The organism is Allomuricauda sp. TY007, from assembly GCF_010468565.1.
Taxonomy (GTDB): Bacteria; Bacteroidota; Bacteroidia; order Flavobacteriales; family Flavobacteriaceae; genus Flagellimonas.
In genome coordinates this window covers 173,015-230,685 of the sequence record NZ_WUEG01000005.1, presented here as the reverse complement: position 1 = coordinate 230,685, position 57,671 = coordinate 173,015, and the positions used below count along the sequence as shown (strand labels likewise).

The 57,671-nt window shown below is 44.1% G+C and carries 52 protein-coding genes (2 of these 52 running past the window's edge); 29 read left to right on the top strand and 23 right to left on the bottom strand.

Features of this window, described 5'->3' with window-relative positions:
• From GO009_RS07815 to GO009_RS07795, 5 genes are all read left to right on the top strand, one after another.
• Positions 1-242, top strand: the 3' portion of a protein-coding gene (locus GO009_RS07815; protein ID WP_163625642.1) for a hypothetical protein. Its footprint begins 1 nt before the window's first position; only the last 242 of its 243 coding nucleotides appear in the window; only part of the start codon is in view: it crosses the left edge, with 2 bases visible at positions 1-2; its stop codon occupies positions 240-242.
• A 59-nt stretch (positions 243-301) separates the two neighbouring features.
• Complete coding sequence (locus GO009_RS07810) at positions 302-1,066, top strand: hypothetical protein (RefSeq protein WP_163625641.1); 765 nt, start codon at positions 302-304, stop codon at positions 1,064-1,066.
• Positions 1,067-1,151: 85 nt separating this feature from the next.
• Positions 1,152-3,707, top strand: a complete 2,556-nt coding sequence (locus GO009_RS07805; RefSeq protein WP_163625640.1) for a M1 family aminopeptidase — start codon at positions 1,152-1,154, stop codon at positions 3,705-3,707.
• 147 nt (positions 3,708-3,854) lie between these two features.
• On the top strand, positions 3,855-4,535 hold the full coding sequence (locus GO009_RS07800; protein ID WP_163625639.1) for a DUF6799 domain-containing protein: 681 nt from the start codon (positions 3,855-3,857) through the stop codon (positions 4,533-4,535).
• 68 nt (positions 4,536-4,603) lie between these two features.
• The gene (locus GO009_RS07795; protein WP_163625638.1) at positions 4,604-5,515 is read left to right on the top strand and encodes a hypothetical protein; all 912 of its coding nucleotides are present in this window, start codon (positions 4,604-4,606) and stop codon (positions 5,513-5,515) included.
• On the opposite strand, the gene GO009_RS07790 is transcribed toward GO009_RS07795, so the two are convergent.
• Positions 5,480-5,725: an acetolactate decarboxylase gene (locus tag GO009_RS07790; protein ID WP_163625637.1), complete on the bottom strand. Its 246-nt coding sequence runs from the start codon at positions 5,723-5,725 to the stop codon at positions 5,480-5,482. The genes GO009_RS07795 and GO009_RS07790 overlap by 36 nt on opposite strands.
• 215 nt (positions 5,726-5,940) lie before the next feature.
• Positions 5,941-6,315, bottom strand: coding sequence for a Fur family transcriptional regulator (locus GO009_RS07785; protein ID WP_163625636.1), 375 nt, complete (start codon positions 6,313-6,315; stop codon positions 5,941-5,943).
• Positions 6,316-6,394: 79 nt separating this feature from the next.
• Between GO009_RS07785 and GO009_RS17840 the strand changes: the two genes are divergently transcribed.
• The 3 genes from GO009_RS17840 (at position 6,395) to GO009_RS07775 (ending at position 7,699) form a co-directional block, all read left to right on the top strand.
• Positions 6,395-6,646 (top strand): FAD-dependent oxidoreductase, encoded by a 252-nt coding sequence (locus GO009_RS17840; protein ID WP_306770395.1) that lies wholly within the window; start codon positions 6,395-6,397, stop codon positions 6,644-6,646.
• A gap of 74 nt (positions 6,647-6,720) precedes the next feature.
• Positions 6,721-7,302, top strand: a complete 582-nt coding sequence (locus tag GO009_RS17835; protein WP_306770394.1) for an NAD(P)/FAD-dependent oxidoreductase — start codon at positions 6,721-6,723, stop codon at positions 7,300-7,302.
• A gap of 10 nt (positions 7,303-7,312) precedes the next feature.
• Positions 7,313-7,699 (top strand): MerC domain-containing protein, encoded by a 387-nt coding sequence (locus GO009_RS07775; protein ID WP_163625635.1) that lies wholly within the window; start codon positions 7,313-7,315, stop codon positions 7,697-7,699.
• Between the two features lie 170 nt (positions 7,700-7,869).
• On the opposite strand, the gene GO009_RS07770 is transcribed toward GO009_RS07775, so the two are convergent.
• The 3 genes from GO009_RS07770 to GO009_RS07760 all read right to left on the bottom strand — a co-directional run bounded on the left by GO009_RS07770 (position 7,870) and on the right by GO009_RS07760 (position 12,957).
• On the bottom strand, positions 7,870-8,922 hold the full coding sequence (locus GO009_RS07770; RefSeq protein WP_163625634.1) for an LD-carboxypeptidase: 1,053 nt from the start codon (positions 8,920-8,922) through the stop codon (positions 7,870-7,872).
• Between the two features lie 152 nt (positions 8,923-9,074).
• Entirely contained in the window at positions 9,075-10,394 is a 1,320-nt protein-coding gene (locus tag GO009_RS07765) for a carboxypeptidase-like regulatory domain-containing protein (RefSeq protein ID WP_163625633.1), read from the bottom strand.
• A 115-nt stretch (positions 10,395-10,509) separates the two neighbouring features.
• On the bottom strand, positions 10,510-12,957 hold the full coding sequence (locus GO009_RS07760; RefSeq protein WP_163625632.1) for a M14 family metallopeptidase: 2,448 nt from the start codon (positions 12,955-12,957) through the stop codon (positions 10,510-10,512).
• A 160-nt stretch (positions 12,958-13,117) separates the two neighbouring features.
• Here GO009_RS07760 and bshC point away from each other — a divergent pair, with 160 nt between their 5' ends.
• On the top strand, positions 13,118-14,722 hold the full coding sequence (gene bshC, locus GO009_RS07755; protein ID WP_163625631.1) for a bacillithiol biosynthesis cysteine-adding enzyme BshC: 1,605 nt from the start codon (positions 13,118-13,120) through the stop codon (positions 14,720-14,722).
• A 219-nt stretch (positions 14,723-14,941) separates the two neighbouring features.
• Here bshC and pgmB read toward each other — a convergent pair whose 3' ends face one another.
• The gene (pgmB, locus tag GO009_RS07750; RefSeq protein WP_163625630.1) at positions 14,942-15,601 is read right to left on the bottom strand and encodes a beta-phosphoglucomutase; all 660 of its coding nucleotides are present in this window, start codon (positions 15,599-15,601) and stop codon (positions 14,942-14,944) included.
• Between the two features lie 208 nt (positions 15,602-15,809).
• Here pgmB and guaA point away from each other — a divergent pair, with 208 nt between their 5' ends.
• From guaA to GO009_RS07730, 4 genes are read left to right on the top strand one after another with little or no spacing between them, the layout of a single operon-like run.
• Complete coding sequence (gene guaA, locus GO009_RS07745) at positions 15,810-17,342, top strand: glutamine-hydrolyzing GMP synthase (RefSeq protein WP_163625629.1); 1,533 nt, start codon at positions 15,810-15,812, stop codon at positions 17,340-17,342.
• Positions 17,339-19,522, top strand: coding sequence for a LysM peptidoglycan-binding domain-containing protein (locus tag GO009_RS07740; protein ID WP_163625628.1), 2,184 nt, complete (start codon positions 17,339-17,341; stop codon positions 19,520-19,522). The genes guaA and GO009_RS07740 overlap by 4 nt, the downstream gene beginning before the upstream one ends.
• Positions 19,500-19,904, top strand: a complete 405-nt coding sequence (locus GO009_RS07735; protein ID WP_163625627.1) for an OsmC family protein — start codon at positions 19,500-19,502, stop codon at positions 19,902-19,904. Before GO009_RS07740 ends, GO009_RS07735 begins: the two co-directional genes overlap by 23 nt.
• Positions 19,892-20,425, top strand: a complete 534-nt coding sequence (locus tag GO009_RS07730) for a DUF922 domain-containing protein (protein WP_163625626.1) — start codon at positions 19,892-19,894, stop codon at positions 20,423-20,425. The genes GO009_RS07735 and GO009_RS07730 overlap by 13 nt, the downstream gene beginning before the upstream one ends.
• A gap of 299 nt (positions 20,426-20,724) precedes the next feature.
• Here the strand turns inward: GO009_RS07730 and GO009_RS07725 are convergent, their stop codons facing one another.
• A complete protein-coding gene (locus GO009_RS07725) occupies positions 20,725-21,087 on the bottom strand; it encodes a hypothetical protein (protein WP_163625625.1) in 363 nt (120 codons plus the stop codon).
• Positions 21,088-21,918: 831 nt separating this feature from the next.
• On the opposite strand from GO009_RS07725, the gene GO009_RS07720 reads away from it, so the two are divergent.
• From GO009_RS07720 to GO009_RS07710, 3 genes are read left to right on the top strand one after another with little or no spacing between them, the layout of a single operon-like run.
• The gene (locus GO009_RS07720; RefSeq protein ID WP_163625624.1) at positions 21,919-24,939 is read left to right on the top strand and encodes a TonB-dependent receptor; all 3,021 of its coding nucleotides are present in this window, start codon (positions 21,919-21,921) and stop codon (positions 24,937-24,939) included.
• 17 nt (positions 24,940-24,956) lie between these two features.
• Positions 24,957-26,345, top strand: a complete 1,389-nt coding sequence (locus GO009_RS07715; RefSeq protein ID WP_163625623.1) for a RagB/SusD family nutrient uptake outer membrane protein — start codon at positions 24,957-24,959, stop codon at positions 26,343-26,345.
• On the top strand, positions 26,335-29,016 hold the full coding sequence (locus GO009_RS07710) for a prolyl oligopeptidase family serine peptidase (RefSeq protein ID WP_163625622.1): 2,682 nt from the start codon (positions 26,335-26,337) through the stop codon (positions 29,014-29,016). Before GO009_RS07715 ends, GO009_RS07710 begins: the two co-directional genes overlap by 11 nt.
• A 75-nt stretch (positions 29,017-29,091) precedes the next feature.
• Here the strand turns inward: GO009_RS07710 and GO009_RS07705 are convergent, their stop codons facing one another.
• The 4 genes from GO009_RS07705 to GO009_RS07690 all read right to left on the bottom strand — a co-directional run bounded on the left by GO009_RS07705 (position 29,092) and on the right by GO009_RS07690 (position 32,602).
• Positions 29,092-29,355, bottom strand: a complete 264-nt coding sequence (locus GO009_RS07705; RefSeq protein WP_163625621.1) for a DUF6520 family protein — start codon at positions 29,353-29,355, stop codon at positions 29,092-29,094.
• Positions 29,356-29,497: 142 nt separating this feature from the next.
• Positions 29,498-31,081 carry a MauE/DoxX family redox-associated membrane protein gene (locus GO009_RS17515; protein WP_203532411.1) on the bottom strand — a complete coding sequence of 528 codons (1,584 nt, stop codon included), beginning with the start codon at positions 31,079-31,081 and terminating at the stop codon, positions 29,498-29,500.
• Positions 31,082-31,394: 313 nt separating this feature from the next.
• Positions 31,395-31,532: a hypothetical protein gene (locus GO009_RS07695; RefSeq protein WP_163625620.1), complete on the bottom strand. Its 138-nt coding sequence runs from the start codon at positions 31,530-31,532 to the stop codon at positions 31,395-31,397.
• Positions 31,533-31,738: 206 nt separating this feature from the next.
• Complete coding sequence (locus GO009_RS07690; protein WP_163625619.1) at positions 31,739-32,602, bottom strand: hydroxypyruvate isomerase family protein; 864 nt, start codon at positions 32,600-32,602, stop codon at positions 31,739-31,741.
• A 43-nt stretch (positions 32,603-32,645) separates the two neighbouring features.
• Between GO009_RS07690 and GO009_RS07685 the strand changes: the two genes are divergently transcribed.
• The 3 genes from GO009_RS07685 (at position 32,646) to yidC (ending at position 36,507) form a co-directional block, all read left to right on the top strand.
• Entirely contained in the window at positions 32,646-32,888 is a 243-nt protein-coding gene (locus tag GO009_RS07685; RefSeq protein ID WP_163625618.1) for a DUF3820 family protein, read from the top strand.
• Between the two features lie 49 nt (positions 32,889-32,937).
• Positions 32,938-34,572 (top strand): CTP synthase, encoded by a 1,635-nt coding sequence (locus tag GO009_RS07680; protein ID WP_163625617.1) that lies wholly within the window; start codon positions 32,938-32,940, stop codon positions 34,570-34,572.
• A 66-nt stretch (positions 34,573-34,638) separates the two neighbouring features.
• Positions 34,639-36,507, top strand: coding sequence for a membrane protein insertase YidC (gene yidC, locus GO009_RS07675; protein WP_163625616.1), 1,869 nt, complete (start codon positions 34,639-34,641; stop codon positions 36,505-36,507).
• A gap of 272 nt (positions 36,508-36,779) precedes the next feature.
• Here the strand turns inward: yidC and GO009_RS07670 are convergent, their stop codons facing one another.
• Positions 36,780-38,648 carry a fasciclin domain-containing protein gene (locus GO009_RS07670; RefSeq protein ID WP_163625615.1) on the bottom strand — a complete coding sequence of 623 codons (1,869 nt, stop codon included), beginning with the start codon at positions 38,646-38,648 and terminating at the stop codon, positions 36,780-36,782.
• A gap of 202 nt (positions 38,649-38,850) precedes the next feature.
• Here GO009_RS07670 and mnmA point away from each other — a divergent pair, with 202 nt between their 5' ends.
• Genes mnmA through GO009_RS07655 form a run of 3 tightly spaced genes read left to right on the top strand, consistent with a single transcriptional unit; the run spans position 38,851 to position 41,561 of the window.
• Complete coding sequence (mnmA, locus tag GO009_RS07665; RefSeq protein ID WP_163625614.1) at positions 38,851-40,041, top strand: tRNA 2-thiouridine(34) synthase MnmA; 1,191 nt, start codon at positions 38,851-38,853, stop codon at positions 40,039-40,041.
• Between the two features lie 55 nt (positions 40,042-40,096).
• Positions 40,097-41,038, top strand: coding sequence for a nitronate monooxygenase family protein (locus GO009_RS07660; protein WP_163625613.1), 942 nt, complete (start codon positions 40,097-40,099; stop codon positions 41,036-41,038).
• Positions 41,039-41,087: 49 nt separating this feature from the next.
• The gene (locus tag GO009_RS07655) at positions 41,088-41,561 is read left to right on the top strand and encodes a hypothetical protein (RefSeq protein ID WP_203532410.1); all 474 of its coding nucleotides are present in this window, start codon (positions 41,088-41,090) and stop codon (positions 41,559-41,561) included.
• A 47-nt stretch (positions 41,562-41,608) separates the two neighbouring features.
• Here the strand turns inward: GO009_RS07655 and GO009_RS07650 are convergent, their stop codons facing one another.
• The 6 genes from GO009_RS07650 to GO009_RS07625 are packed head-to-tail and all read right to left on the bottom strand — an operon-like array spanning position 41,609 to position 47,703.
• On the bottom strand, positions 41,609-42,940 hold the full coding sequence (locus GO009_RS07650; RefSeq protein WP_163625612.1) for a DUF58 domain-containing protein: 1,332 nt from the start codon (positions 42,938-42,940) through the stop codon (positions 41,609-41,611).
• A 2-nt stretch (positions 42,941-42,942) separates the two neighbouring features.
• Positions 42,943-43,926, bottom strand: a complete 984-nt coding sequence (locus GO009_RS07645; protein WP_163625611.1) for a MoxR family ATPase — start codon at positions 43,924-43,926, stop codon at positions 42,943-42,945.
• Positions 43,916-45,130 carry a DUF4350 domain-containing protein gene (locus tag GO009_RS07640; RefSeq protein WP_163625610.1) on the bottom strand — a complete coding sequence of 405 codons (1,215 nt, stop codon included), beginning with the start codon at positions 45,128-45,130 and terminating at the stop codon, positions 43,916-43,918. Before GO009_RS07640 ends, GO009_RS07645 begins: the two co-directional genes overlap by 11 nt.
• Positions 45,123-45,854 (bottom strand): DUF4129 domain-containing protein, encoded by a 732-nt coding sequence (locus tag GO009_RS07635; RefSeq protein ID WP_163625609.1) that lies wholly within the window; start codon positions 45,852-45,854, stop codon positions 45,123-45,125. The genes GO009_RS07640 and GO009_RS07635 overlap by 8 nt, the downstream gene beginning before the upstream one ends.
• Positions 45,855-46,748, bottom strand: a complete 894-nt coding sequence (locus tag GO009_RS07630; protein ID WP_163625608.1) for a hypothetical protein — start codon at positions 46,746-46,748, stop codon at positions 45,855-45,857.
• The gene (locus GO009_RS07625) at positions 46,732-47,703 is read right to left on the bottom strand and encodes a stage II sporulation protein M (RefSeq protein ID WP_163625607.1); all 972 of its coding nucleotides are present in this window, start codon (positions 47,701-47,703) and stop codon (positions 46,732-46,734) included. The genes GO009_RS07630 and GO009_RS07625 overlap by 17 nt, the downstream gene beginning before the upstream one ends.
• A gap of 35 nt (positions 47,704-47,738) precedes the next feature.
• Between GO009_RS07625 and GO009_RS07620 the strand changes: the two genes are divergently transcribed.
• From GO009_RS07620 to GO009_RS07605, 4 genes are all read left to right on the top strand, one after another.
• Entirely contained in the window at positions 47,739-48,455 is a 717-nt protein-coding gene (locus GO009_RS07620) for an RDD family protein (RefSeq protein WP_163625606.1), read from the top strand.
• 2 nt (positions 48,456-48,457) lie between these two features.
• Positions 48,458-49,072 (top strand): trimeric intracellular cation channel family protein, encoded by a 615-nt coding sequence (locus GO009_RS07615; RefSeq protein ID WP_163625605.1) that lies wholly within the window; start codon positions 48,458-48,460, stop codon positions 49,070-49,072.
• 156 nt (positions 49,073-49,228) lie between these two features.
• Positions 49,229-50,374 carry a transporter gene (locus GO009_RS07610; protein WP_163625604.1) on the top strand — a complete coding sequence of 382 codons (1,146 nt, stop codon included), beginning with the start codon at positions 49,229-49,231 and terminating at the stop codon, positions 50,372-50,374.
• Positions 50,375-50,387: 13 nt separating this feature from the next.
• Positions 50,388-50,879, top strand: a complete 492-nt coding sequence (locus GO009_RS07605) for a hypothetical protein (RefSeq protein WP_163625603.1) — start codon at positions 50,388-50,390, stop codon at positions 50,877-50,879.
• Here GO009_RS07605 and GO009_RS07600 read toward each other — a convergent pair.
• Positions 50,847-51,566, bottom strand: a complete 720-nt coding sequence (locus GO009_RS07600) for a dienelactone hydrolase family protein (protein ID WP_163625602.1) — start codon at positions 51,564-51,566, stop codon at positions 50,847-50,849. The genes GO009_RS07605 and GO009_RS07600 overlap by 33 nt on opposite strands.
• Before the next feature lie 54 nt (positions 51,567-51,620).
• Positions 51,621-52,334 (bottom strand): peptidylprolyl isomerase, encoded by a 714-nt coding sequence (locus tag GO009_RS07595; protein WP_163625659.1) that lies wholly within the window; start codon positions 52,332-52,334, stop codon positions 51,621-51,623.
• 4 nt (positions 52,335-52,338) lie between these two features.
• On the opposite strand from GO009_RS07595, the gene GO009_RS07590 reads away from it, so the two are divergent.
• A complete protein-coding gene (locus GO009_RS07590) occupies positions 52,339-52,980 on the top strand; it encodes a CoA pyrophosphatase (protein ID WP_163625601.1) in 642 nt (213 codons plus the stop codon).
• Between the two features lie 40 nt (positions 52,981-53,020).
• Positions 53,021-53,842: a 1-acyl-sn-glycerol-3-phosphate acyltransferase gene (locus GO009_RS07585; protein ID WP_163625600.1), complete on the top strand. Its 822-nt coding sequence runs from the start codon at positions 53,021-53,023 to the stop codon at positions 53,840-53,842.
• Here the strand turns inward: GO009_RS07585 and GO009_RS07580 are convergent.
• The 3 genes from GO009_RS07580 to GO009_RS07570 all read right to left on the bottom strand — a co-directional run bounded on the left by GO009_RS07580 (position 53,839) and on the right by GO009_RS07570 (position 56,481).
• Positions 53,839-54,483, bottom strand: a complete 645-nt coding sequence (locus GO009_RS07580; RefSeq protein ID WP_163625599.1) for a hypothetical protein — start codon at positions 54,481-54,483, stop codon at positions 53,839-53,841. The genes GO009_RS07585 and GO009_RS07580 overlap by 4 nt on opposite strands.
• Before the next feature lie 2 nt (positions 54,484-54,485).
• The gene (locus tag GO009_RS07575; protein WP_163625598.1) at positions 54,486-54,980 is read right to left on the bottom strand and encodes an RNA polymerase sigma factor; all 495 of its coding nucleotides are present in this window, start codon (positions 54,978-54,980) and stop codon (positions 54,486-54,488) included.
• A 73-nt stretch (positions 54,981-55,053) separates the two neighbouring features.
• Positions 55,054-56,481 (bottom strand): amidohydrolase, encoded by a 1,428-nt coding sequence (locus GO009_RS07570; RefSeq protein WP_163625597.1) that lies wholly within the window; start codon positions 56,479-56,481, stop codon positions 55,054-55,056.
• Positions 56,482-56,582: 101 nt separating this feature from the next.
• Between GO009_RS07570 and GO009_RS07565 the strand changes: the two genes are divergently transcribed.
• Positions 56,583-57,671, top strand: the 5' portion of a protein-coding gene (locus GO009_RS07565) for an NAD(P)/FAD-dependent oxidoreductase (protein WP_163625658.1). 219 nt of this gene lie beyond the right edge of the window; 1,089 of the gene's 1,308 nt are visible here — the first part of the coding sequence; the start codon lies at positions 56,583-56,585; its stop codon lies beyond the right edge, outside the window.

Below are 57,671 nucleotides of genomic sequence, written 5' to 3'. Positions count from 1 at the left end.
TGTTCAAGTTTTTTAAAAATAGTTCCCCCAAGCCCTCATTGCACCAATTGGACCATCTTTATGGCCAAACCATATGTAAATGTCCGTTAAAAGAGCAAATATCCTATTGCCAAAGACTCATCGAAAGTTCCAGGTATCATTTGGAGCAATCCTGCCCAAAAAAGGATTCCGATTATTTTAAGAACTTGATCGAAGCAGCGGATAAAGAACTTCAACGATTGAACTCCCAAAGAAAATCCTGATGGATTTGAGGTGAAACGCTGCAAAAAGCAGTAATTTTAGGATTGTAAAAAAAACAGCAATGAAGAAATCAATCCTTGTTTTAGCCCTACTTTCAATTTGTATCAATGCGTTTGCCACAGAAACCAAACTTATGGTCCGGGCAAAAGCAAAAGACGCCAAGTTTGTGGGAAGTTCCATTGGTGGGGCACATGTTATTGTGCGCAATACCCGGAACGGCGAAATTTTAGCGGAAGGAAACACGGTTGGTGCTACTGGGAACACAAATCTTATCATGAAAAGTCCCCATGAGCGCTACACGCAACTTAGTGACGACAAAACTGCTGGGTTTTTGGCCGTTGTAGACATTGACGAGCCTACTTTTGTTCGCGTGGAGGTGCTTTCTCCGGTCAACAAAAAAAATGCACGGATACATGCCAGTACCGAACTATGGCTAATCCCCGGAAAGGATATTTTAGGCGATGGCGTAGTTTTGGAAATTCCCGGCTTTGTAATTGATATATTGGAACCCAACACGCATCAATATATTTCTTTGGAATCGATTTCCGCATCTGGTATAAAGATCACGGCCAACATTGTGATGATGTGCGGCTGCCCGATTGATAAAGAAGGTATTTGGGACTCCAATCTTATGGAGGTCAAGGCTTTGGTGCAAAAAGATGGGGAATCTTTTGGCGAAACAGTATTGGACAATCCGAGCCAAAACACCTTTGAAGGAACCCTAAAGCTAACGGAAGCAGGATATTACCAAATTACAGTGTATGCCTATAATTCCAAAACGGGAAATACGGGTGTTGATACGATAAATTTTGTGGTACGAGGGTAAAACTATAAGCAATACAGGCATCAAAATGATTTTCATTGATTGGGTTGTGTAAAATTGGTACCTTATACCTTCCAATCAATCCATTATGAAAAAGAACATTGCGTTCTCCATTTGTTTATTAATACTCAACGCAGCCTGCAATACTGCTCCAAAGGTTGACTTATTGGAGGAAGGTATTCCCTTAAAAATGGCAGCATATAGAAAAGAGCAGGTATCCGATGTGGTATACAATCTATCTTTCGATATTCCCTCCAAAAAGCAGGAGCCCATTCCTTCCAGGTTAAAGTTGGATTTGGAAATCAACGACCTTTCCCACCCCCTATACCTCGATTTTAACGCAGCCAGTTCCTTGTTAAAAAGCATCAGTGTCAATGGCGAAGCGCAGGAAATCAACCATCAAAAAGAGCACATCATTATTTCTAAGAACCTTGAGGAAGGTCCAAACACCATTGAAATTGTTTTTAATGCCGGCGAATTGTCCCTAAACCGCAACGAGGACTTTCTGTATACGCTTCTTGTTCCTGACCGTGCAAGTACGCTGTTTCCCTGTTTTGACCAGCCCAACATAAAAGCACGTTATCTTTTAGATGTTACTGCTCCCGAAGGATGGAAGGTATTATGTGGCGCACCTTTGGTGAAAAGTACCCAGAAAGGGGACAAGGTCCACTATAGTTTTGATGAGAGCGACGCCATGAGCACCTACCTGTTCTCCATGGTCGCCGGAAAGTTCGAGTCAGTTACAGAGAATCCAGGGATGTTTGATATGACACTTTTATACCGGGAAACAGACTCGATCAAGATAGAACATAGCATTCCGACCATTTTTGATTTACATCAACGATCCATAGATTTTTTAAAGGATTATACGCGTTATGAGTTCCCTTTTCAAAAATTGGATTTTGCAGCCATTCCCGGGTTCCAGTATGGCGGAATGGAACATGTGGGGGCCATTCAATATCGGCAATCCTCTATTTTTTTGGATGAGAGCGCCACGGAGCGTCGCAGAATGGGAAGTGCCAAATTGATTGCCCATGAAACTTCACATATGTGGTTTGGGGACATGGTGACGATGGACTGGTTCAACGATGTTTGGATGAAAGAAGTGTTCGCCAATTTTATGGCCGATAAAATCATAAACCCCACTTTTCCCGATATCAATCATAAGCTGCAATTCATGATTTCCCATTACCGGAGCGCTTACGGAGAGGATAGAACCCGTGGCACCAATCCCATACGTCAACAACTGGATAACTTAAAAAATGCCGGTAGCCTGTATGGGGGAATCATTTATAACAAGGCCCCCATTATGATGCGCCAATTGGAAGCGACTATAGGGGAGAAGGCCTTTCGCGATGGCATACGGGAATATATTTTAACCTACGCCTACAACAATGCCACTTGGAATGATTTGGTGGAAATTTTGGATAAACGTACACCCAAAGATTTGAAACAGTGGAGCGAAGTATGGGTAAACCAATCCGGTAGGCCTGTATTAACGGAAGAAATCAATTATGAAGAAGGAAAAATAACAAGCTTTACCATTTCCCAGCACGCCGAAGATGGGAGCGACAAGCTATGGCCCCAGTCTTTCGAGGTAACCTTGGTGTATCCAGATAGCGCACGAATTATCCCTGTTACGATTTCTGGAAGTAGTGTGGATGTGAAGTTGGCCATAGGATTGCCGAAACCCCGGGCTATCATTTATAATTCCAATGCTTTTGGATATGGTGTTTTTCCTTTGGACACTTCGGATTTGCCTATTATTCCACAATTGAAGGACGAAGTAGCCCGTGGGTATGCCTATTTAAATACATACGAAAATGCATTGTCTGGGAATATATCACCTCTTGAAGCCTTTGATCTATATATGGAAGGCATTCTCAATGAACAGAATGAGTTTGTGCATGGAATGGTATGTGGACAGGCGAACGCGATATTTTGGAGTTTCTTTGACGGGGAGCAGCGAACAAAAAAACAACCTTTGGTGGAGGAACTGCTCTGGAAGGAACTTCTTGATGATAGGTACAAGCCCAATATTAAAAAGAACCTATTTGGACTTTGGAAGGGATTGGCCTATTCGGACAATGCCAAAGAGAGGCTTTACCAAATTTGGAACAAAAACCTTAAGATTCCCGACTTAAAGTTAAATCAGGATGATTATACCGACATGGCCATGTCCCTTGCGCTTTATGGACACGATAAAGCAGCGACCCTATTGGAAAAGGCCAAAGCGCAGTTGAAAAATCCGGATAAAGTGAAACGTTTTGAGTTTTTATTGCCAGCTCTTTCATCGGATGTCGCCGTGCGGGATGCCTTTTTTGAGTCGCTCAAAGAAGCCCAAAACCGTGAAAAGGAATCTTGGGTGGGCACGGCATGTGCTTTTATACATCATCCGCTACGTCAAAAAACAGCGATCAAACATTTGCCCTTGGCTTTGGAACTGCTCGAAGAAATACAAAAAACAGGGGATATTTTTTTTCCCAAGCGATGGCTTACATCCACTGTAGGGCAATATCAATCCGATAAGGCCTATGGGATGGTCGAAACGTATTTATCACAGCATCCTGATATGGAGCCATCATTAAAGGGCAAGCTTTTGCAGGCTTCGGATGATTTGTATCGTTTTGTAAATCAGGAGTAAAGACAATTTTTCTTCGTATTATGTGACTTTAGTCACAAGTAAATCACTCTAAATAATTGTTTTTCAGTGTTTTGATGATCAGGATCATTGTGTTCTTGTAGCAGTGGCCATACTTTGGTTCCAATAAACTTTATAAATACGAGTACCATGAAAAAGATTTTAATGTTGGTGTTCGTTGTTCTTGGAACAATGACACTGATGGCACAGGACAGGGATAGGGACAGAGTCCAAGATCCCGATCAAGATCGAGACCGTTTAATGCTGGTCGATGGCGATGTACTTCAAATTCGAGATCGTGACCAGATCCGTTTGGAAGACCCCATTACGTTGAACGATGGAACGGTAGTTAACCCAAATGGAACCTATTTTACCCGAGATCGAGATAGACTTAGGTTAAAAGATGGTGAATGTTTGGATAGTGATGGAATTAAATATCGCAATGAGTATCAGTATCGTTACAAAGTGATGCAAGCGGATAAAGGACTTACCGATGCACAGATCCAGCAACGCAACCAAAACAGGTATCAATTGATGCTCATTGATGGAGATGTATATCAAATCAGGACGCAATCACAAAACAGATTGCAGCAGCGGCTTGAGCTTGCAGATGGAACCACGGTTGACCCAGACGGTACCTACATGAATCAAAATCGTCAGCAATTGAGGCTTCAAGACGGTGAATGTTTGAATTTGAATGGTGAAAAGTTCACAAACATGTACAAGCATCGTAAAATGATGGCAAACAAGAATATGAAGTCCATCAAAAACATGAAGTCTAAAAAATCCATGAACAAATCAGCCCTTAAGAAAAAAGGGGGCGTCATGTGAAGGTACTGTATCGAGGGCTTGACCACCGTATGGTTGAGCCCTTATGTTCCATCTGTAAATGATTTATCATGAAACGGTGTTTACTCTTAAGCTTAATATTATGTTTGGGTACCATAGCAGGTGCATTTGCCCAAAAGATCAATAAGGAAAAGTCCGATAGCGAAGATTCCTATGTTTTGATGGATGTAAGTTATATGAACGATGCGGTATTTATGGGTAGGCGAGATTCCATAGCTGCTCCGTACCTATTGCCTTCCATTGGATATTATGACAAATCGGGACTGTTTGTTGATGCCACTGTATCCTATCTTACAAGTTCCGATGAGCAACGCGTGGATCTTTTTTATTTAACTGGAGGGTATTTGTTTGATTCCAATAATTGGAGCGGAGGTGTTTCGGGAACGGCTTATTTTTACAATGAATATAGTTACAATGTACAATCCGAGGTGGTCGCGGACATTACGGGTTTGATCAGTTACGATTTTAAATTGCTGGGACTATCGCTTTATGCCAGTTCCTATTTCAATAAGAATAGCTCACCCGATATTTTTTTAGGCTTTATGGCCGATCATACCTTTAGGGCATTTGACGATCATTTATTGTTTGCTCCCCGATTTTCGGTATTTGCGGGTTCCCAATACTTTTATGAAGAATATTATACAACCAGTAGATTGGGCAATAGAAAAGGCATTGGCAGTGGGCAAGGAAGTGGACCGGGAGGATCCATAGATTCAGGGACCGAAGTTACCACGATTCAAATTGCAGAGGCATCCGAGTTTAATATACTAAATATGGAATTGAGTTTTCCTTTTCAATATCGTGTGGACCAATTTATTTTGTCGTTTACACCTACTTGGGCATTTCCCCAGACCCCTGCAACCCTTACCACAGATACAGAAACCTTTAAAGAAGATTTGGAGAATGTGTTTTACTGGTCCGTTGGTTTAAGCTACTGGTTCAGTACAACCAAGAAGAAATAAGGTTTCTATTTTCTTTTCGGGCAAATACAGTCCATAGGTTTTGGCCGCTGTGGTTACCCTGTCCAAGTGCCCCACAAAGGATTTGTCCTTCATTAAAAAATGAACATGTACAAAACCATCGGTATATGTAAAAAATCCTTGGTAATGTTCGGAGTAAAAACCCATAAATCCCCCTTTGGCATTTTCAAATGAAAACTTTTGTGATTTCACTCCCTCTCGATAACCTTCCACTTCGGGCAAACGAAGGGTAACAATATGGGAAGGAATAAGACATACGATGCCATCGTTAAAGGAAAAGGTTTTGCAGGCTTCGGATGATTTGTATCGTTTTGTTGAGATGGAATGAGCCGATCTTCATGGATTTGATAGCCGTATATTGTCAATTATGGCTTAGGTTTCAGTACTCCACATACTCTTTTACAACACTAAGAACAATCCGCACAGGTACCCGTTAAAACACAGTTGACACTTTCAACCTTATAGCCCATAGGCAACGAAAAATCCACTTTTTCCTTTAAACAGGCGATAGTTTGGCAACTGGTGCAACGAAAGTGGAAGTGGCTATCCGGCAAGGACTTCCCATCACAGTCCATGCAGATTGCAAAATACTGTTTACCATCCTCCGCTACAATATTATGGACCAGACCATCCTCACAAAACCGGTTTAAGATTCTGTATATGGTCGCCCTATTGATATCCATATCGATCTTGTCCTCAATGGCATCATGGCTCATGGCCTTGCCACTCTGGGACAATAAATTCAAGATTGCTTGTTTTGTTGGTGTGTTTCTTCTTTTCATAAATTATTAATGCGACATTGTTGCAATAATATAAAATATTCATAAGTTTGACAAATATTATAGCGTTACAAATCACAATATGGAAAAAAACAAGATATACGATGTTATCATTATAGGAGGAAGTTATGCAGGGCTTTCGGCAGCTATGGCCCTCGGAAGGTCGTTAAAACAAACCTTGGTTATTGATGGGGGCGAGCCATGTAATAGGCAAACTCCACATTCCCAAAATTTTTTGACACAAGATGGCAAACCTCCCAAGGAGATTGCCGACCTCGCAACAAGGCAGGTTAAGGACTATGAAAGTGTTACGTTTTTTAAAGGCTTTGCTTAAATGCAAGTACATCTACAAGTGGTTTTCTTGTCCGTACCGATACTGGGGATGTTTTTGAGGGAAAGAAATTGATTATGGCCACGGGCATCAAGGATTTGATGCCTGAGATTCCGGGTTTTCAAGAATGCTGGGGGATTTCCGTGATACATTGTCCCTATTGCCATGGGTATGAATACCGCGGTAAAAAAACAGGGATATGGGCACCGGCAGAGAAAGCATTTCATTTGGCTCCGTTGTTGCTCAACCTTACCGATGATCTTACCATTCTAGGCCAAGATGTGTCAAATTTTACCGAGGAAGAGTTAAAAACACTTCAAAAGCATGGTGTTGAAATGGTACATCATAATGTTATGGCAATGGAACATAAAAATGGATACCTCCATAAAGTGGTCCTTGATAATGGGGATAAAATTTCCTTTTCGGCCGTTTATGCGGGTGTCCCATTTGAACAAAGTTCGGATATTCCCAATTCGCTGGGCTGCGAACTTACGGAACAAGGTTTTATTAAAACGGATCATTTTCAGATGACCACTGTGCCTGGAGTGTTTGCTTGTGGGGATAACTGTATTTCCATGCGGTCGGTTGCCCAAGCTGTGGCATCGGGCAACTTGGCAGGTGCCATGGCCAATATGGAACTCTCGAAAGAATCATTTTAAAACAAACTTCATGAAGATAAAAAACCAAACTTTTGACATCATTGCACTTACAAGCTCGTTTATTTGTGCCATTCACTGCGCGGCTGCGCCCATTCTGCTATCATTCTCATCCTTGTCCAGCCTACATTTTTTACACAATCCACTTATGGAATGGTCGTTTGTCGGACTTGGTGTTGTCTTTGTATTTGTTTCCCTTTGGCCGAGCTATAAAAAAGTACATCGTAAATCAAGGCCTTTGCTCATTGCCGCCCTTGGTTTTGGTACATTAGCACTGGGCAGGGTGGATTTTAGTGAAGCTTGGGAGGTAGTACATATGGTGTCTGGGGCCATCATGGTTGCTGCGGCCCATTTTATAAACTGGAAGTTGTTGCGCTTTAGGGGAGGACATAAACATTAAAGTGCCTGGGGGCAAGCTTGATCATAATCTTTGCATCGACCGAACTGTTTTTTGATGAGGATAATGTGTGAATATTAAAGAAACAGCACCTCTTGGTATTTTCTATGTGCACAGTTAAGGGAAAGCCCTTTTAATTAAAAACATCCAAGCGATAGCTGGTGGCATGGGGGCTAACCCACCGCCGGTTCCAGTAGGCGTAGTTGTTTTTTATAGGCATTAAAGTAAGCCTCAACGCCTATGGGGAGGGTCGAGTTTTGTGGTATGTGCCCAAAGCTCATGCCATAGGCGGCGGGAATGCCCAATGGGGAAATCCTGTCCATGATCACTTCCCTTAACGTAAAGTTTTCGGTAGTACGTTTACGGTCGCACCCTTTGCAAACACCAAAAATGATTCCCTTGGCCTTGGTAAAGCTTTCAACATCGGTAAGTTGGGTAAGCATACGGTCAATGCGGTACGGGGCTTCCTCCACATCTTCCAATAGTACGAGTTTGTCCGTAAAGTCGATTTCATAAGGAGTGCCTATCATGGCGGCCACCAAGGTTAAACTACCCCCTACAAGTTCGCCTTGGCCAATACCAGCGGTGATCGTATATCGGTAGTATTCGCTGTTGCGGTATTGTTTCGGGTCTTTTAATATGGCATTTTTGATGGGCAGTGTTTGCTGTGGTTCCATCAATACCTTTTTGAAGTAAACCTGACTGTACTCATCATCCAGCGTTTTTCCAACAGGTCCGTGAAAACCAATAAGACCGGTTTTTTTATAAATGGTGTTGATCAATGCGGTGATGTCGCTAAAACCGATCAACGCCTTTGGGTTGTTTTCGATGACCCCATAATCCAATAAGTCAAGAATACGGGTGCATCCATATCCACCACGGGCACAGAGAATGGCATCAATATCCGGGTTGGCAAACATTTCGTTCACATCCTTTGCGCGTTCTTCATCGGTATCGCTGAAATAACCGTAATTACCTTTTATACGGTCGGTGTGATAGGTTTTGAAACCCATTTTTTGCAGCGTGTCCAAAGCCAGGTAGAGTGCTTCCTGTTCAATGGCAAATCCAGGGGCAACAAGGCCAATGGTATCCCCTAATTTTAATTTTTTGGGTTTAATTTTGGGCTTGGGGTCAGAGAAAGGTTGATTGCCCCAAGTGGTTTGGTGTAAAAGGGTTGCAGCTCCCAGAGCTGTTGCCGATTTTAAAAAACTTCTTCTTTTGAACATTGTTGAATCCCTCCTTGAGGGTTTGACTCCCCGACGTTCTACGTCGAAATGGATTAATTTTTTTGGTTAGAATACCTCATGGGCTTGCCCCGAGGTGATTGATTTATCAATACAAATATAAAAATGCACAAAATTTAAAAGAACAGCATCAACTAATCACTGTTTCTTTCGTCTCTTCGTAATTGTCTTTGGATTTTTCTGATGGCCGATTCGATGGATTTTTCGGGTTCTATGATATTGTATTCGCCCCAAAAATCAGGATCCGAGAAGCCGGAGGCCTCATCACTTAGGATAATGGACTTTCGGATTTGTTGCCGATATCTGGGCCTTTCGGTCTTGCTTACTCTTTCCCAATCGGTGATGGCCATTTCAGCCGTCATGCTGTACTGCGAATTAAACCATTTATCGGCCCAGTCCACTTTGAACTCCATAAATACGCTGCTATAGCCGTAATGCCATTTTCCATCTTTTTCCCGGTAATCAACACGGTAAGAGACCTCTGTGGGCCACACATCCACTTTTGCAGGCTTTCTGCGCACAAAAAGTTGGGCAGCTTTGTTCCTATCTGTAATGTTCAATGAAAAAATGGCACCTGTTAAGATCTTATTCTCGACATCGATGTACAGTTCCCCGCGATATAAGGGCTCCAAAATACCTTCATACTGATTGAATTTGATGACATAGATCAACCTATCATTGGTCATTGTGGAGCGATCAAAGGTAAATTTGTAGTTGGATAGGGACGCTTCCGAGAATATATATTCCGGGTACTTCATCATATCTACATACAAGGTGTTGTAAGGCCCTCCCTGAAGTTTTAGTGCTACGGTGTCCAACTTGCTGTAATCGGTGCTTTTTCTCGCCTTGTACAGTTCAACGGCATCGTCCCGGGTAGAACTGTAAGGTGTTTTGTATACATTGACCACCGCTTCAGCCAAAGAAACGTTCCTTCTTCGTCTTTTTATGGTTTCTCGATAAAAGGCCGTCATTAACGAAGGATCTTCAAAATAATTCTCATCCCTGTTCTTTAGGGTCTCCTTGACCAAGGCCAACGCATCTTTTGGGGCGTTCACATTGATTTCCGAAAGCCTTGTAACGGACACCTCTAGGGATATTTCGTTTTTTTCGCGTTCAAGGCTGGCAATGGGAACCTTTTTGGTTTTGTAGCCCAAAAATGAAACCACCACATTTTTGTTGGTGTATTCTTTGGGTACTTTTAAAAGAAAGTTTCCTTCTGTATTGGTAATGGTACTTATGTTGGTGCCTTCTACGGTAAGTGTGGCAAAAACCAAAGATTTATTGCTCGATGCTTCCTTGACCTCCCCACTATATTCATTGAAATCGACCTCTGCACCATCTTGTTGGAAAGCAAAGGCCTCTCTTGGACTTAACAGTGCCATAGCGCATAGTGCCAATAGCAAAAATGCATGGTGTTTTATGTTTAAAATCAATGATGGGATTCTCAGCGACATATCGGCAATTTTTCTTTGTTACTTTTTATTAAATATACAAAATTTCGGGCACAAATTTTCGTGCCATTTTAGTTAAAAAACCGAACAATCCACTTATAATCAGTTTGTAGGAATTTTAGTCTACCATAAAGAGCGCATTGGCAAAAAACAGCTTGCCGTTTTCCCAAAATCCTCGGAACAAGGGGTTGTCCACCAAATAAATTACATGGCCGCGACCAAAGTTTTCGACCCCGAATATTAAGGATTCGGAAATCTTTTTCTGTGCCTCTATACCTGCAAAACCAGAAAAGGGTTTGGTGTTTTGTTCGAGGTACACGGCATTTCCGTTGTCCAGATATTCATAAGCACTGCTTCCGAGCTTTAAAGAGAAATAATCGGAACCATAGCCGTAGGCCAATGGATTGGAGCTATCCACCTTAGTCTTAAAGATTGCGCCGGTAATCGCTCCCTTGATGCGTTCCCGCTCCCAATCTTTATAGGGTTGGGGGGTGTTTTCGGTGGAATCTTTTTCCACTTTCTTTTTCTTGATCCCAAATCCCTTTTTACCATCAAGGGCATCGATGGACCCGCCCATGGCAATGATTTTTCCGCCTTGTCTTACCCAATTCTTTAGTTTGGATAGTTGATCTTCGTTAAAATGGTTGCCGTAACGCCCATCCGGCAAAACCAAAATATTGTACTCGTTCAAGTCCACCCGGTTTGCATAGTCATCATCAATCACGGTGAGCGGGTAATGCAATTGTTGCTCAAAAAAGTGCCAAATTTCCCCGAATCGTAGTGTTGAGGTGGGGCCACCGGATAAAACGGCAATCTTTGGCTTGCTTATCATTTGAATGGAAGAGGAACCAAAATCTTTCCCCGAATCCACAAAACCTGTACTTGTGGAAGTAATCTCCTTTTTAAATCTAGCAGCAATGGTTTGCAGGGTTTGGATAAAATCTTCCTTGTTTTCGTTATCACCTTTGGTGATGATCAAGGTGCCACGCGCAAAGGATTTACCTTCGATACTAAAAGGGTGATCTGCTTTGCGAACCCTTATTCCCTCGTTTAGTAGGGCCGCCAAAAATCGGGCGTCGTCCATGCTGTTCCAATCGGTCAGATAGGCATAGCTTCCGCTATTGATACCTGAAGGTACCATAACTTCTTCTGTATTTTGGGAAGATATTATAGACGTGGAGGCAATGGCGTCCAATCCATACGCGTAGGGCAGCGACCAAGCGGTGATATCGTAGGTCAACGAATCCGAAAGTTTGGCATTGGGCTCGAACAATACCTTTACCAAGGTGCCTTTGGGCTGGTCGGTGGACACTACCATGCCATTTTTGTTGATGGACAGGTTGCCACTTTCGCCTGTCGTATAGTGATGTCCCCTGAAAGAACCACTGGAAAGATTGCCGTATGCAATGTTGTGTTTGTCCAAAAGGGATTTAAGGGCATCCAATTTGTCCTTGTCACCTTTTAGCACATAACTTTTGTACTTAAAATCCTTATTTTGATGGAACTTCCTGAATTCATCATTTAACTTCTCCGCATTCTGGGAAGATACCTCCACGGTGGAGAGCCCCGTTGTAAAGTGATGGGCGATTCGGTCTTTTAAGGTAAGGGTGTCACCGATAGCAGTGATAATCCCAAGCCCGGCTCTGCCACTTCCACCTTGTTCGTAGGTCATTCCAACAGAGCCGTTGTAAATGGGGTAGGTATCACCATAGCTGGGGTACAAAAGGTCAAAAACCTCTTTGGTGAAGTAAAACCAACCGTTGGCATCAAAATATTTGGCGTGGTTTCTACCAAGGGTTACTTGAAAATCACGCTGAAAATCGGTGATCACCTCGTGATAGGGTTCTGCCGCAGGTGCAAAATAATAGGGATTGTTCACCCCCTGCTCATGGAAATCCACATGGATGTGGGGCAACCATTGGTTGAACATTTTTAACCGTTGCTGGCTTTCTACCTGGGTAAGCCACGCCCAGTCACGGTTCAGGTCGAACATATAGTGGTTGCTCCGTCCACTCCACCAACCTTCGTGGTGTTCCTTGCTGTTGGGATCCACTTGATACGGGCTGTTCTTATATTGATTGTACCAGTTGCTGTATCTGTCGCGCCCATCCGGGTTAATACACGGATCCATGATCACCACGGTGTTTTCCAGATAAGAACTTTTTTTGGTCAAAAGTTCATAAATGGTCTTCATGGAAGCCTCTGTGCTCACACTTTCGTTACCGTGTACATTATAGCTTAGCCAAACAATGGCTTTGGATGCATTTCCCGTTCCTTCGGTATCTTTTAGGTGCTCTTGCCTAATGCTTTCCAGGTTGGCCAAGTTTTCTGCGGAGGAGACGTAGGCCAAGATCAAAGGCCTGCGCTCGTAGGTCTTGCCATAAACGGTAAGCTGCACCCTGTCCGGGGCAGATTCAGCCAAATACTCGTAATAATCCACCACTTCGTGATGACGGGTAAACTGTGTTCCGAGTTCGTACCCCAAAAATTCTGAAGGGGATTTTAGTTGTTGTGCCGATACGGAAATTGATACGAAAAGAATGAGGGAAAATAAAAATCTGGTCATGCTTGGGTTAATTGGTTCTACCAAATCTACTAATAAATTGAGGCAGAATCCTAATTTTATTGGGCCCAACCCGCTAATATTGCATAAAATTCAATTAACGTATTTTTGGGATGAGAAAAAAAGAAGAGACTTATCTTTGAACACCTCATTGCAATTTTTAATGGAAGTAGAATGTATACCCTTTAAGGAGACCGGTTATTTTTCCCAATTAATTTGTGACTATCTCGATCAGAAAAAAGAATTATCCCCTTTTTTTAATAGATATCCTTTGCCCGAAAACTTTGGTGATCAAATCAAAGAAAAGGCCACAAACTATCCCAAAGCACATCGAAAAGTCTTGGTCAATGCTTTAAAGGAGCAATACCAAGGCGTTGAGGTTTCCAAGGCAACGCAAAAAAATAGGGATGCCTTGTCCAAAGAGACCACATTTACGGTGGTAACCGGGCATCAGTTGAATTTATTTACGGGGCCGTTGTACTTCCTTTATAAGATTGTTTCCACCATCAATTTGGCCAAACAGCTCAACAAAGAGCATCCAAAAAACCACTTTGTGCCGGTATATTGGATGGCCACGGAGGACCATGATTTTGATGAGATCAATTATTTTAACCTGCACGGAAAAAAGGTGCTTTGGAACAAAAAGGCATCTGGAGCGGTAGGTCGATTATCTACGGAAGGCCTGGAAGAGGTGTTCGAGATATTTTCCGCGGAACTTGGAAATTTAGGACTTACCGAAAAGCTGAAAGACCTGTTTAAAAAAGCATATTTAGAGCATTCAACCCTTACCGAAGCCACCCGGTATCTTGCCAATGCACTGTTTGGTGACCAAGGTTTGGTGATTGTGGACGGCGATGATAAAGATTTGAAGGAATTACTCGTTCCCTATGCCAAAAAGGATATACTGGAGCACACGCCCCATAAAAAAATATCGGAAACAATTGATGTATTGGGAAAGGTTTCCGCAGACTATACCATTCAAGTAAACCCAAGGGAAATCAATTATTTTTATTTAAAAGATGGTTTGCGGGAACGGATTATCCTAAAAAAAGGGAAATACCATGTGATCAATACGGATATTGATTTTACCAAGGAAGAACTTTTAAAGGAACTTGACGAGCATCCCGAACGGTTTTCGCCCAATGTAGTGGCGCGACCTTTGTACCAAGAAGTGATTTTGCCCAACCTGTGCTATATTGGCGGGGGAGGGGAATTGGCCTATTGGTTGGAGCTTAAATCCTATTTTGATGGGGTTGGGGTTACATTTCCTATGTTGATGCTTCGAAATTCAGCTTTGCTGATAACGGAAAAGCAATCGGAAAAAGTGGAACGGATGGGATTGAAGGTTTCCCATTTATTTATGAAGCAGCATTCGCTGATCAATAAAAAGATACGCGACATCTCCAATATCGATATTGATTTTTCGCCCCAGAAAAAGTTGTTGGAAGAGCAGTTCCGGCACATGTACGAACTGGCCGAACAAACCGATAAAAGCTTTTTGGGAGCGGTAAAGGCACAGGAGGTAAAGCAGAAAAAAGGCTTGGACAACTTGGAAAAACGGTTGTTGCGAGCCCAAAAAAGAAAATTAAAGGACCATGTGGTGCGGTTGACCGATCTTCAAAATGAGTTGTTCCCCAACCGATCGCTTCAGGAAAGACAGCTTAACTTTTCAGAAATTTATCTGGAAATGGGAGAGGATTTGATTCCTTTGCTGTTGGAGACATTGGACCCCTTTTCCAAAGGCTTTACAATTTTAAGGCACAATTGATTGCTGCCTGATACCATTCAATACATTGATATTTTTCAAAAAAGCTTGCAACCAAAGTAGGGTATTTATGCTCTGGGTTGTTCCATAGGTGTAAATAGCTATGAAAATTTAAATTTTGAGTTGGTTAACTCATATGTTTAGGTTGGTTTTGATTTTATTTTTATTGAAAAGCCCTGGAGTGGTTCCCAGGGCTTTTTGTTTTTATGGCTTAAAATGATTTTAGAACAAATCCTTGAAATGTGACTTTACTTCGAACAGCGTAGCCTCCTTCATGGTGTCGAACCTAATATCGGCATGTCCCACGCGCTCTTCGGGACCTATGCCCACACTGTGAAAGTTGCCGGCTTTGGCGGCATCTATCCCTTTCTCGGCATCCTCAAAAACAATGCAGTTTTCTGGGCGCAGCCCTAATTTTTCCGAAGCATAAAGGAAAATATCCGGGGCAGGCTTGCTTTTGGAAACGCTATTGCCATCACCGATTACATCAAAAAAATGGGTGGCCTTGAGCTGTTTCAACACTTTTGGGGCATTTTTACTGGCACTACCAAGGGCAACGCTAAAGCCCTCAGACCTTAAATGAGTTAAAAGTTCCCTGGCGCCAGGCAAATAATCCTCTTGGGTCATGCTATCCAAACTTTCAACATATATGTCGTTCTTTTTTGTGGCAAGTTCAAGAATGGTCGCATCGTCCAAGCTAAGCCCGTTATGGTCCATTATCACCTTTATGGAATCCATTCTGGATATTCCCCGCAGTTTTTCATTAAGGGCACGATCAAATTGCCAACCCATATAGTCCGACAATTTTTTCCAAGCAGCGTAATGCAGTTCGGCAGTATCTGTGATTACGCCATCCAAATCAAAAATAAATCCCTTGATCATGGTCAGTGTTATTTAAAGGGCAAAGAAATAATGAAATCAGTTAAGAAAAAAACTAGATAAGCGTGTACTTTTTTCAAAAGAAAGTGTTAGGGCGCCTTTATAAATATTGAGTTGTTGATAACCCGTTGGAATAACTTCATGGAAAAAGTTGTCTTAAATATCCTTTAAAAGATACTTTTGCAACTAAAGCAAATTCCTATTTTTGCCCATGCATAACAACGTACTCATCCTAGACTTTGGTTCCCAGTACACACAACTGATCGCAAGACGCGTTAGGGAACTCAACATTTACTCAGAAATTAAACCCTACAATAAACTGCCCGAGGATTTATCGGATTACAAGGCGGTTATCCTTTCCGGTTCACCATCTTCGGTGCGCTCGGAGCATGCCCCGCATCCCGATTTGTCCGAAATAAAAGGCAAGAAACCTTTGTTGGGCATTTGCTATGGTGCACAATATCTGTCCCATTTTCATGGTGGTAATGTGGCTCCGTCCGCCACTCGGGAATATGGGAGGGCCAATCTCTCCTATGTAAACTCAGAAGATGATTTTTTACAAGATATTGGTGAAGGAAGCCAAGTGTGGATGAGCCATAGCGATACCATTAAGGAACTGCCCGAAGGAGCCATCCGTTTGGCCAGTACCCACGATGTGGAAAATGCGGCTTACAAGATTGATGGTGAAATGACCTACGGGATTCAGTTCCACCCCGAAGTGTACCATACCACCGATGGTAAAAAACTCTTGGAAAACTTTTTGGTGAACATTGCTGGATTAAAACAGGATTGGACGCCGGATGCTTTTGTGGAAACCACCGTTGAAGAGTTGAGGGAAGAGATTGGTGACGAAAAAGTGATTTTGGGACTGTCCGGGGGAGTAGATTCCAGTGTGGCCGCCATGTTATTGCACAAAGCAATCGGAGATCATTTGTACTGTATTTTCGTGAACAACGGTCTTTTGCGCAAAAACGAGTTTGAAAGTGTTTTGGACCAGTACAAGCACATGGGGTTGAATGTTAAGGGTGTTGATGCTTCGGCACGCTTTTTGGATGCCTTGAAAGGAGAATCCGACCCTGAAGGAAAAAGAAAAATCATCGGCAGGGTCTTTATTGAGGTTTTTGATGATGAGTCCCACAAAGTGGAAAATGCGAAATGGTTGGCACAAGGAACCATTTATCCAGATAGGATTGAATCGGTTTCGGCCAGCGGCGGACCATCAGCAGTGATAAAAAGTCACCACAATGTAGGCGGATTGCCCGATTATATGAAATTGAAAGTGGTGGAGCCCTTAAAAATGTTGTTCAAAGATGAGGTGCGAAGAGTAGGTGCAAGTATGGATATGCCCGCAGAAATTTTGGGGAGACATCCGTTCCCGGGCCCCGGTCTTGGAATCCGTATATTGGGAGATATTACTGCCGAAAAAGTAGCTATTTTGCAAGAAGTGGATGCTATTTTTATTGATGGACTCAAAAAATGGGGACTTTATGACAAGGTTTGGCAGGCCGGAGCCATGCTTTTGCCCGTAGATAGTGTAGGGGTTATGGGAGATGAGCGCACCTACGAAAAATGTGTGGCGCTCAGAGCTGTTGAAAGCACCGATGGAATGACGGCCGATTGGGTAAATTTGCCCTACGAATTCCTGCAAAAGACCTCGAATGATATAATAAATAAGGTTAAAGGCGTTAATAGAGTGGTGTACGACATTAGCTCAAAACCACCGGCAACTATAGAATGGGAATGAAAAAACATATGTTACAACTGGTTTTTACCATGGTCTTTTTATTGGCCATGGTGCCGGTATCCGCACAAAACTACGCAACACATGCTGTAAAGGAAGGGGAAACGCTTAAAAGCATTTCTCAACAATACAGGGTAACGCCCTACAGCATTTTACAGGCCAACAAGGAAATCAAAAGTGCTTCCGATGTAAAGGAAAACACCATACTTATAATTCTTTTGAACGGAAAAGCTGTTGAAGATAAAACAAAGACCAAAGAAGAAGAACAAGAGGAAGAAGAGGTAAAGCCAATTCGTTTCATACGGCACAGGGTACGAAGAAAGGAAACCCTTTTTGGACTAACGCAGAAATACAACATTACCGAGGACCAGCTCAAACGGTACAATACCAAATTGTATTCCGAAACCCTAGAACGTAGGATGGTGCTCCAAATCCCTGTGTTTCCTGAGGTGGACCCCGATGAAGAAAAGGAGTTGGATTTTGAAAACTATACTGTCCGGCCCAAGGAAACCCGTTGGAGCATTGCCCACAAATATGGCATAAGTGTGGATAGCCTATTGGTGCTGAACCCGGAATTGGACAAGAACACCAACTATTTGGCCGCTGGCGAAGAATTGAAACTGCCAAGACCAAAAGGCGATAGCCTCAAGGAACAAGAGGTGGAATTGTTTACTTCCTATACCGTACCGCCAAAAATGACCCTTTACAGTTTGGGAAGGGAGTATGGTATTCCAACGGATTCCATTGTAAGGCTCAACCCCGAGATCATGAAAGAGGGTGGCCTAAAAGAAGGAATGGTGGTACGACTTCCCAAAAAGAAGAACAAAGAAGGCGAGGTAAACACAGAAAACTTTATTTTTTACGAAGTAAAGCCTAAGCAAAACATATTCAGAATTACCCAAAACCTGAAAATTACCAGGGATGAGCTGTTCCGTTTAAACCCGGCCTTGGAAAATGGACTAAAGGCTGGAATGGTCTTAAAATTGCCCAAAGAAAAGGCAGAAGAATTGGAAGTGAAAAATGCTTTGGTTCTGGATAAGATCAATTTGGTGGACAGCATTAATGTGGAAAACAGGCCCAAACTGGTTTTTATGCTTCCTTTCCGATTGGACAAGGTAAATGTGGCCGATACTGAAAAGGCCGAGGCACTGATCAAAAACCGTAGGGACATAGCATTGAGCCTTGGATTTTATACCGGGGCCATGGTGGCTTTGGATTCCATTAAAAAGTTAGGGGTCTCGGTGGATGTTAAAACCTACGATACCCAACTGGACCAAACCAAGGTCAAAGAAATCCTATTTAGGGAAAATCTAACCGGGGTAGATGCCATTATAGGCCCATTGGCAGCCGGGCCCTTGGACGAAGCAGCTGTTCAAGCTTCGGCAAAAAACATTCCTGTGATCGCCCCAATTGCTTCAGATAGTAAGTTGAGCCATGCCAATGTATTCTACTCCGTACCAAGGGATGTTGTACTACGGGATAAAATGCTCTCCCACATGGAAAAAATCCATAAGGGCGAAAACGTGATAATCATTGCGGATTCTACCCATCAAGTAGCGCATGATTCCATTTTGAGCAAATTCCCGGCAGCACAAATCGCAAAGGTAATCGACAACAAATCATTGCATTTGGATGAATTTTTGATCAAACTATCCGAAGACAAGGAAAATTGGGTGTTCCTCGAAACAGATCAGCCCAATATGGTGTCCAGCGTTACTTCTATCTTGAACTCGGCCAACACCGCCTCCATGGTGGATTCCGAAGAGACCAAGAAAATCAAGGTACGCATGTTTACCACGAGTTATAACGATGCTTTTGATGATGAGGCCGTCTCCAGGACCCATCTTTCCAATCTTAAGTTCACCTATCCATCGTTCTACCGGGTGTCCAAGAATGATGCCTTTACCAGGGCATACACGAAAAAGTACAATGGAAACTTACCGGATAAATATGCTGTTCGCGGTTTTGATGTAACTATGGACATACTGCTAAAGCTCGCATACAAGAAGAACCTTTTCGAAACTTCAAAGTATATCGGTCTAACAGAATATGCAGGAAGTGGATTTGATTATTTCAACGACTGGACTTCCGGCTATTTTAACCGAGCCTGCTACATTATGCAGTATGATGACCTTACATTAAAAGAAGTTAAGCTCAAAAATGACGTCAAAAGTAACCTATAACGGAAACCTGCGCACTACCTGTGTGCACGTACGTTCCGGAAACGAGTTTATTACCGATGCCCCGGTCGATAACAATGGAAAGGGCGAGGCTTTTTCACCAACCGATACGGTGGCGACCGGCTTGGCCAACTGTATGATGACCATGATGGGAATCAAGGCCAGAGATATGGATGTGGATTTGACAGGGTCCACTGCCGAGGTAACCAAGCACATGGCGGCGAACCCAAGAAGAATCTCAAAAATCGAAGTGAAATTCGAGTTGCCGTCATCGGTGTCCGAAAAGCACAGGAAAATTTTGGTGCATACGGCCAATACCTGCCCGGTGCACTATAGCCTGCACCCCGATATTGAAAAAATAATCGAATTTAATTGGGTAAAATAATTTCCATAGGATGTATTTTTCTACTTGGTTTTTTGGGATTTGCACAGGAAATCGAGGAGGGGGTCCCTTGGAATGAGGACATACGGCTCACTTGGGCCGATTTTAAGGGGAAAGTGCCACCAGGGGAGGAATCTGCGGCAACCACGGCGAGCGGCATCAGCTATACCTATTCGGCCAATCTGTTGCACCACGAGGTGAATTTGGATTTTGAGGTAAACGCCTATTTCTACCCCAACGAATCTTGGTACAGACCCGAATTGTGCAACGAGAACACATTGGCCCACGAACAGCTTCATTTTGATATTACCGAGGTATTTGCCAGAAAGATGCGGGAAAAATTACGTAGAACCTCTTTTTCCGATGATGTAAAAGCTGAGGTAAGGAAAATTTATTCCGATATTTTAAGGGAGCTGCAAACCTATCAAGAGCGATACGATTGGGAGACCAATTTTTCCCGAAACCGTGAGAAGCAGTTCGAATGGAACCAAAAGATAGCCGAAGCCTTAAAGGTTTGGGAATGATTCCTGCTTAAAATCGACCAATTTTTTTTGATTTCTTGATCGGGTACGATATATAGGACTAACTATCTGGAAACTATTTCTGAGCTTTACTCCAAAGTAATTTCAAAAAGGCAACCATGTTTTCAAGAGAACAGCAGGAAGAACCATTGCAATGGATTTGAGAGACCTAAGGCACTTTTAAAGCCTTGACCCAATATTTAGAGCTATGCTTGGCACTGTTGTTCTATCAGGAGAAGATACCTTTTCCCGAGTTGGGATATCGGAAACCTACAAAAGATCCCATTTGTTCTTCAATGGTTTTAATCTTTTTTTGGCAAAAGTTTGGAGATATCCCTTTTAGTATGGTTACGTATAGCATCACGTATGGCAACTTTCAGTACTGTCTCATATTCTGTGCTGGTAATATCAGCAGTATTCAGTATATCTTCCAATGTTAACTTCCTTGGATCGTGATAGCGATTGATCATTGTTTCATAACTTATACCTAACGCAAATGGCATTCCGGTAGCATATTCACTGGAAATCTCTTTCATTGAGCGTACATCCCCCGTGGCAAAGCGAGATTTGAGATTTCTTAGTGCCTCTAGCATAGTATACGGGTTTACTCTTTTCTCAAACTTTGCTGCGTTTTTGTCTTCTGATTTATCTGTTTTTTTAGCCATAATAGTATGATTTCTTAAAATTCAAACTAAGATGACTCCATGGTATTGATAATCAATTAAATATCACATTTTATATGATAAAAATCAGATATTATCTAATTATTATTTTAAATAGTAAAATATTATTACTATTATTGTGTATGAAAATCTATTTATAATTGAGATGTAACAGGATATATCTTGAATAGATTCGAAATTTAGGTGTTAACAAAAGAGTCTCGACCGCAAATTCCGACAATTTGTAATCAGAGCGAGACGATAGGTTAATGCCCGAGGTGATATTTTGTGTACATTCGTACCGCTATAGCACCGAGGGCTCTATCGTAATTCCGTTTCTGATAGGCGTCGGAACCTTGCGGTGCGGTTGATAGGGCTTGCTATAGTATTAGGTCCTAAATGCTGTGGAGACTCGTTTTCAACTCATCGATATGAAAACGAGTTTTTTATTTTGCATGGCCCATACCACTGGCATCCAGAAGAGTGGATTCTCATCCGATGGTCCATCGGTTGCCGAACGGCTGTACCCAATCAAACCCAAGAGTCCAATCTAACGATACCCAAGGCCAGGGTTGTGGGATGCACGTTTTATTATTTTCCGGTTCACGATATCCTTTTGTCCCATCACCAACGACTACACTTTTAGGGCAACCGGCCCAATCACGAAACCATGGTCTTTTTTGGTTTAGGAATCCTATTTCTGGGTATGCTTTTACCTGGGCAGGATGGCCTATGTCCGAACCTTGATGTCCTTTAGGAAGTTACGGTTTTTCCGTGACTTATGGGGCAGTGTGGAGAATAACAACCAACATTTTAATCAAACGAACTCAATTTATGCAACTAGTAACACAACGCATGCGCAGGGGAATCCTGCATGTGCTCCTATATGCTTTTCTAATGCCCTTTTGTGCCTTTTATGTGCAGGCGGGCACTGTCTTGGAACCACCACAGGCGACCATTTCCGGCACCGTGACCGATACTTCGGGGAGTCCCCTGGCCGGGGTGAACCTAGTGGTGGAATCCAAGAATGTGGGCACTATTTCCGGTTTGGACGGTTCCTTTTCCGTTCAAGCTTCTCCTACCGATGTATTGGTCTTTTCCATGGTAGGTTTTAAATCCCTTACCGTCCCAATAGCAGGAAGGAATGTGGTGAACGTAATAATGGAAGAAGATGTGACCCAATTGGGGGAAGTAGTGCTCAATGCGGGCTATTATACCGTTACCGAAAGGGAGCGCACGGGGAACATCGGTAAGGTGACAGCTTCCGAAATCGAAAAACAGCCCGTTTCCAATCCACTGTCCGCCCTTCAGGGGCGTATGGCCGGAGTGGACATTACCCAGAGCTCTGGCCTGCCAGGGGCGGGCTTCAACATCCAGATCAGGGGGCGGAACAGTATCGGTGCAGGGAACGATCCGCTCTATATTGTGGATGGGGTGCCCTTTGCATCGGATCCCATCAACTATTCCCAGACCTCAGGAATCCTAGGGGGAAGCATAAGTCCGCTCAACGGGATCAACCCTGCGGATATAGAAAAAATAGAGGTGCTGAAGGATGCCGATGCCACGGCCATTTATGGCTCCCGTGGTGCCAATGGGGTGGTTTTGATCACGACAAAAAAGGGCCGCTCCGGCAAGGCAGAATTCAACATCCATCTCAATACCAGTCTGGGCAGGGCCACCCGTTTCATGGACCTGTTGAACACCCCACAGTACTTGGAGATGAGACGGGAGGCCTTTGCCAATGATGGCATAGAAGATTACCCTGCCAATGCCCATGATGTGAACGGTACCTGGGACCAGGACCGGTACACCGATTGGCAAAAGGAACTGATCGGGGGAACCGTGCACAGGACCATGGCACGGGCATCCGTATCCGGAGGGAGCAATGGCACCCGCTACCTGATCGGCGGGAGTTACCAAAGGGAGAATACTGTTTTTCCAGGGGAGTCCGGTTATCAAAAGGGAAGTGTATTGTTGAACCTGGACCATAATTCCGAGGATGGACGTTTCAAGCTCCATTTTTCCGGGAACTACGTTGTCGACGACAACGACCTGCCCGCCGCTGACCTTACCCTTACCTCGCGTAGCCTGGCCCCCAATGCCCCGGCCCTTTATGGCGAGGATGGGGAACTGAACTGGGCCGGCAATACCTGGAACAATCCGCTTGCCGATCTGGAGAGCCGCTTTTCCTCCAATTCCAAGACCCTGACCACAAATGGGACCGCTTCCTATGCTGTCTTAAAAGGAATTACCGCCAAGGTAAACCTGGGTTATACGGATGCAAGGATGGATGACAGCAGGGTCCTGCCCTCGACAAGATACAACCCGGCCTATGGGGCCGATAGCCGGTATTCCTCGGTCTATAGGGGGACATCGTCCCGTACTTCATGGATCTTGGAGCCCCAGTTGCAATGGCAAGGAAGTATGGGACAATTACAATTGGATGTATTGTTGGGAAGTACTTTCCAACAACAAGATCAGCATCAATTGGGGCTTTATGCCCAAGGCTTTCCAAGTAATGAACTCCTTGGGGACATTTCAGCGGCCACTACCCTTAACATCAATTTGGATTCCGGGACGGAGTATAGGTACCAGGCCATTTTTGGCAGGATCAACCTGAACCATCGACAAAAATATATCCTTAACCTAACGGCGAGACGGGACGGTTCCTCAAGGTTTGGTCCCGGAAACCAGTTTGCCAACTTTGGGGCCGTTGGGGCCGCTTGGCTGCTCTCGGAGGAGAATTTTATCAAAGAGGCCCTTCCGGTGATCAGTTATGGTAAATTACGGGGAAGTTACGGCACCACGGGGAACGATCAGATCGGGGACTATCAATTTTGGGAGACCTTCAGTTTGGGCGGAACGAATTATGATGGGGTCAGTGTCCTACAGCCTACCCGCCTCTTCAATCCCGATTTTGGATGGGAGCGCAACGATAAACTGGAGGTCGGGTTGGAGCTTGGCTTTTGGAAGGACCGTATCCTGTTGGCGGGCAATTATTATCGCAACCGATCCTCCAATCAACTGGTGGGCATCCCCATGCCGGGCACGACAGGTTTCACCAGTCTCCAGGCCAATTTGGATGCCATTGTCCAGAACAAGGGAGTGGAGCTGGAACTCACTTCCCGTTTGGTACATACTCGGAAAGTAAAGTGGCAGCTCTCCATGAACCTGAGTCTTCCAGAGAACGAATTGATTTCCTTTCCGGGACTGGAGGCCTCAACCTACGCCAACAGGCTTGTGGTAGGGGAACCTCTTGGGATACGGAAACTGTATTACAGTACGGGGGTGGACCCCACCACGGGAGTGTATCAGTTCAGGGACTACAATGGGGACGGTGTTATTTCATCACCCAACGACCAACAATGGATAGCGGATATGGATCCCGATCTTTATGGGGGCTTGGCCAACAATATCAATATTGGCCCATTTGAGTTGGATTTTCTATTCCAGTTCACCAAGCAAAGACAATGGAACTATCTCTACAATGGCGGTTTCCCCGGTTCGATGATGAACCAGCCAGTGGATGTTCTGGATCGATGGGGGGAGGCGGGAGAAAACGCGCCCCTACAACGATATACCACGGGCAACAATGCTGATGCCGTGTCCGCTTTTTTCCGGTACAGTGGCAGCAACAGGGCGGTGTCCGATGGTTCCTTTGTCCGGTTGAAAACAGCCTCGGTCAGTTATCGGATCCCTGCCAAGTTGACCAAGGGCATGGACTGTAGGGTCTATCTCCAGGGACAGAACCTATGGACATGGACCTCCTATAGGTGGGGGGATCCTGAATTCATCGGGGTGGGACGGTTGCCCCCGCTACGGCAGATTACATTGGGCACACAACTTACCTTCTAACTCAAAATAATATTCAGATGAAAATACAACGAACAATATATCACCTTTATTTTTTGGTGTGGTCATTGCTGATACCGGGCTGCACGGATTTTGTGGAAACGGACCTGCCACCCTCCCAATTAACGGGCGAGGCCGTATTTACCGATAGGGCCACGGCAACGGCGGCCTTGGCGAACATTTACGCGGGACTGCGAAATCAGACCCTGATCACGGGCGGTTACCGGGGCATCGGAAATCTTTTGGGACATTACGCGGATGAACTGGATCACTATGGTGACGGCATTGGAACGATCTACAATTTTAACATCCATTCCGTTTTGGCCACCGAACCGGAGTTGGCAACGTTATGGAACAACAGTTACAACCTGATCTATGCCTGTAATTCCATTTTGGAGGGCTTGGAAGATAACACTGCCCTTTCTGAAATGGATAGGGAACAATTACAGGGAGAAGCCCTTTTTCTAAGGGGTTTCATCCATTTTTACCTGTCCCAGCTTTTTGGGGACATACCCTATGTGATGGCAACGGACTATCGTGAGAATGCCCAGATCGGGAAATTGGGAAGTTCCGAGATCTACGAACTGTTGGTTTCCGATCTGGAAAGGGCCATCGATCTGCTTCCAGAATTGTATGTGACACCGGATAGGATCAGGGTGAACCGATATGCGGCCATGGCCTTTTTGGCCAGGGTGGCCCTTTATTTTGGTGATTGGGACAGGGCCCTGTCCCTTTCAAACGATGTGTTGGCCAGGACCGATCTATATACCTGGGAGGAAGATCTGGACCAGGTTTTCTTGAAAGGGAGCAAGGGAACCTTATGGCAGTTGAAACCGGTAGCTTCCGAAGGAAATACCTTGGAGGCCCAGACCTATATATTTGAATCGGGACCCCCTATCAACCAGGGAGCCCTTACCCGATCCTTTATGGACGGGTTCGCTCCCGGAGACCAACGGGCCGTACATTGGACCAGGGGCATAACGAATGGTACCACGGTTTGGCACCATCCCTACAAATACAAGGCCAATGCCCCTACTGGAAGCTCCGTGGAGCACTCGGTGGTATTGCGGTTGGGGGAACTTTATTTGATCAGGGCAGAGGCCAGGATGCAATTGGGAGCCCTTGATGGGGCCATGGCGGATTTGAACAAGATCCGTGGCCGTGCAGGCCTTTCGGATATGGAAGGTCTGGATAGGATGGGTGTGGAGGCTGCCCTTATTCAGGAAAGAAGATATGAGCTCTTTACGGAGTTCGGCCATCGTTGGTTCGACCTTAAACGCTTTCAAAAAGCAGGCGAGGTACTTGGACCGCTAAAGCCGAACTGGCAGGAGTACCATCTGCTGTTCCCCATACCACAATCCGAGCTTTTGGCCAATCCGAACCTAAACCCCCAAAACGATGGTTATTAGAACAGATCAAAACAAGGGGATATTGACTCTTGTCCCAGGAAAGGGAGAAAGGGAACCAAAGATAAACCGCGAGGTTTTGTTTTCATTTATTTTATTGATGTTAGCCACCTGCCCCTTTTGGGGGCAGGTAACCTCGAAAAAAGACCTGACCCCAAAGGACTATCATCGGTGGAGCACCCTTTTCCTGCCCCAAATTTCCGATAACGGCCAATGGGCCTCGTACACAAAGCAGTACGATTATGGACAGGACACCCTTTTTATCCAATCTACGGAAGGAGATACCCAATATGTCCATCCGGGCGGGGGACAATTGGAATTTACACCGGATGGCGGTAAGGCGATAATATCCAAGGAAGGATCATTGCAGTTACAGGACCTGCACAAAGGTGAAGTTGTGGACATCGGCCCCATATTGGGCCACGAAATGATATTGAATGGCAGGTGGCTCCTGATAAAAAAAGAGGGAGCTGAAAACGGTGGATATGATCTTGAACTGAGGTCCCTGAAAACGGGAAGGACATTTAACCTAAAGGGAGTGGACTCCCATCTCATGTCCCCTAAGGGAAACAAGCTCCTTTATACCATGAGGAAAAAGGGAAGATATGCCCTTCATCTATTGGGTTTGGGACCTAGTGGATGGGAACCCGTTGTATTGCGGGATTCCAAGTTTCCCTTTCAACGATTGGTGTGGGGACCTTCGGGCAATAGTCTTGCATTCCTTCAGACAGATGATGAAGCCAATAATGACCTCGACCTTTATTTCCATGAGATAGGGCCGAAAACCAACTGGTCTCGGTTGGATGGGGAGGGTTCCTTTGGTAAACAGGGGCATCAATTGGCCGATTACCGTTTGCTGATCGCCCCCGACAATTCCAAGGTATTGTTTGGCGTCGAACCCAAGGGGCCTAATGATGGGGAAATAGTCGAACTATGGCATGCCCAGGACCCATTGATCTACCCACGGAGACAACTGTTGGGCCTGTTCCCTGACAAAGCCCGTGTCTGGGCATGGTGGCCTAAGACCCAAAAGAGGTTGCAACTTTCGACATTGGAGCATCCCTATGCAATTCCCCTTCCAAGGTTTGACCATGCACTTATCTATAACCCCTGGGACAATGAGCCACAATTCAAGCGGGATGCCGATAAGGACTTTTACCTAAAGGAACTGGACACAGGAAAACAGCAACTGCTGCAAGAAAAATTGCCCTATTGGGGCAAGTATGTGGGCATTTCGGAGAACGGGAACTACCTCAAGTATTTCAAGAACGGGGATTGGTGGGTGTACCATGTTGAAGAGGGAGTGCATGTCAACCTCACAAAAAAACTGCAAACGGACTGGTCCTTTTTGGACTATGGGCGGGAGGAGGATGAAGTGCCCTATGGCAGTCCTGGCTGGGACAAGGAAGGGAACATGATTTTGGTCTATGACCGATATGACATTTGGCGGATTTCCCCTGATGGCAAACGGTACAAACGCCTGACCAAGGGAAAGGAAAAGGGCATACAATATCGGATCGATAGGAATGCCTCCTTCGAACATGACAATACATACTATTTTTCCAACGTTATGGACGGTATTTTTGATGGAGGAGAAGGATTGATCTTGAAGGGATCGGGGGATGACCTGGGTTCCGGTTATTTTTTTTGGAACAAGGAAAAGGGTCTGCAGACCTTGGTATACAAACCAAAGCGGATATATGGATTGAAAAAGGCAAAGGACACCCAGGATTATATTTATCTGGAAGAAACCTTTGAAGAGCCGACCCGACTGGTCCACCTCAAAGTGGGCCAGGACCCCAAGACCTTGGCGAAGCCCAATGCCTTTCAATCGGAATATGAATGGGGCAGGTCTTCATTGATCGGTTATAGGAACAAGGAGGGTGAAGAAATCGAGGGGGTATTGGTGTATCCTTCGGGTTATGAACCGGGGAAAAGATATCCGATGGTGGTACATATCTATGAGCAACAAAGGTATAAGTTGCATAAATCGGTAATTCCTACAGAGTATATTAAGGCGGATTATTTGAACCCATCTGTTTTTGCTGCCGAGGGATATTTTGTTCTTTACCCAGATATAGATTATGAGATAGGAAAACCAGGGGAGAGTGCCTTGGCTTGTGTAGTCTCTGCCGTCAATAAGGTGGTTGATATGGGTCTGGCCGACCCTCAAAGGATTGGGCTGTATGGAGCATCCTTCGGGGGTTTTGAGACTACCTATATCATTTCCCAAACGGACATTTTTGCAACGGCCATTGCGGGGGTGGCGATTACCGATCTGGTCAGTAGCTATCTTTCCATTGGTGAGGCCAGGGGACTTGATGAGGCTTGGCGGTACGAGCACCATCAATTACGGATGGGCGATAGCTTTACGGATAACTTTCAAAGGTTTATCGAGAACTCGCCGGTTTACCAAGCGCATAATATCAACACGCCCTTACTCGCTTGGGTCGGGAAGGATGACCGCAATGTACATTGGACACAGAGTGTGGAACTCTATTTGGCATTGAGGCGTTTGAAAAAGGACCATGTGCTCTTGGTCTATCCCGGTGAAAAGCATGCTATTATAAACATGAAAAAACAGAAGGACCTGACCCGCCGAATCAAAGAGTGGATGGACCATTATCTAAAGGACCATCCCAAAAAGGCCTGGATGATCAAAGAAGAGCCATAAAATGCTTGCAAAAAAGGGAGCACCGATTTCCCGGTGCTCCCCTACTGCACAGCCAAATTACCAGATCATAGCTGTTCAATCCCTGTAGAGATCCACACTACAACTGGTCAAACCCTCCAATCCAAAGGCTTGTTGCCCTTGGTAGGTACAAATATTGGGCAAAACGGTCGTTTCACATTTCAGCCCTGTGTTTTCACAAGGCTGTCCAGGCCCCATGGGGATATATGCATCCACAAGGGCGGAACCGTTTTCATCCTTTGCCTGGGTGGCAAAGGCCGCCGCCACGGCAAATACGATCGCTATGGCGGGCATGATTGTTTTAAAAAGGTTTTTCCTCATAATAATAAAATTTAAAATTAAGACCCATGCTTTTGTTCAGCTCCAACAACAAGGTGACAGGCCTTTGACCTTGAGATGGAGCATCCGGATATCTTTATCCGGCACTTTGGGCCTTTTGTCCCATCCGTGCCGGTTTTTCTATCTAATCTTGCAGTGGTGCAAGTGTTTCGTTTTGGGCATTTGCCCTTATGCCGTCAAAAGACGGTCCCTGCAGTTTATAGGTGACCAGGGTCTGGTCAAAGATCCCGATGAAATTTCCCTCGGCGACCAAAAAATCCTTAAGGGGTTTCCCACGGAAATGCTGCACATAAAAACTGAGGACATAGCTTACGTCCATTAGATCGTAAACGTCTATGACCGAAGCCCTTTTCCACATAAATTCGGATTCGTTCCTGCCCAGGAGATTTCCTTGGACAAAGAGAAGGCCGTTATGGACGGCAGCCCTTTTGTTGACGATCAGGGGTGGGGCCGCCATTTTTCGTTGATTGTTCTTTTGGAGGGTGGCCACCTTTATCTGGGGAAAGCTGATGGTATCGATGGTCCGGCCATAGCGTGTCCTTTGCAATAGGGTATCGGCCAAAATGATCTTGTTATGGTAATAATGCACATATACCACCTGGTTCGATAACGGGTCGTGCAACAATACCCCATCGGTATCAAAGACGCCGTCAACCTGTTTTTGTAGGAGGTCGGGTTTCAACGATAATGGGATGCTGTCCCCCAACCGGACCAGCCCAAGTTCATTTTCGTTGTTTTGGGTACTGCGTGCCCGTATGGCAAAAGTGTTGGGGGACAGGGGAACCGCCAATGAAAAATAGGCTTCGTCCCTTAATAGGGGATTGGCGGACCATGTATCGGTACTGCCCCTGAATATAATGGGTACCGTCCCGTCCATAAAGTAGAAATAGGGTGGGCGTACAATGGTCCTGATGGACCTAAAACCCATGTTTTCACGGGGAATCTTCATTTGGATGTGCAGGGTGTCCCTTAATGTGGTATCACTGACCACCATATGGAGCGGGGAAGTGGGATTGGCCAAAAAAATCCTGCCCTGGCCAGCACCGGCCAAATAATAGGAATTGAAGCCCAGGTCCAGTTCATAGGTACGTTTTATGGGGTGGTGGGGATAACGACGGGTGAAATTGTTCCGATGGTGGACCATATCCTCGCTCCATAGAAACAGGCCCGTCACCAAGGACATGCTTCCCAAGGCAAGTGCCCCTATGATTACAAGCAGTTTGCCCGTCAATCCCCTTGGTGCCCAAGGATGGTTCCGCTGTTGGTTTTGGTTTCCCCCGTTACTGCCCTGTGGGTTCGATAAAAGGATGCCGATCAGTGCCAAAAGCACAAATAGGAGATTGAAGACCAAATGTTCGGTCCACCCCAGATCCTCCAAAACGCCACCACAGGAGCAGGGGATGAAGTCGGTAAAGTTCAGGATGATGACGATATAGGCGGTGAACATGGACATAAGGAAAAAGGCGGAACACAGGCCCCAAAACCGGAGCCGGGGAACAAAAAGCATTCCTGCCACGATCAGTTCTGAAAGGGGAACTGTCCAGGCCACCCAATCCGCATGTGCGGTAAGAAGGGGGGATTGGGCCAATTGAATGCGAAAACTTTCAAAATCCAACAGTTTGTTGACAGCGGCATAAGCAAAAAGGATGATGTACAACAGACATATGACCTCCAAAGTAATCCTGATATGTTTTACGCTCCATTTCATTTTATTTGTAACCGTTTGATTTACAATGATAAAATTAAGGAGGATGATGGATCTGTAAGGGATTACTTCGTATCTGAGAAGGAGTATTTGTTGCCTGAGAGGGAATATTTTCGCTTTTTTTCTTAAAAAAATGTAAAAACCCTTACAGAGCTACATACGCTTTTGCCATTTACCCTTTTGTTTCCGTCAAAGTCCTCGTTGGCAATGGGCAAGGCGTTCCTTCAGGTCTCACCGTCTAGAATGCCCATAGTCGCACGGGTATTTCTGGACCGTTTCTCTCCAACAAGTTCCTTGAGCTGGCATAGCTCCGCCTCTATGACCTCCATGTGCCCGCACCTGCTCCAATGATGGCCAACCAACTGCCGGCTTTGGAATCAATTCGGCAACATGTACCGTTGAAAGCCTGTCTTGACAAGGTGCAATAGGGTGTGCCATATCGGACGGAGGCCATATTTACTCTTTTTGACGGGTTGTGGAATTTACGGAAATTGTTAAGGCTTATTTTAATCGGTTTACATTGATATCGAAAAAGCAAAGGGCAGTCGAGCTCCAAAAGAAAAGACCATCCGTTTCAAGGATGGCCTTGTTTATGATTAAAGGACAGAATTTTTAAATCATTTTCCATCCTTGTTTTCAACTAGTGAAAAAGTATCCGGTCTAAATATCACACCGCATAAACCCATCTTTCAACGCCTGGATCTTGTCATCCCAAGTAGGAATAAACTCTTGGGCCACGTACCCTGTAAAACCTGTATCGTGAATTGCTTTGATGATAGCAGGGTAGTACAATTCCTGGGTTTCATCAATTTCATGTCGCCCGGGAACCCCAGCCGTGTGGTAGTGCCCAAAATAAGGGTGGTAATTCTGTATGCTACGGATAATGTCGCCTTCCTGAATCTGCATGTGGTAGATATCGAACAACAATTTAAAATTATCGCTGCCCAAGTGTTTGCAAAGTTCCACGCCCCATAAAGAGTTGTCGCACATATAATCGGGGTGGTTTACTTGGTTAAAAAGTTCCATTTGGATCACTACACCGTGTTCTTCGGCCAAAGGCATAATTTGTGAAAGCCCGTCCACACAGTTTTGAAGGCCCACATAATCGTTCATCCCGTTGCGATTGCCACTAAAACAAATAAGGTTGGTGTAACCCGCTTCGGCCACTTTCGGAATCATTTCCGTGTAGTTTTTGATCAGCTGCTCATGGTATTTTGGATTGTTCCATCCCTCGGCCAAGCCAATTTCGGCACCGTTGCACATGGAGCAATGTATGTCGTACTTTTTTAATATGGGCCATCTGTCGGGGCCTACGAGATCAATGGCTTTAACGCCCAATTCGTTCAATGTCTTTAAAAAATCCTCCAGCGGGATGTCGTTAAAACACCATTCGCATACACTGTGGTTGATATTGTGCTTGAGTTTAAAGGTTTTGGATTGCCCTTGGCTGGCCGCCATGGCAGAGGCTGAAGCCAGACCTGCAGACCCAACGGCAGCAGTGGCTATAAAATTTCTACGTTTCATTTTTCGGATTTGTTATGGGAAAGATAGTATTTTCGACCTAGATATGGAAATACGTCCCGATTCAAAACAGCTTTTGGAGCTGGCACATTACAAGATGCCCTTTGGTAAATTCAAAGGGCGTTACCTTGTGGATTTGCCCTTGCCTTATTTGGTCTGGTTCCGTCAAAAAGGATTTCCCAAAGGGAAACTCGGTGATTACCTAAATACGATGTTGACGATAAAGGATAACAACCTGGAACCCATCATAAGAAAGCTGCAAAAAGATTTTCCTCGCGAATCTTCCTGATTTTTGCCCAGCAATTAGTAATTTTACGCCCCGTAATAGAATGAGCAATATGTCAGATACCAAGTACATTTTCGTTACGGGAGGCGTTACCTCTTCGTTGGGTAAGGGAATCATCGCCGCATCCTTGGCTAAACTACTGCAAGCCAGGGGATACCGGACCACCATACAAAAATTAGATCCCTATATAAATGTAGATCCGGGAACGCTGAATCCTTATGAGCATGGCGAATGTTATGTGACCGATGATGGTGCGGAAACCGACTTGGACCTTGGCCATTACGAACGTTTTTTGAACGTACGTACTTCCCAAGCCAATAATGTAACTACGGGCAGGATTTACCAAAGCGTTATTGAAAAAGAGCGACGAGGTGAATTTTTGGGCAAAACAGTTCAGGTAGTGCCCCACATTACCAACGAAATTAAGGAACGCATCCAAATTTTGGGGAATAGTGGGGATTACGATATTGTTATCACCGAAATCGGGGGTACGGTAGGGGATATCGAATCATTGCCTTATATTGAATCTGTTCGGCAGTTGCTTTGGGAATTGGGCGAGCATAACGGTATTGTAATCCATCTAACCCTAGTGCCGTTTTTGTCCGCGGCAGGGGAGTTAAAGACAAAACCGACGCAGCACTCTGTCAAAACATTGATGGAGAGCGGAATAAAGGCCGACATTTTGGTGTGCCGTACCGAGCATCAGATTTCGGAGGACATCAAGGAAAAATTGGCGCTTTTCTGTAATGTTCGGAAAGAAGCGGTAATTCAATCCATAGACGCATCCACCATTTACGATGTTCCTTTGTTGATGCAGGAAGAAGGCCTGGATACGGTTACTTTGCAAAAATTGGCCCTTCCGGATGATAAAGAACCCAACCTAGATCAGTGGAAGGAGTTTTTACAACGCCATAAAAATCCAAAACATAAGGTAACCATCGGATTGATCGGAAAATATGTCGAACTTCCCGATTCGTACAAATCCATACAAGAGGCCTTTATCCATGCAGGTGCGGCCAATGAAGTGGATGTTGAGGTAAGATCGGTGCATTCCGAACATCTATCGGCCAAAAATATTGACAAAAAGATGATGGGCTTGGACGGCATTTTAGTTGCCCCCGGCTTTGGTGAACGTGGTATAGAGGGTAAAGTGTTGGCCGTTCGTTACGCCCGTGAAAACGATATTCCCTTCCTGGGGATTTGTTTGGGCATGCAAATGGCGGTCATTGAATTTGCCAGAACGGTGCTGGGTCTGGAAAATGCCAACTCCACCGAAATGGATAAAAATACGCCAGACCCTGTAATCAGTTTAATGGAAGAACAAAAATCCATTACCGATATGGGCGGAACCATGCGTTTGGGCAGTTGGGACTGTCACCTAAAAGAAGGCAGTTTGGTGGAGAAGGTATACGGTTCCTCCGATATTGAAGAACGCCACAGGCACCGCTACGAATTCAACAATGCCTACAAGGAGCAAATGGAGGAAGCTGGATTGGTAGCCTCTGGGCTGAACCCAAGAACAGGCTTGGTGGAAGTGGTAGAAATACCCTCACATCCATGGTTTGTTGGAGTGCAGTACCACCCAGAGTACAAAAGTACGGTTGCGAGTCCGCATCCCTTATTTGTGGGGTTTGTAAAAGCGGTATTGACCCAAAAGCAGAAACAAAACAATGCCAGTTTGGCATAAAACGGGGTTTTGGGCATATATTTGCCACCTGAAATACCAATAAAATATTTCTACTAAATAATATTCATGGAAGAAAAGAAGCTGGATATTAAGTCCATTATTGGATTTGTACTGATTTTTGGGATACTCATATACATGTTTTACCAAAATCAGCCTACGCCAGAAGAGTTAGAGGCACAAAAAGCAGAGCAAGCACAGATAGAGGCAGAGGAAGCCAAAGCGGAGGAGGCGGTCAAAACTGCACCCGTAAAGGAAACCAAGACCATAGATCTTAACGATTCCACCGCTGTGGCCCAATACAAAAATACGGTCGGGGCATTTGGTTTCACCCAGACTTCGGATGGAACCACCACTCTGGAAAACGAAGTGCTCCAACTGAAAGTATCCAATAAAGGGGGACAGATCGTTGAGGCCAAAATGAAGAATTTTGTCACCTACGATTCCGTTCCCGTATATTTGGTAAAAGATGGCAATGCCAACTTTGCACTGAATTTTACCACATCGGACAATCGCGTTCTCAGTACGGCGGACCTGTATTTTGAACCGTCACTTACCCAAAGCGGGGACAACCATGTGCTTTCCATGAAGGCCAAAGTGGCCAACAATCAATTTTTGGAGTACCGCTACGAAATGAAACCAAAAGAATATTTGGTGGACTTTACCGTGCGTTCCCAAGGTTTGAGCGGAGTTTTCAATACCAGTAAGCCTGTTACCTTGGAGTGGGACCTTAAAGGTATTCGCCACAACAAAAGCGTGCAGTACGAAAATAGATATACCCGTCTAACGTACAATCACGATGATGGTGACATCAGCAAGCTTTCCGAGAGCAGTGATTTTGATGAGGAAACCGAAGTGGATGTAAAGTGGTTGTCGTACCGTCAGCATTTTTTTAGCTCTATTCTAGCAACCGATGAGCATTTTAAGACTGCCGATCTAACCTCCACAAACTTGGTCGAGGAAGAGAGCAAGGAACTCCAATTTACGAAAGCATATACCACACGGGCCCCTTTGGAGCTGCAAGGCGGTGAGCTCTCGCAGCATATGTACTGGTACTACGGGCCCACCGATGTAAAGGTATTGGACGATTATAAGGATTTGGGCCTTGCCGATTCCATTCCGTTTGGATGGGGAATCTTTGGTTGGATCAACCGTTACGTATTTACGCCCTTCTATACGTTCTTGAGCTCGTTTTTACCCTATGGAATTGCCATTGTTATTATGACGATTTTGGTTCGATTGGCACTTTCGCCCGTCACCTATAAATCGTATTTGTCGCAGGCCAAAATGAAGGTGTTGAAGCCGGAGATTTCGGAAATCAGCGAAAAGTACAAGGACAACGCCATGAAAAAGCAGCAAGAGACCATGAAGGTGTACAACAAAGCAGGGGTGAGCCCTATGAGCGGCTGTGTGCCCGCCTTGTTACAGTTGCCCATTTTCTACTCCCTGTTCATGTTTTTCCCGACTTCCTTTGCGTTGCGGCAAAAACCTTTTTTATGGGCAGAGGACCTATCGTCTTACGACACTATTTTTGAGTTGCCGTTCACCATACCCTTTTACGGAGACCACGTATCCCTGTTCCCGATTTTGGCATCCGTGGCCATATTCTTCTATATGCAGATGACCACGGGGCAGAGCATGCAGATGCAGCAACAGCCTGGGATGCCGAACATGAAATTTATTATGTATTTATCACCCGTTATGATGTTGTTCTTCTTTAACAACTACGCAAGTGGGTTGAGTTTGTACTATTTCGTTTCCAACTTGATTACCATCTTTATTATGTTGGCCATCAAGAACTACATATTGGACGAGGATAAAATTCATGCCCAAATACAGGAGAACAAGAAAAAACCTAAAAAGGAAAACAAGTTCCAGCGTAAAATGCGCGAAATGATGGAGCAGGCCGAAGAACAAAAGAAATCAGGGAAAAGATAGTACTGAGGTAAATACTTTTCGGTCCAAAAAAAACTCCCTCAAGATTTTCTTGGGGGAGTTTCCATTTATAGGTGTAGTTTGGAAAGATTTGGGACTCCAAAGATGCGACATCACGCCTATCCAAAAAATTAAAAGTTGTAAAACCGTCGGTTTTTGTGGGTAAATAATCCCTTGTTGATGTGTTATCGATGAACGGTAAATTTTACGCCATAAAAAACCCCCTCAGTTTGTTTTGAGGGGGCCTTTTGCATTATCCATCAATCAAAAACCAGTTAGTTTGAAGTGTCCGGGATGAGTACAGTATCCACTACGTGGATGACACCATTGATGGCTTGTACATCCACGGCATCAATACCAATGCCCATGTTTCCGGCACCGTCGGTAATATCTGCAATGTTATCACCAGTTCCTGGTAGGTTGATGGTGATCATATCGCCTTCAAAAGTGGTAGCTGTGGCTCCATCGCTCAAATCACCGGATCGTACATTGGCACCTGCCACCACGTGGTGTTGCAATATTGGTATTAGGTCAGCCTCGGCCGGAATACTGGCCAAAGCGGCAAAAGCATCGTTGGTAGGGGCAAACACGGTGAATGGATCGCTTCCCGCACCGTCTTGTGCTGATAATACGCTCACAAAATCCGTACTTGGTGTCAACTCTGTCAATGCAGATACCAAGGTGGAGAAATTAGGATCTGCAGCGGCAAAAGTTACCACTGTTGGCAGGTCTATAACAGCATCCACGGTATGGATTACGCCGTTGCTTGCCACAATATCCGCCATGGCCACGTTACTTGTACCGTTTAAGGTTACACCATCATCGGTATTAATGTATAAACTTAAATTCTCGTCAGCAGCATACTCAGCAGCCGTGTTCACATAAGCATTTGTCAAATCCGAAGAGAACGCAGCGGCTCCCACAATCACGTGATTGGCCAAAATAGCATTCAAATCATTGGAATTAGGATTGGTAAATGCACTAAAGGCATCGTTTCCAGGAGCAAATACAGTGAACGTTTCTTCTTCGTTGGATAGTAAATCGGTGAAGGTTGTATTCCCGCCTTCGGTCAAAGCACCAACCAAAGAGGAAAGCCCTGGATTGGCCACCGCATGGTCCACAATATTTGGAATGTCTATTACGGCATCTACCACATGAACAATACCGTTGATCGCTTTTACATCAGCAGCTACTACGGAGGCAACACCATTAAAGGTTACACCATCAGAGGTATCGAAAAACAAGCTTACATTTTGCTCACCGGCCCCAGTGGCCAAAGTACTTGTGTAACCGGAACCAAGTCCTGTTAAGTCGGTTGAGGTAACTTCACCACTGATTACGTGGTTAAGCAATACATTGGTCAATACATCCACGGGAACGTCCTCTAGCGCTGCACCATCAAGGAAAGCCTCAAAGGCTTCATCGGTCGGGGCCAATACGGTAAAAGGTCCATTGCCGCGCAATACGGTGGGTAAATCCCCGCTGGCCGCGGTAAGGGCAGCAACCAAATTCTGTAGGTTTTCGTTGCCAATGGCCAAATCGGTAATGGGCATTAAGATAATGTCGGCCAGTTCATCCAAAATAGCCTGGGGCAATAAAACTTTGTCTATAATATGTACAACACCATTGGAAACTTCAATATCTGCGGTAGTCACCTCAGCGGCAACATCGGTTGCATCTTGAATAAACACGCCACCTTCGGTGGATACTTGCAAGGAGGAACCCTGCAATGTTGTAAGGCTCATTCCGTTGCTCAGATCGGTGGATAGGGCAGCATCGCCTACCACGTGGTAGGTTAAAATTACAGCTAGCAAGTCTTGTAGTTGTTGGGAGCTAAAATCGTCCAAGGAATCAAAACCATCCAGTTGTGCAAGCAAATCTGTAAATGCTTGATTGGTTGGGGCAAAAACCGTAAATGATCCTTCACCACTTAAAGCAGCAACCAAGTCGTTATTGGCACTCTCATCCGCTTTTTGAAGGGCGGCAACCAAAGTGCTAAGTTCGGCGGTTGCCTGTGCGGCTTCAACAATATTATCTCCTTCCTGTTCAGGAGGCATAGGTCCATTGTCATCATCGGAACACGATGTGAATCCAATGAATACTAGTAAAAGGGTCAATCGGGTTAAATGTTTTAAAGTTTTCATGTTATTTTAGGTGTTTGTTTAACAATGTGAAAATATAATTAAACAAAATAACAACAATAGTGTTTAACATTTTAGGTTAAAACTTTAACAAAATTAAAATTCTAGGGATGTGTAGGTTATAATTTCATAGCTGTTGCTTTAGGATATATTTACCATTATTAATTAACGTCAATTCGTATTTTTGTAGCCTTAAATCATTGCAATGAAAAAGGTTGTTGTTGGACTTTCGGGAGGAGTGGATTCAAGCGTAGCTGCTTATTTGCTCAAAGAGCAGGGGTACGATGTAATCGGTCTGTTTATGAAGAATTGGCATGATGATTCCGTGACCATTTCGGAGGAATGCCCTTGGTTGGAGGACAGCAACGATGCACTGATCGTGGCCGAAAAACTGGGAATCCCTTTCCAAACCGTTGATTTGAGTGCGGAGTACAAGGAGCGAATCGTGGATTATATGTTCAATGAGTACGAGAGAGGCAGAACCCCCAATCCGGATGTGCTGTGCAATCGCGAGATCAAGTTTGATGTGTTTATGAAAATTGCCCTGCAATTGGGTGCCGATTATGTGGCTACGGGACATTATTGCAGAAAGGGAACCATCCAAAATGATGATGGTACGGAAACCTACCGGTTATTGTCCGGTAAGGACCCGAACAAAGACCAATCCTATTTTCTTTGTCAATTGTCGCAAGAACAGTTGTCCAAGACCTTGTTCCCAATTGGTGAATTGTTGAAGCCAGAGGTACGTAAAATAGCTGCGGAAAACAATTTAATCACTGCCGACAAAAAGGATTCCCAAGGATTGTGTTTTATTGGAAAAGTGCATCTGCCTGAATTTTTACAGCAAAAATTGAAGCCCAAAAAAGGAGTTATCGTGGAAGTGCCTAGTGATGCTGCACAATTTTCGATTACTGTTCCAGCATTTCAGAATGAGCGGGAAAAATTGGTTTTCCAAGCCGAAAAGCCTGTATATTCCGAAGCTGATGGAAAAGTAGTCGGGGAGCATCAAGGTGCACACTACTTTACCATAGGGCAACGCAAAGGCCTCAATGTTGGCGGAACCAAAGAACCCTTGTTCGTAATTGATACCGATGTGGAGAAGAACATCATCTATACCGGTCAGGGGAAAAGGCATCCGGGGCTCTTAAGAAATACGCTGTTTATAAAGGAGGACGAACTCCATTGGGTACGCCCGGATTTGGCTTTGAAGGAGGATGAAACCATGGAAGTTATGGCGAGAATTCGATATAGACAGCCATTGCAAGCGGCAACACTCTACAAAGTAGGGAACGGCTTGTACGTGGATTTCAAAGAAAAACAGTCCGCCATTACCGAAGGGCAGTTTGCTGCGTGGTATAACAATGATGAGTTGATCGGTTCAGGAGTAATTTCGTAACCGGAATCCTTCATTTATTTTGTTTATTTTGGTGGAAATCTGAATCAAAACCTTCATGCAAAATAAAATCACGCAACTTTTCGGAATAGAATACCCTATCATCCAAGCAGGAATGGTCTGGGCCAGCGGTTGGCGGTTGGCCTCTGCGGTTTCCAATGCAGGTGGATTGGGATTGTTGGGAGCGGGAAGTATGTACCCCGAGGTGTTGGAAGAGCACATCATAAAATGTAAAAAAGCAACCGATAAGCCTTTTGGGGTAAATGTTCCCATGTTGTATCCCGACATTGAAAAGTTGATGGACATTATTGTTGACCAAGAGGTGAAAATTGTATTCACTTCTGCGGGAAATCCGAAAACGTGGACCAAATTTCTTCAAGAGAAGGGAATTACCGTGGTTCATGTGGTAAGTAGTGTAAAGTTCGCATTGAAAGCCCAAGAAGCCGGAGTGGATGCCATAGTGGCAGAGGGTTTTGAAGCTGGTGGACATAACGGAAGGGATGAGACCACGACCATGGTACTGATACCTTCGGTAAAAGAAAAAATACAGATACCCCTAATTGCCGCTGGAGGTATTGCCACGGGCAGGGCCATGTTGGCAGCTATGGTTTTGGGTGCCGATGGCGTTCAGGTAGGGAGTAGGTTTGTAGCCTCCCCCGAGGCATCGTCCCACGAACTCTTTAAGCAGCGGGTGGTTGATGCCCAAGAAGGGGATACCCAATTGACCTTGAAGGAGCTGGCACCAGTACGTTTGCTCAAAAACAAATTTTTTAAAGATGTACAGCAAGCCTATGCCGAAGGAGCTTCCATAGAAGATTTAAAAACCCTATTGGGAAGGGCCCGGGCCAAACGCGGTATGTTCGATGGGGATATGGAAGAAGGAGAACTGGAAATAGGCCAAGTTTCCGGGTTGATCCATAACATAACACCTGCAGCGGAAATAGTTAAAGAATTAATGGCTGAGTTCAATCAGGCAAAAGCTGAAGTTCAACACTATTAAAGTACTACGCTAAAAGTTTAGGAAACTTTTAATACTTTTACGCTGCGCAATGAGAACACTAATCCCCACACTACTCTTTTTTGTGCTCGCCTCGCATTGCTATGGGCAAGTGGAGCGGGACAAAGCACTCCATTTTTTGGGAGGTAATCTCTTTGGCCTTGCAGGGGCCGGAATTGCCAAGCAAGCCACGGATGGTAATCGAATATGGACTTTTATAGGTTCGGTAGCCGGGAGTACCCTTATCGGGCTGGCCAAAGAAACCGTGGATGCAGGACAACGACCAAATGGTTGGGACAACGATGATCTCGCCGCAACCATTTTAGGGGGCGTTACCGTGGGCGTTACCATAGACCTTTTCTCTAAAAAGGATGATAGAAGGCACTTGCGCGGTCGTTACTCTAATCTGAACTTAAAGAAGCGAAAGCAGTTTCTTCATCCAAAATCGGAATTTGTTGTGTTGGATGGCAAACTCCCGTCATTGAATACCTTGGGGCTTTCCAATCGGGAGTTTAGTGTTGAATAATTTTACGGATACTTGTTGTCACATCGAGCACCCGCCTGTACGGTCGCTTAAATAATCCCCCTAGCTTTTATTTCCAGGTATTTATTGATGGTGTTGACGGTCAATTCCTCGGGTTTGGTCAAAATGGTCTGTATGCCATATTTCTGGAGTTCTTTTTGCATCAACCGTTTTTCCAAAGAAAACTTCTCGGCAATGGTTTTATGGTAGATGGCCTGTAAATCTTCCGCATCTTCCGCAACAAGGGATTCCAACTCTGTATTTTCAAAGAAAATAACCACCAATACATGTTTTTTTGCCATGGCCAATATAAAGGGCAATTGACGTTTTAAGCCGGATATGTGCTCAAAATTAGTGTAGAGCAATAATAGACTTCGTTGGTTGACCTTTCGTTTTACCTGGGCGTACAATAATCCAAAATCGGAATCGGAAAAAGCGGTGGAAATATTGTACAGGTTCTCCATGATGGTATTTAGGTGCGTGATTTTCTGCACGGCGGGAACAAAGGTTTCAATTTTTTTGGAGAATGTGAGCAATCCTGTTTTATCGTTTCGTTTTAGGGCGACATTGGAAAAGGCCAAGGCCGAATTGATAGCATAATCCAATAGACTCAAACCATTAAAGGGCATTTTCATGACCCTTCCCGTATCAATTATCGAATAAATGGGCTGTGACCTTTCATCTTGGTATTGGTTTACCATTAATTGGTTCTTTTTTGCCGTGGCTTTCCAATTTATGGTTCGCACATCGTCCCCTTTAATGTATTCTTTGATCTGTTCAAACTCCTGGGTATGTCCAATACGTCTTATTTTCTTCAGTCCAAATTCCGTTAAACGATTGCTTGTGGCCAAAAAATCGTATTGCTGCATTTGTATGATGGAAGGATACACCGGTACCATTTGGTCCTTTTGGAACACAAACTTTCTTTTGATGATGCGTAAGGGAGAGGATGCAAATACAATCAGGTTGCCGAAAACATATTCGCCACGTTCCACAGGACGTACCGAATATTCGAAAAAATGTGGTTCTCCTTTTAGTAATCCGGTCTTATGTTCAAAATTCCTTTTTTGGAACTGAACCGGTAATTCATCGATTATGGAAACGGCTGTTCTGAAAGGGTATTTGGAGCTTAGATGTACCGATAGTATATTTTGATCGCTGTTCGATAATTTTTGGGGCAGGTTCCGCCGGGCTTTGATGGCCTTGGAGGTAGAGTACAATAAATAGAGGTCAAAGACAAGGAGTGCCATCAAAAGAAACACCAACAACCAAGCTATAGGGTATAGGAGCGGTACCCAATAGGAAATTACAAAACATGCGGAAAGCACGGCGATGTACCTAAAAAAAACATTGTGGATATATAGCGACCGAATGAATGCCATGTTTATCGAGGGATTTCAACAGACTCCATGATCATGGAAACTACATTTTCTGTGGTCATGCCTTCCATTTCTCTTTCCGGGGTTAAAATTACGCGGTGGTTTAGCACGGGGACCAAGGCTTTTTTTACGTCCTCGGGAATAACAAAATCCCGTCCTGAAATGGCCGCAAATGCTTTGGCCGAGGTCAACGTGGCAATGGAAGCTCTTGGTGAAGCGCCCAGATACAAATGTGGATGGTTTCTTGTTTGTATTATAATGTTGGCGATGTAATCCAATATTTTTTGCTCCACGACCACTTCGTGAATGTTCTTTTTGAACTCCAACAGTTTTTTAGGGGTAAGCACCGCCTTAATCTGGTCTTGTGGTTTTTCGCCCTTGCGTTCGTGGTGGTTTTGTAAAATCACAACTTCTTCTTCAACGGACGGATAATCCACTTTGATCTTAAAAAGGAATCGGTCCAGTTGTGCTTCGGGCAGGGCATAGGTTCCTTCTTGCTCTATGGGGTTTTGGGTGGCCAATACCATAAATGGTTGCCCCATTTTGTAGGTAGTGCCGTCCACGGTGGCCTGCCGTTCTTCCATCGTCTCAAAAAGGGCCGCTTGTGTTTTGGCCGGGGCACGGTTTATCTCATCGATCAAAATAATATTTGAGAAGATGGGGCCTTTTTTAAACTCAAACTCCGTGGTTTTGGTATTAAAAACGGAAGTTCCCAAAATGTCACTTGGCATTAAATCGGGCGTAAACTGAATTCGGCTGAACTCCGTTTTGAGCGTTTTTGCGAAGAGCTTGGCGGTCACGGTCTTTGCAATGCCGGGAACCCCTTCGATCAGCGCATGTCCATCGGCCAAAATGGAAATGATCAGAAGTTCTATAAAATCCTTTTGGCCCACGATAATGGTGGATAGTTCTTTTTTTATCTGTTCCACGGTATCCCTCAATTCTTCCAAGGGAACCCTATTGTCAAAGTTCAAGTCGTTATTTTCCATCAACGTTTGCTTTAAATGCTTCTATTTTTTGATTCAGGTTTTTCAATTCAATTTCGGTTACGTACTGTTTGGTCCTCAGTTGTGAAATCATGCCTATCAAAGCTTTTACATCTTTCAGATCGGTATTGCTCCGCATGGCCAGGTTCCGCAAGAATGTTTCGTCTTCCAAATTTTGGGTGGAAACATGCAATTTGGTACGGAGGTATTCCAAAAAGTAATCAATTTTATGCTTTGTTATCAGGTGCAGTTCCCCTTTTTCAAAATACATGTCGGCTATGGTCCTCGTAAAGGCCAAGGTCTGGTTTTTTAACGGGGGTAGAACAGGAATGGCACGTTGTTTCCGCTTTCCTTCAAAAATAATGTAGATAAGGGCACCGATAAGAACAAGGTAATAGGCCCATTTAAATTCTTTGGTATTCAAAAAGAGGTACATGGGCGAGGTGTAAAAGGATTTTCCCGATTTGTGGAAGTTGTCCATGTAGATTTGTCCTTTACCGTCCAGATAAGACAATAGGCCCGCAGTATATGCTTGGTTATCATCCTTTAGGATAAAGTAGTTGGTAAATGCTTTTGGAAAGCTGGTCAAAACAATTGTTCCCTTGCCAAAAGATTGCTTTATGGTGTTTATATGTTTGGTGACGGTATCCGTACTATCTGCTTGGGCATACACTTGGCCAAGAACCGTTGTTCGCAAGGTATCTATTCGTTCAAAACTAGGGGTGTAGTAGTCCTTGCCAAATGTTGCTGTTTTGTTCTTGAATTTAGGATTTACGAGCTCGTGATAAAAAAGAGGTTCCAGACCGTTATTGTAAACACTCCCTTGTTCCAGATGTAAGGTGTCCAGCAATTTTTTTTCGAAAGACTTTGAAGCTATAAACAGCATATTGCCTTGTTCCACCCATTCCAATAGGGAGTGCAATTCGGCCTCTTCAAAAGAGACGGATTCGTTCACAAAAAAGTACGTGCCTTTTATGGAGTCGGTACGGCTTAGGAATTCGAAAGGCGGTTTGTGGATTTGTTGTATCTCATCTGGAAAGTGCTTTTCCATCAAATTGTTCAATACAAGGGTGCCATAAGGTATTTTATGATGGGAAACATAAGATGGGAACCAGTTGATTTTTTTTGGTTTGTTGTATTCCATCAAAAATATGGCCCCAAGGGTCAGCCCGCCTATCACTATATAAACCCATCTCTTTTTAAGCATCTGTAATTGCTTTTTTTAAGGAATTAAATACAACTTCTGCCTTTTGGTAACGTTCGTGGTCAATATCAAATTCCCCATACCAAACGTAGTCGTAGAGCAGGGTAGCCTTTCCAAAGGCATTTTTTAGGGTACTTTCGGAGAGTTCCGCTATGTAATCATCATTTGTTTTTTGTTGTTGCCAGTCTATCAATTCCCTTTCCGATAACAATTGTAAGATGTAGAGGTAATAGTACCGAATGGCGAGCCTGTAATTTTTATCTGCCAGGGCATTTTTGATCAATTGTTGTATGTCCTCGTTTTTAATGATGTGTTCTTCCTCCGATAGGGACACCACATTTGGGTTTTTCTTGTTTTTGCCAATCCCGTACATATTGGAGTTGACAAAGAAGCGAATTACCAGGTATAAGAATAAGGCAAGGAGCAAATAGGGGAGGATCTTCAAAAAAACGGCCAAATAGCCTTCGGCGTTTCCCACGCCAAAAATCCATTCAAAAAAGCGGCGCAACATAGTATGGAACCAATTGGTGAGGTCGGTCCACCAACTGCTTTCGGTTTTTACTTCCTCATAGTTGAACGCGCTATCGTTCTTGTAAGTTTCGAGGTCTTCTTTACTGAATTCAATGGGTTCAATGTCCGATTCATCATATTTGACAATGGAATCGTTTTGGGCAAAAAGTATTGTCCAGGATAAAAATAAGTATGATAAGATCAGTTTTTTGTGCATCTATTCCTCTGAAGGTTTCCCAAGGCTTTCAATACGTTCAAAAGTACCTGTAAAATTTTTCTTTTCGTTGAGGTTGAAAAATATCAAGGATGTGGACACTAAAAAAATAATGTTCATCAGGAACCTGATCAATGTACTCAAAATATTTAGCAAAAGATAGATGGGGTCGTTAAAAACATTGAAATTCTCCGCATCCATTTCGCCGGAAAATACGCCCATTTTGATCCAGGTGTAGATAATGGTCGGCAAACTAAAGGCATAGGTGGCAATGGCAACGATAATGTAAACCACAAAAAGGGTCACAAAGGTCATCCACCAATTTTCTTTGATCAAGGTAAAACTATATTGGTAGGATTCCATGGCATCCTTTTTAAGGAATACCAAAATGGCGAACGAAACGGATAAGGGCACGGCAAGGTAAATCCCGGGAATCAAACAAAATATTGCGCCTATCATCACGGACAGCCCGACCAAGATTCCCAAACCGATCAGGGACCAAAAAGAACCATATACGCCTTGTCGGATTTCATCATAATTTACGGCTCCTTTGTTGTTTATGTATGATTTTATGTAGTGCAAGACGGTTCCCTGTGCAAGAACATAGGCCGCAATAGAACTAAGTATCAAGGCCAATATGGCAAAAACCATAATAAATGGCGAATAGGTTTGGGTTGCCGTTGGATTGCCAATGGCACTCAGGTTAAAAATGTCTCCAATGGTGAACATATAAAACCCCATGGAAATCAGCATGATTAAAATATAGGGGCCTACAATTTTTAAAATGGTGCCAAAAAAAGGTTTAAACTCATTTCTGATAAAGCCAAAGGAATCGGAAAGGATCTCTCCCAATTCACGCTGTTTTTTAAATTCGATGTAGTTATTGGTTGTCTGCATGAGCGGTTTTTCTATGGATTTGGTATGGATAAATGATGTAGTAAAAAATTATTAAGGACAACGATCCCAATATGATGAAAATTGCCAACCCATCCGGCATTTCCGTGTGTCTGGTGACAAACCCTTCCAAAAAACCCGCAACAATAAAAAAGGGAACCGTGCTTACCATTATCTTCAGCCCGTTTTTAACCCCTCGTTTAAAAGATTCCAGTCGCGTATAGGTGCCCGGAAAAAGTATGCCATTGGCCAAGACCAGTCCGGCACATCCTGCAATGATTATCACCGATATTTCAATGGTTCCATGGATCCAAATGGTTCGGGCCGATTCCCATAGCAGCCCTTTTTCATAAAAAAAGTATTGGAAACTCCCTAGCATGATTCCGTTCTGCAGTAAAATGTAAAGGGTGCCAACTCCTAAAAAGATGCCAAAGGCAAATGCGTAAATGGCCACTTTAATATTGTTGACGGTAATGCCCAAAAACATATTGAACGCCCCTTGATCTTTGTAAACCGCCATAGGATCGCCCTTTTCAATATTTTCCAGTGTCATGTTCACATACCCATTGCCCAGTATGGATCGCACAAAATCACCCTCGTTGGCGGAGGAAAATGCACCAATCGACACAAAAAAGGCAAATACCAAGAAAGAAATCAATAGTTCACGGTGATGGGCTTTGAACATGGTCGGAAATTCTGTTTTCCAAAAATGGACAATACGGTTTCGGGATTCCCGTTTGGTCTTATATATTTTTTGATGGGCTTGCGAGGCAAGGGTGTTCAGGTAAACCTGTGTGTTGCTGTCAGGGTAAAAGGTCTTCGCGTAACTCAGGTGGTCGGTGATCTCAATATATAGATCGGAAAGCTCATCGGGGTGAAGTTGCCCTTTATTGAGCAAGGCATTTTCAAAAGCGGCCCATTTATCCTTATTTTGCCTAACAAAAGCGGCTTCGCGCATTAAATTTGATGGTTTGTAAGTAAAGAAACTAAAATATGGAACAATTTCAAATAGAAACGGCCCAAAATATAACCATCAACCAAAACACATCCCACCTTGGTGAGCGCATGCTGGCCTATATTATAGATAGTTTCATTATTTTGGTTTACACCATTTTGGTTTTTGTTTTTTTGATGTCCATTGAGGTTGATCTGGACGATCAATGGGCTTTTTATTTGATACTTACCTTGCCCGCCTTTTTTTATTATCTGCTTTTTGAGACCTTGATGGATGGCAAGACCATAGGAAAGGGGGCCATGAATCTACGGGTGGTAAAACTGGATGGTTCCAAACCTAATTTTGGGAATTATTTTGTGCGATGGGCCCTTCGCATTATTGATGTAGGCCTTACCTCAGGTGGTGCTGCCGTGTTGACCATTCTAATTAGGGGAAAGGGGCAGCGAATCGGTGATATTGCTGCAGGGACCACTGTGATAAGTGAAAAGAAACGAGTGTCGTTGTCCGATACTTTGTTAAGGGAACTGCCCGAAGATTACAAGCCAACATTTCCGCAAGTAACTGTTTTTAAGGACCAGGAAATGCAAACCATCAAAGAGTTGTACGATAAGGCCAAAATAAATGGTAACCACAATATTATAGTTTCGTTGGATAAACGCATCAAAGAAGTATTAGGGGTACAGACTGTTCTGCAGCCCATCGAATTTGTAGATGTTGTCATCAAAGATTACAACTACTATACACAAAAAATGTAGCCATGCTGTATCAAACTATAGATATATTGGGAACTGTGGCCTTTGCCATTTCCGGGGTTTTGGTCGCTATGGAAAAGCGTCTGGATTTATTTGGCGTGCTTATCATTGCATTTGTCACCGCAATCGGTGGCGGGACATTGAGGGATTTGATGATCGGTAACACTCCCGTGGGCTGGATGCAGGACCTTACCTATGTGACCACTATTTTTATTTCGGTAGTTTTTGCCATCATATTCGTGAACAAGCTCAAATACCTCAGAAAATCGTTGTTTCTGTTCGATACCATTGGTATTGGGCTTTATACCATGGTTGGGGTGGAAAAGGGCCTGGAAGCGGAACTGTTGCCCATTATGTGCGTATTTTTGGGCACCATGACGGCCTGCTTTGGTGGTGTGATACGGGATATGCTCTGCAACGAAATCCCGATTATTTTCCGAAGGAAGGAAATTTATGCGACCACTTGTATTTTGGGTGGTGCCAGTTATTTTCTCTTTATGCAATTTCCGATAAAGGATAGCTACGCCTACGTAGCAGCTATCTTGGTTGTGATCTCATTAAGGTTGATTGCGGTTAAGTTTGATGTTCGCTTGCCTAACATTTATAAAAAGGAAGCCTGAGAAACCTTCCCTAACTTTTCTTCAATAGTGGTTAATTATTGCTTAGTGCCATTAACTCCTTGTTAATCAATTTTACTTTTTCATTAGTCGTAATCCCTCGTGTATACCGCTACATTGGCACCCAAGTAACATAAACAACCAATCAGTAGTACAGGTATGAGAACATCACGATCAATGATCATTACATTTTTAGGGTTGATTTCACTTCTTGGAATCAATCAGGCTAGCGCGCAAGGGTGTGTAGCCATACGACATTTTTCCTCTTGTGTAGGGAATACTTTGGAGAATAATTTATTGGGTCCGGGAGACATTCAAATTGGAAGCAATTACAGATATTTCAAATCCTTCCGCCATTTTAGGGGAACCGAAGAGGAACCGGACAGGGTTTCCAATGAGACCGAAGTTATCAACCATTCCCATTCTTGGGATTTCTTCTTGACCTATGGAATATCCAACAGATGGTATGCCAGTATTACCATCCCCACCGTTATAAATACGCGTTCCTCGTTGTACGAACACGGACGCGATGAGCGCAACACCACTTTTTCCCGTGGCTTGGCCGATATTCGGGTTGGTGTTGGCTATTGGCTGTTCGATCTTGAAAAACACCAAAACGGAAATTTGGCATTGGGTTTAGGGCTTAAGCTGCCAACGGGAAGCTACAATGCCTCCGATATTTTTTACAATGTTGGGCCCGAAGGAGGGCCACAGGTGAGACCCGTGGACCAAAGTATTCAGCCCGGGGATGGCGGATTTGGAATCACCTTGGATTTTCAGTTTTACCAAAAAATTGCAGAACGGTTTTTTGCCTACGGAGGCGGTTTTTATTTGATCAACCCAAGGGAGACCAACGGTACACGTACATTCAGGGAAACTTTGAGCCCAATTTTGGAAAATGAGGCCATTATGGCCGTTCCAGACCAGTTTTCACTCCGTGCAGGGGTAAGCCATAGTTTAAGCAATACCATTTCCGCCTCATTGGGGGCGCGCTACGAAGGTGTGCCCGTAAAGGACCTTATTGGTGGCAATGAAGGTTTTAGAAGACCTGGAAACGTACTCTCCATTGACCCTGGAATCGCTTTTATAAAAGACAATTTCTCCTTGAACCTAAATGTGCCATTTGCCGTGAGAAGGGAACGTCCGCAAAGTGTAACCGATTTGGAAACACAACAGATGACAGGAGAGCCTAGACAGGGAGATGCCGCTTTTGCAGATTACTTGATCAATGTAGGGGTCTCGTACCGATTTGCACGCAGTAAGGTAAAGGTTAACCCGGAACTAATGAATGAATTCAATAATTAAACTTCCATGACCCTTGCGAAAATCCATTAAAGAAAATTTGCTGACCATTTCCATGGGCTTGGTATATTTTTGGTTTGGGGCATTAAAATTTGTCCCAAACCTTAGCCCGGCCGAAGATTTGGCAAAAAGCACCATTCATCAACTCACTTTTGGGTTGATACCTGATGGGGTTTCCATAATCCTACTTGCCTTTTGGGAAGTAGGATTGGGCTTTTTGTTTGTGTTCGGATTTTTTAGAAGACAAGCTGTAATAATGGCTTTGGTTCACATGGTATGCACCTTTACACCGCTATTCTTTTTTCCGGGCGATGTTTTTGGGGAAGCACCACTATCCTTGACCTTTGTTGGGCAATACATTATGAAAAACCTCATAATTATAGCGGCCCTTGTTTCCCTTTACGAAAGAAAAAGGGTTTCCGAAAAGTCTGGAGAACCAATAAAAAATCAAAAATACAGTTTGCCTAACCGTATGTTAATCGGAAAAAACCTCTTCAAAAAAGTGTGACATACGCTGCCAAGACCGATCACTGGCCAAAGGATTGTACATCATGTCATCATCGGGCGCATTGGCATTGGGGTTGGTGAAAGCATGCCCCGTATGGCCAAAAACATCCATTTCCCAAACTGCATTGCGTTCGGTGAGTTCGTAACCCAAGGAAACAATATCCTTGGGAAATGCCAGTGGATCTTCCCAACCGTGCAGCACCAATATTTTTGCCTTGATGTCCCCCTCGTGGTCCAGATCCGGCGGGTCAAAGATTCCGTGGAAACACACCGCCCCTTTAATGTCCGAGCCGGAACGGGCCAAATCCAAAGCGCATTTTCCACCAAAGCAAAATCCTATAATTCCAACCTTTTCGGTGTTGGCCAAATCATGTTCCTTTATTTTGTCGAGTGCCAAAAGTATCCGATCGAGCAGTTCTTGGCGATCGGTCAATAATTCGTTCATCAAAGTTTCGGCCTCGGTCGCGTTCTTGGCTCTCTTTCCTTTGCCGTACACATCAATGGCAAATGCCAAGTAACCTTGTTTGGCAAGTTCGGCGGCTTTGTCCGCTTCAAAGTCTGATTGGCCTACCCATGTGTGGGAGACCAAAACCACAGGGCGTTTGCCCTTAATGCTATCATCGTAGGCAACCACTCCTTGGTAAGATTGCCCACTAGCTGCATAAGTAAAATTGTTAGTTTGTATCATGCTGAGTTTAGTTATGTGTTGAGGGCTGTTAAATTATAGTATTTTTTGATTGGTTTACAACACCTCGGTCTTGAGAATGTAAACGTTTTGCCAAGGCCAATCACCATCACCTACGGGAACATTGTTTATCGCGTCCACTACATCCATTCCTTCGACTACTCGGCCAAAAGGAGTGTAAGAGCCATCAAGATGATAGGAGCCTGGATCGGTAACCACAATAAAAAACTCGTACGGTGAGGCCAATTTATGGGGGTTGTCCCTCTCGCTACTGGGCATGGAAATGGTTCCCCGGTGGTGTTTATGGCCCTTTTTGGCATCAGGAGGGAGTAGGTATCTTCCTATTTCACTTCGTTTTTGGGCTATTTTCCTGTCATCCGAGTTGCCCCCTTGAATAATAAAATCCTTCACAACCCTGTGGAACTGGGTACTGTCAAAATACTTTTGCCGGGCCAAATAAATAAAATTGGCTTTGTGGTAAGGCACATCATCATACAACTGAATGGTGAAACTGCCCATGGTAGTGGTGATTTTTACCTTGTCCTTTTTTAAGTTTTTTTCGTAATCGAAAAAGAAGTCGATGGCATTTTCCTCGGTAAGCTTAAAGGGTTCTTCCTCTTCTTCTTCCATTGCAGTATCTATTTGTGTTTGGGGAACAGTGTCCGTTTTTGCAATATTTTCCTCAACTTTGTCTTTGTCCTTCTTTGGGGATTCTCCGCAGGAAACGAATAAAAAAAATAATATACTTGTAGTTAAAGCCGAATGTCTCAACAGCATGGATTTTAATGAATTTTGTCAACGTGCCCTAAAATTAAAAAATCTCCCACTTCCTGGGGAGGATTCGCATCATAAAATGTCCCCACAGCTTCGTGTGCAATGGTTGAAGGAGAACAAAGTGCAAGATGTAAACCCCAAGCGGGCAGGGGTCATGGCGCTATTTTATCCAGATTTGGAACAAGAGACCCGCTTACTTTTGATACTTCGGAAAGTTTACCAAGGCGTGCATTCCAACCAAATCGGATTTCCGGGCGGGAAGGTGGAAAAAGAGGACAGGGACCTGATGCAAACTGCCTTAAGGGAAACCCATGAGGAAGTTGGCGTACCACCTACAGCGGTTGAAGTGATCAAGGAACTCAGTGAAGTGTATATTCCGCCCAGTAATTTTTTGGTAAGGCCTTACATCGGAATCTATCCGAACCCGCGACCATTCATCAAGGAAGAAAGCGAAGTGGAAAGCCTGGTCGAGGTGTATCTCAGGGATTTTTTGGATGATTCCAACCATATTGAAGAAATTTTGAGCACTTCTTACGCAAAAAACATACATGTACCTGCCTTTAAATTAAATGGTTACACAGTTTGGGGCGCTACGGCCATGATGATGAGCGAGATCAAGGAACTTTTACGACAGGTGCTTTGAAGCTATTTTGTAAATTTGCAGTCAACAATCAACGCTATACATGGGTCTGTTTAAGAAAAATCCTTTTGGACATATTTTATTTTTTAAACGATGGCTGATCCGTATCGCCGGTATGATGACACACCAGCGTTACAAAGGATTTAATACTCTCGAGATCGAAGGGTCGCAGATTATCCGTGATTTGCCCGAAAACAATGTGCTCTTTGTAAGCAACCACCAGACCTATTTTGCCGATGTGGTGGCCATGTTCCATGTTTTTAATGCCAGTTTGAGCGGGAGGGAAGACAATATTAAAAATTTGGGCTATCTCTGGAACCCCAAATTGAATATTTACTACGTAGCGGCCAAGGAGACCATGAAAAAGAGTCTATTGACCAAAATTTTGGCCTATGCAGGTTCCATAAGCATTGAGAGAACTTGGAGGGCCGATGGTCAAAATGTGAACCGACAGGTGAAGTTCAGTGATATTTCCAATATTGGAAAAGCTTTGGATGATGGATGGGTAATAACCTTTCCTCAAGGCACAACAACACCTTGGAAACCATTGCGAAAAGGTACCGCTCACATCATCAAAAAGTATAAACCCGTTGTGGTTCCCGTGGTTATTGATGGGTTCCGACGTTCGTTTGACAAGAAAGGGCTTCGTGTCAAGAAGAAAGGGATACTTCAATCCATGCAAATTAAAGAGCCATTGGATATTGATTACGACAACGAGTCGATTGATGCCATATTGGAAAAATTGGAGTATGCCATTGAGCAACATCCATCTTTCCTAAAGGTAATCCCTCAAAAGGAGCTTCTTGCCTACGAGGAGGAAAACCAAAAAAGACGCTACAGTTATAAGGGCAAGTTGGACGATTAGACTTCTAACCTTTTAAGGTCGTTGTAGTTTTTTCTAAGTCTTTTTAGTAAGATACCGTAAAGTAATTTGTAGAACAGCCATATTAAAAATAGGATAGCGGCTATAAATACTACGGATATCCCGATCACCATGGCCCAAAATGTTATGCTGTCCCCGTCTTTGGATGCAGCTTCAACAATTTTCTGTCCCTCGGAACCATAAAGGAGTGCCCCGTACATGTTTATGATCAAATAGGTGGTGAAGATGATAAGATTGAACCAGACATATTGTGTTACGGTTCGTTTTACCTTTAAAATGGTCCGCATCAAATTCTTGGAGGAATCCGTGAACGATATTTTTTTGTAATTGATGTAAAACTTATAGATAAAGTAAAGGATAATGGCGTAGTTGATGATGTTAAGGGCCATAACGACCTTATAGATATGCATGTCCTTTAGCTCCTGCATGGTTTCGGGACCGCTAAAAACAATATTGATACCCGCCCAGAATACAAATTCTATGATGCTGATATAAAAAATCCATTTAACTATGGACGATGACTTTTTCTTGGTCATCGGATAGATTTGCTCATAGGACAGCTTGGGAAGGTCTGCTTCCCGTTTTTGCCAATCTTTTTTCAAGAGCTCCAGTTCATCCAGCATAATCAAGGATTTAATATGGTTCTTAATTTATTTTTTACCCTGCTCATCTTCACTCTCGCATTTACTTCCGTAATACCCAAAGTTTCGGCTATCTCCGTGTAATCCTTGTCTTCCAGATAGAGGAATACCAAGGCCTTGTCAATATCACCAAGCTGTTTTATGGCGTCGTACATCAGTTTTAACTGCCGTTCCTCCGTATCATCATAATCCGTGGCCTTGATTTTATGGAGGACCGACTCAAAATCTTGGGTCTTGACCCTTTTTTTTGATTTTCGGTACAAGGTAATGGCCGTATTCAACGCCACACGGTACATCCATGTACTAAACTTGGCATCTCCCCGAAACTTTGGATATGCTTTCCACAATTGAATAGTGATTTCTTGGAACAGGTCGTTATGGGAGTCTTTGTCGTTGGTATAGAGACTACATACCTTATGGACAATATTTTGATTGTCCTCAAGTTCCGTCACAAAACGATGTTCCAGTTCTTTGTTCACTAAACGGTTGGTAAAGTTGCTTTAATTATAAGTATGCAGAAAGCAACATTTGTTACAGTGTTTGATGAAAAATCTATTTACGATAGTCCAATGCAGGAGGTCTGTTGCCCAACATGGGAATATATTTGAAGTCTTTTCCCCTTCTTTCCTCCAATTCCTTTTTGGCGGCCTCTATTGTTTTTGGGTTTTCAAAAATATCCATTGCGGTAAGGGCTATGGTTTTGGCGGCTACCATCATTCCTTTGGAGCCAATGCTCATACCTCCGGCAGCTACGGCTTGCCAACTGTGTGCAGGTGTTCCGGGTACCCATGTCGCCGTTCCCAAGCCAGCTGTTGGTACGGTAAAACTAACGTCTCCCACATCGGTGGAACCAAATGCATTGGCTGTTTCTTTGTAAGGTTGGATTTTTTCGGCAGTGGAAATGTCCGGTGCATTTTTGCCCAAAGTTTTGGATATTTTTTCGGCAAAGGCCTTTTCCTCATCATTGTAAGTAACCCCACCTACTTTCACCAAGTTGTCGTACATTATTTTTTGCACGGTCAGGTTGGGCAGGAGTTCGTGGGTTCCCCCGATCATTTCATATTCCATGGTAGTTCCTGTTCCCATCGCAGCTCCTTCCGCTGCTTTTACGATCCTATCAAAAATATCCACGACCACATCCCTGGTGTTGTGTCTTGCATAATAATAAACTTCGGCAAAGTCGGGAACAACATTTGGCGCTTTACCTCCATCGGTGATTACGTAGTGAATTCGTGCATCTTCGGGGATATGCTCGCGCATCATGTTTACCATGGCATTCATGGCCTCTACGCCATCCAATGCCGAACGTCCCATTTGTGGTGCGGCTGCGGCATGTGCAGAAACCCCATGGAACCTGAATTTGGCGGATTTGTTGGCCAATGCGGCACCGGCACTGGCGGCATTTGCCGAACTTGGGTGCCAATGCAGGGCTACGTCCACATCATCGAACACGCCTTCGCGAACCATATAAACTTTACCGGAACCACCTTCTTCTGCCGGGCATCCGTAAAAGCGAATGGTTCCTTTAATGTTGTTGGCATCCATCCAATCCTTTACCGAAATCGCCGCAGCGGTGGATGCTGTTCCAAACAAGTGGTGCCCACAGGCATGACCGGCAGCCCCACCAGCGGATTTTTTCTCTGGAACAGCCTCTTGTGAAAGGCCGGGCAAGGCATCGTATTCCCCCAAAATACCAATTACAGGATACCCAGATCCATATTCGGCTTTAAAAGCCGTTGGGATACCGGCAATCCCTGTTTCGATGGAAAACCCGGCATCGGAAAGGGTTTTTTGTAAAAGGGCGGAACTTTGCTCTTCCAAATATCCCATTTCAGCCAAGTCCCATATTTCATGGGCAATTTCAGTGTATTTTTCAGATTTTGAATCTAAAGCCTTGATTACATCGTTTTTCTTTTTTTGGGCATGAATACCCATGGTGCACAACAATAGCAGCGCACCTAGCGGGAGAATTTTTTTCATGGGTTGAAGTTTTTTTGAGTTAGATGCTAAAGATACAAAAAAACCAAGCCTGAGATGACCCGCTCAAACAGGTAATACTTAAATTTGTCGGTATGTCGAGCATGAACATTCCTCAATCCAGTTATCCAAGAGTCGTAATTATAGGCGGCGGTTTTGGAGGCATTGCATTAGCCAAAAAATTAAGTAAAAAAGAAGCCCAAGTGGTTCTGTTGGATAAACACAATTACCACAACTTTCAACCCTTGCTGTATCAAGTGTCCACAGGTGGGCTGGAACCGGATTCCATTGCATACCCCATCAGAAAGGTGTTGCAGGGCTATCCCAATTTCTTTTTTAGATTGGCACAGGTGAAGGAAGTTAAAACGGATACCAAACGAATCAAGACCAATATCGGGGAGATTTTTTATGATTACCTGGTGGTAGCAACGGGTTCGGAAACCAACTTTTTTGGGAATAAGAACATTAAGGCCAAGGGTATGGCCATGAAAACCATTCCGCAATCCCTGAATTTACGAAGCTTGATCCTGGAAAATTTTGAGCAGGCACTTTTAACGGATGACCTCCATGAGCGTGATGCCTTGATGAACTTCGTTATAGTGGGCGGTGGTCCCACAGGGGTTGAACTGGCAGGGGCTTTGGCAGAGATCAAAAAAGGCATTTTGCCGAAGGATTACCCCGATCTGGATACCCGTAGGGCACAAATAAACTTGGTGCAAGGCGGCGATAGGATTTTGCCGGCAATGAGTGAAAAAGCATCGGAGAAAGCGGAAAAGTTTTTGGAAGAGCTCGGGGTAAATGTTTGGAAAAACATCCGTGTAACCGATTACGATGGCAAAAAAGTAACCACAAGCACCAAAACAATTTTTGAGGCAGAAACCTTGGTGTGGGCCGCGGGAGTCAAAGCAGTGGGACTAAAAGGTTTGGATGTTGAGGAACTTCTTAGCAGGGACAAACGTTTAAAAGTAAACGAGTTTCATCAAATTGTGGGACTGGAAGATGTTTTTGCCATTGGTGACGTGGCGCAAATGGAAACGGAGGAATTTCCTTATGGACACCCTATGATGGCCCAACCTGCCATACAACAAGGGAGGAACCTTGGGGACAACCTGGTTCGATTGATAGAGAACAAACCGATGAAACCTTTTGTTTATAAAGATAAGGGCAGCATGGCAACCGTAGGAAGGAACAAA

Coding starts and splice junctions, on each gene's coding strand:
- GO009_RS07810 (WP_163625641.1), top strand. CDS start 302: ATGAAGAAATCAATCCTTGTTTTAGCCCTACTTTCAATTTGTATCAAT.
- GO009_RS07805 (WP_163625640.1), top strand. CDS start 1,152: ATGAAAAAGAACATTGCGTTCTCCATTTGTTTATTAATACTCAACGCA.
- GO009_RS07800 (WP_163625639.1), top strand. CDS start 3,855: ATGAAAAAGATTTTAATGTTGGTGTTCGTTGTTCTTGGAACAATGACA.
- GO009_RS07795 (WP_163625638.1), top strand. CDS start 4,604: ATGAAACGGTGTTTACTCTTAAGCTTAATATTATGTTTGGGTACCATA.
- GO009_RS07785 (WP_163625636.1), bottom strand. CDS start 6,315: ATGAAAAGAAGAAACACACCAACAAAACAAGCAATCTTGAATTTATTG.
- GO009_RS17840 (WP_306770395.1), top strand. CDS start 6,395: ATGGAAAAAAACAAGATATACGATGTTATCATTATAGGAGGAAGTTAT.
- GO009_RS17835 (WP_306770394.1), top strand. CDS start 6,721: ATGGCCACGGGCATCAAGGATTTGATGCCTGAGATTCCGGGTTTTCAA.
- GO009_RS07775 (WP_163625635.1), top strand. CDS start 7,313: ATGAAGATAAAAAACCAAACTTTTGACATCATTGCACTTACAAGCTCG.
- GO009_RS07770 (WP_163625634.1), bottom strand. CDS start 8,922: ATGTTCAAAAGAAGAAGTTTTTTAAAATCGGCAACAGCTCTGGGAGCT.
- GO009_RS07765 (WP_163625633.1), bottom strand. CDS start 10,394: ATGTCGCTGAGAATCCCATCATTGATTTTAAACATAAAACACCATGCA.
- GO009_RS07760 (WP_163625632.1), bottom strand. CDS start 12,957: ATGACCAGATTTTTATTTTCCCTCATTCTTTTCGTATCAATTTCCGTA.
- bshC (WP_163625631.1), top strand. CDS start 13,118: ATGGAAGTAGAATGTATACCCTTTAAGGAGACCGGTTATTTTTCCCAA.
- pgmB (WP_163625630.1), bottom strand. CDS start 15,601: ATGATCAAGGGATTTATTTTTGATTTGGATGGCGTAATCACAGATACT.
- guaA (WP_163625629.1), top strand. CDS start 15,810: ATGCATAACAACGTACTCATCCTAGACTTTGGTTCCCAGTACACACAA.
- GO009_RS07740 (WP_163625628.1), top strand. CDS start 17,339: ATGAAAAAACATATGTTACAACTGGTTTTTACCATGGTCTTTTTATTG.
- GO009_RS07735 (WP_163625627.1), top strand. CDS start 19,500: ATGACGTCAAAAGTAACCTATAACGGAAACCTGCGCACTACCTGTGTG.
- GO009_RS07725 (WP_163625625.1), bottom strand. CDS start 21,087: ATGGCTAAAAAAACAGATAAATCAGAAGACAAAAACGCAGCAAAGTTT.
- GO009_RS07720 (WP_163625624.1), top strand. CDS start 21,919: ATGCAACTAGTAACACAACGCATGCGCAGGGGAATCCTGCATGTGCTC.
- GO009_RS07715 (WP_163625623.1), top strand. CDS start 24,957: ATGAAAATACAACGAACAATATATCACCTTTATTTTTTGGTGTGGTCA.
- GO009_RS07710 (WP_163625622.1), top strand. CDS start 26,335: ATGGTTATTAGAACAGATCAAAACAAGGGGATATTGACTCTTGTCCCA.
- GO009_RS07705 (WP_163625621.1), bottom strand. CDS start 29,355: ATGAGGAAAAACCTTTTTAAAACAATCATGCCCGCCATAGCGATCGTA.
- GO009_RS17515 (WP_203532411.1), bottom strand. CDS start 31,081: ATGAAATGGAGCGTAAAACATATCAGGATTACTTTGGAGGTCATATGT.
- GO009_RS07695 (WP_163625620.1), bottom strand. CDS start 31,532: ATGGCCTCCGTCCGATATGGCACACCCTATTGCACCTTGTCAAGACAG.
- GO009_RS07690 (WP_163625619.1), bottom strand. CDS start 32,602: ATGAAACGTAGAAATTTTATAGCCACTGCTGCCGTTGGGTCTGCAGGT.
- GO009_RS07685 (WP_163625618.1), top strand. CDS start 32,646: ATGGAAATACGTCCCGATTCAAAACAGCTTTTGGAGCTGGCACATTAC.
- GO009_RS07680 (WP_163625617.1), top strand. CDS start 32,938: ATGTCAGATACCAAGTACATTTTCGTTACGGGAGGCGTTACCTCTTCG.
- yidC (WP_163625616.1), top strand. CDS start 34,639: ATGGAAGAAAAGAAGCTGGATATTAAGTCCATTATTGGATTTGTACTG.
- GO009_RS07670 (WP_163625615.1), bottom strand. CDS start 38,648: ATGAAAACTTTAAAACATTTAACCCGATTGACCCTTTTACTAGTATTC.
- mnmA (WP_163625614.1), top strand. CDS start 38,851: ATGAAAAAGGTTGTTGTTGGACTTTCGGGAGGAGTGGATTCAAGCGTA.
- GO009_RS07660 (WP_163625613.1), top strand. CDS start 40,097: ATGCAAAATAAAATCACGCAACTTTTCGGAATAGAATACCCTATCATC.
- GO009_RS07655 (WP_203532410.1), top strand. CDS start 41,088: ATGAGAACACTAATCCCCACACTACTCTTTTTTGTGCTCGCCTCGCAT.
- GO009_RS07650 (WP_163625612.1), bottom strand. CDS start 42,940: ATGGCATTCATTCGGTCGCTATATATCCACAATGTTTTTTTTAGGTAC.
- GO009_RS07645 (WP_163625611.1), bottom strand. CDS start 43,926: ATGGAAAATAACGACTTGAACTTTGACAATAGGGTTCCCTTGGAAGAA.
- GO009_RS07640 (WP_163625610.1), bottom strand. CDS start 45,130: ATGCTTAAAAAGAGATGGGTTTATATAGTGATAGGCGGGCTGACCCTT.
- GO009_RS07635 (WP_163625609.1), bottom strand. CDS start 45,854: ATGCACAAAAAACTGATCTTATCATACTTATTTTTATCCTGGACAATA.
- GO009_RS07630 (WP_163625608.1), bottom strand. CDS start 46,748: ATGCAGACAACCAATAACTACATCGAATTTAAAAAACAGCGTGAATTG.
- GO009_RS07625 (WP_163625607.1), bottom strand. CDS start 47,703: ATGCGCGAAGCCGCTTTTGTTAGGCAAAATAAGGATAAATGGGCCGCT.
- GO009_RS07620 (WP_163625606.1), top strand. CDS start 47,739: ATGGAACAATTTCAAATAGAAACGGCCCAAAATATAACCATCAACCAA.
- GO009_RS07615 (WP_163625605.1), top strand. CDS start 48,458: ATGCTGTATCAAACTATAGATATATTGGGAACTGTGGCCTTTGCCATT.
- GO009_RS07610 (WP_163625604.1), top strand. CDS start 49,229: ATGAGAACATCACGATCAATGATCATTACATTTTTAGGGTTGATTTCA.
- GO009_RS07600 (WP_163625602.1), bottom strand. CDS start 51,566: ATGATACAAACTAACAATTTTACTTATGCAGCTAGTGGGCAATCTTAC.
- GO009_RS07590 (WP_163625601.1), top strand. CDS start 52,339: ATGGATTTTAATGAATTTTGTCAACGTGCCCTAAAATTAAAAAATCTC.
- GO009_RS07585 (WP_163625600.1), top strand. CDS start 53,021: ATGGGTCTGTTTAAGAAAAATCCTTTTGGACATATTTTATTTTTTAAA.
- GO009_RS07580 (WP_163625599.1), bottom strand. CDS start 54,483: ATGCTGGATGAACTGGAGCTCTTGAAAAAAGATTGGCAAAAACGGGAA.
- GO009_RS07570 (WP_163625597.1), bottom strand. CDS start 56,481: ATGAAAAAAATTCTCCCGCTAGGTGCGCTGCTATTGTTGTGCACCATG.